We start from the raw sequence: 57,671 nt of genomic DNA, 5'->3' as shown, positions 1-57,671 counted from the left end.
TCGCACGATTCAGCCCACTTGGATTTGGTAGCACCCAAACCTGCGTCTCGCCAATACGCCGCTCTTGGCGTCCCCATGAAACCTTTTTGATACCAAAAGCCTGACTGAACGCCTGTTTCCCCAGCACGGCTAGTGCGCGCGGTTGATAGCGTGTCATCTTCTCAACAATCGCATTCCCCCCCTGCAACAGCTCATCTCGTCCCAACTCGGTAGCTTCAACTGTGGGACGCTCCACCAGCATGGTGATGCCGCATCCGGTGTCCAACAGATGCTGTTCTTGTGCAGGAACCAGCAAACGTTCGGTAAAACCCGCCTGATGAATCACTTTCCAGAAACGATTACTGAGATTCGCGAAGTGGTAACCGTGATGGGCCGTCGATAGCCCTGGGTTAATACCGCAGAAAACAACCTGAAGATTCATTGCCAGAATATCGGTAATCATGTCTTTCCTTACTGCCGTTGACTATGCCCATCGTAAATACTGATAAGAATAACAACAAGCTATCTTGAGTATAAAACCACCACCCGGCAGATAACCTATAGACCTTCCCCTGCACATTACCGTATAATCATCGTCCAATCGGCCCCTTAGCTCAGTGGTTAGAGCAGGCGACTCATAATCGCTTGGTCGCTGGTTCAAGTCCAGCAGGGGCCACCAAATATATCAAGGAGTTGCGTTAATAGCGCGACTCCTTTTTTTTGCACGAATCCACCGATTGCAAAGATGGCATGGTAGGCTGTGGTGGTGAACAAACCTTTTATTTCATTGGTACAGGATCCGGCAAAGGTACGCTGAAACTGATTTATGGTCAGCCTTTCAATAAGTCAACGTGGGAAGAGCATGAGTTCAACGTTGACATTAATTGATCGCACTCGCCCCCTGAAAAGGGGCGCTTTGTAGCGTTATTTTCACAACGCAACGATTCGGAGAAACGTATTCACGTCTTAATTATCTGTGAACACACGTCGATAAACGCACGCAATTTGGGTTGATTCCTCGCGGCTCTGGAGAAATAAAGAAAGAGGCCATCGTTGCCCGGCGAGAGATCGATTAACGCCGCTTCCAGCGTGCCATTTGCCAGTTCGCGTGAGGTATGGAAGGTAGATGAGTAAATAAGCCCAACACCCCTGACCGCGAGGCTACGCATGAGCTCCCCATCGTTAACGGTCACCGTTCCCGTAGGCTCAACTCTTACGCTTTCTTTGTTTTCGATAAATTCCCATCGGTAAATATCGCCCTTTTCAGGGCGACGGAAGCGAATACATTCGTGATGCACCAGATCGCGCGTCGCTTTAGGCTTACCGTTCGCTTTGAAATAGTCTGGCGAACCAAATACCGCCCACTTAAATGGCGGGGAGAGTCGTACTGCAATCATATCCTGTTCGATGTATGAACCGATCATGATGCCAGCATCGTAGCCTTCGGAAACGAAATTATTGTGACGATTACTCACCGTGATATCGATATTCAAATTCGGCCATGCTTGACGAAATGCAGGGATGAGGGGCTCGATAACATGAGGCAATGCCAAACGTTCTACGATCAGCTTCAACGTCCCCGAAGGCTTTTTTGCCGATTGAGCCACATCTTCAAAACCCGTTGCGATAACGTGTGCCGCGGGCCCAATTCTCAGCAGCAGGCCTTCTCCAGCTTCCGTCAATGCCATTTTGCGCGTCGTGCGATGGAAAAGTAGCACGCCGAGGCGATGCTCCAGTTTCTGGAGCGACAAGCTCACCGAACCCGGCGTCTTACCCAGATCGAGCGCGGCTTTGCGAATACTCAATCGTTTCGCTATCGCCAGAAATTCTGCCAGTCCATCAAAGTTATCATATTGCCCCATCAGGGTTCCTCATCGTCATGCGATACCAGGATCATTCAACGCACTTTACGACAGTTTCTCACGCCAATACAAAGTTATTACATCGATTTATTAAACAATGTATCCCATTATTACCCCCTATTTTCAATCAGCTATCACAGATATAGTCGGCAGACACCACCTGCTGAAAGGAGTTTTTTATGTCAATAATCAAGCGCTGCGCTGGTCTTATCGCCGCGATGGCTATGTTTGCCGCAGCCTCCCCTGTTTTCGCTCAGGCCAATCTGAAAGAAAAGAAAATACTGATTGTCGTCTCCAGTCTGGATAAAAAGACGCCGGAGCTGGTTGGCGGGTTCTGGTTTCCAGAATTGACCCACCCGGTTGAAGTCTTCGATAAAGCCGGGCTGGATTATGATATCGCCAGTCCGAAAGGAGGGCTGCCTCCGTTTGACGGATTTGATCTTAAAGATCAGGCGAATCTGGATTTCTGGACTAACCCGGAACACCGTAACAAGCTCGCTAATTCCATCCCGCTCGCCAAGGTTGATCCAGCAAAATACACTGCGATCCTGCTCGTTGGTGGACATGGGCCGATGTGGGATTTTGCCAACAATCCTGAGTTGATCAGCATCGTACGCACCATGTACGAAAAGAATGACATCATTAGCGCAGTTTGCCACGGTCCGGCTGGATTACTGAATGTGAAGCTCAGCAATGGTCAACTGTTGATTAAAGGCCGCCACCTGACCGGATTTACCGCAGAAGAAGAGGCTTCGCGGCAATACGACAAGATTGTTCCGTTTGAACTCGAAGCCGCGTTGAAAAAGGATGGTGCAACGTTCGAAGAGGCACCGATCTTTGAAAATAAAGTCGTCGTGGATGGAAGACTGATCACCGGCCAAAACCCTGCATCAGCTAAAACACTCGGCGAAGCCGTCGTCAATGCGCTGAAAAAGAAAGCGTAATCACCGAATGATCAGCTGCATTAGGTGGTAAAACACCTAATGCATAGCAACCCCAATTTACACCAGCAGAGATGTCGTGACCGAAATCACATAACCAGACGGGGGCATTGCCGCAGAGATTCAGGATTGTATAGTGTACTAACAAGACGTTACCGCCAATGGCGGGCGAGACTTGGGCAGAGGTGAGTAGCGTTACTCTCTTCTGCCCAAGTTTTTTTTTGCCTGTTATCTGGCAGTCCCCTGCGCGACAGCGCGGAGCCGCCGTTCAGCGCAACGTAATGGTGTAGAAAACGATGAGGAGAAATACCATGAAAGCATTCCCCGACGGATTTTTATGGGGCGGTTCAGTCGCAGCAAACCAGGTTGAAGGGGCATGGAATGAAGACGGTAAAGGTGTGTCGACCTCCGATCTTCAGCTACAGGGCGTGCATGGTCCGGTGACGGAACGCGATGAAAGCATTAGCTGCATCAAAGATCGGGCCATCGATTTTTATCATCAATACCCGCAGGATATTCAGCGGTTCGCCGAAATGGGATTCAAGGTGTTGCGCACCTCGATTGCCTGGACGCGCATTTATCCTGAAGGCGATGAAGCCGAGCCGTGTGAAGCCGGTCTGGCTTTCTACGATCGCCTGTTCGATGAAATGGCAAAGCATCAGATTCAACCGCTGATTACGCTGTCGCATTATGAAATGCCTTACGGTCTGGTGAAAAAACTGGGAGGCTGGGGCAACCGCGCCGTCATCGACCATTTTGAGAAGTATGCCCGTACTGTTTTCAGCCGCTATAAAGACAAGGTGAAATATTGGCTGACCTTCAATGAAATCAACATGGCACTGCACTCGCCCTTTACGGGCATCGGGCTGAGCGGCGAACCCTCGAAGCAAGAGATTTATCAGGCTATTCACCACCAGCTGGTTGCCAGCGCACGCGCGGTAAAAGCCTGCCATGACCTGATCCCAGATGCCAAAATCGGCAACATGTTATTGGGCGCGGTACGCTACCCCATGACCTGCCATCCGAAAGATGTGCTGGAAGCGCAGAGCAAGAACCGTGAATGGCTGTTCTTCGGTGATGTTCAGGTACGCGGCACCTATCCGGCTTGGATTCAGCGCTATTTCCGGGAAAATGGCGTCGAACTCACCATTACCGCACAGGACAAAGACGATCTGAGCCACACCGTGGACTTTGTCTCGTTCAGCTATTACATGAGCGGCTGCGCAACTTTCGAGCCGGAAAAATATCAATCTTCACGCGGTAATATCATCCGCCTGATTCCTAACCCGCACCTTGAAGCGTCCGAATGGGGCTGGCAGATCGACCCCGAAGGCCTGCGCTTCCTGCTAAATGAGCTGTATGACCGCTATCAGAAGCCGCTGTTCATCGTGGAAAACGGACTGGGCGCACGCGATGTGGTGGAAGAAGACGGCAGCATTCACGACAGCTACCGCATTGATTACCTGCGTCGCCATCTGATTCAGGTGCGTGAAGCCATCGACGATGGCGTCGAGCTACTGGGCTACACCAGTTGGGGGCCGATCGATCTGGTCAGCGCGGGCACCGCGCAGATGTCAAAACGCTACGGCTTTATTCATGTCGATCGTGATGATGACGGCAAAGGCACACTGGAGCGTCGGCGCAAAGACAGCTTCTACTGGTATCAGGATGTGATTAACAGCAACGGAGAATCGTTGTAACAATATCGTTGTAGCAGTGCAGAAAACCAGAAGGCGTACATATTTGTTGCCTTCTGATCTATTCGGGGATGGGTTATCCATTCATGACGTAGTGGGCTTAGCTGGCATTCCTATCAAAAACTTTGAAGTTATACAGACTGTGAGCCTGTAATTGTTAAGTATGGGCAACTATATTAACATCGCAAGTCTTAAGAGACGTCTTGTATTGGAATACAGTGACCGTGCATAAATTGACGATAAAAGACATAGCGGCCCTTTGTAATGTGGGGAAATCGACTGTTTCCCGTGTAATCAATAACGACCAGAAAGTTAATGAGGTGACACGCAAAAAAATACTCGCGGTGATTGAGCAGTATCAATTCACGCCGTCGAAATCAGCCCGAGCGATGCGTGGATTAGCGAACAAAACCGTTGGGATTATCGTAACCCGCCTTGATTCGTATGCAGAAAACCAAACGGTGAGAGCCATTTTACCCCTTTTGCATGCTAATGGTATCGACCCCATTATTCTGGAAAGCCAGTTCGATCCCAAAAAAGTTGATGAACATTTAACAATGTTGGAACAGCGAAAGATTGATGGGGTGATATTATTCGCATTCACTGGGGTCTCCAGTGAACAGCTAGCTTCCTGGCAGCAGCGTATCGTCATCATCGCTCGTTCATTTGACGGTTATACCTGTGTTTGTAATGACGATACAGGTGCCGTGAATCATCTCATGGAATTCTTGCATCAAGAAAAAAAATTCAGTGAAATTGGTTACGTCGGTATTGATTTACAAGATGAAACAACTGGGTTACTACGTTTTAAAGCTTACGAGAATTATTGCCAGCAACATCAATTAACCGTTAATGCCGAGTTAGGGGAGCTCAATTATCAGAGCGGTTATTCGCTCGCAAAAAAGGTGGTTTCTACACACCCCCAAGCCATTTTATGTGCCACAGATTCATTAGCGTTTGGAGTACAAAAATACTTAAAAATTCAAAATATTAATGATATTTTTGTTGCTTGTATTGGTCGTAACGATTTACTAAAATTTTTATTTCCTGAAACAAAAACCTGCCGTTTAGGCTTCCGTGAGAGCGGTGAAATTTCCGCCAAATTATTGATTAACATCCTTGACGGAAAATCCCCACAAAAAAAACACACTATTTTAAAACCATAAGTTAAAAATATAAATTATGTGACACTCATCAATTTATGGGAACGTTCCCATTGAGGATGGGTGTGTCTCTACGTATTTTAAATTAAGGATACGAAACTAGAGATAAACCACATGAATAAAGTAATAAACTTTGATGTGATAGATCAGATAATCAAATTAATTGGCGGTGAAGATAATATCATTACCGTTTCTCACTGCCTAACTCGCCTACGGTTCGTATTGAATAATCCAGAGATAGCAGACATTGAAGGAATTAAGGACATCCCTGTAGTAAAAGGATGTTTCAACAATGCAGGGCAATTCCAAATAATAATAGGGACGGATGTAGATGCTTACTATAAAGAAATGATAAAAAAAATAAACATCACAGGAACCAGCAAAGAAGAAGCAAAAATTTCCGCCCAAAAAAATATGAAATTTTGGGAGAAATTAATTGCGAATTTATCTGAGATATTCATCCCGCTATTACCCGCTTTAATCTGCGGTGGTTTATTGCTTGGTTTAAGAAACGTCATTGGAGAAATGCCAGTATACGGCGATAAAACGCTGGTCTCGACATATTCATGGCTCCAACCAATATATGACTTCTTATGGTTACCATGCGAGGCAATTTTCCATTTCTTGCCTGTAGCAATCTGCTGGTCTACGGTAAAAAAAATGGGCGGCACCCCCATACTGGGTATCGTATTAGGCATTACGCTGGTCTCACCGCAATTAATGAATGCCTATGGCACCGGAAGCCAGATTCCTGATAGCTGGGATTTCGGGATTTTTGCCATTCAGAAAGTCGGTTACCAAGCTCAAGTGATCCCTTCCATTTTGGCTGGGCTATTCTTGGGTTGGTTTGAAGTTAGATTACGCAGATACATTCCTAATTACCTGACATTAGTCATCGTCCCCATCATCACTATATTGGTTTCTGTTACCGTTGCCCATACCATCCTTGGGCCGATTGGCCGTCTTATCGGCAATGGCATTTCAGAAGGGGTTCGCTATTTAATGCTAGGCGATTTCGCCCCCATTGGCTCGATGATCTTTGGCTTTTTCTACTCACCTTTAGTCATTACTGGCCTGCACCACACGACTTTGGCAATCGACATGCAATTGACACAAAGCGTGGGAGGAACACCGATTTGGCCAATCATCGCACTCTCAAACATTGCACAAGCTTCTGCAGTTGTCGGCATCATTTTGATTAGCAAAAAACATAACGAGCGTGAAGTAACTATACCTGCCGCAATTTCCGCTTACTTAGGCGTGACTGAACCAGCCATGTACGGCGTCAACTTACATTATCGCTTCCCGATGCTCTGCGCGATGATCGGTGCTGCATCAGCGGGACTTATTTGTGGCTATGCTCGTGTGCTTTCTAACGGAATTGGTGTAGGAGGGATCCCCGGTATTCTGTCAATTCAACCGACATTTTGGGGGGTTTACTTTATTGCCATGATCGTCGCCATCGTTATCCCAATCGTATTGACAATGACTGTTTATCGTTACCAAAAACGAAAAGGCACCTTGGTCACTTCCTAATAAATTCCAATATTTAAAAAGAGTTCAACATGCATTATCTCGCTATCTTAATAAACAAAAATGGACTTGATGCCTCCTTAGATGAGATTAAACATCACTATGATATGGAATGGAATTCTTTATCCACCAAGGCATGTTTAGCAGCATTAAGAGAGATACAAAATGATTTCCCTTTGGTAAAAGGTGGGTTTATAAGCGGAGAAAAATTGCCACATTACCCGCTATTTTGTATCGAATTGACTAACCAAGAAGTTATTAATTTAGAAAAGGCATTTTCGGAAATTTTTAATGTGCCATTTATTGCTAAAGAGTACGCAGACACACTCTCCCCTGCCAGTCTGAAAAAGGCTATCGAGCAGCAATATGATGCGCTCAGTTGGGGAATTAATTACTGCGGGTTTACCGCAGGGAAAGAAGAATACGCTGTAGAATCGCTATTAACGGTAGCAAACGGTTATTTAGGTGTACGTGGCGCAATGCCTGATATGCAGGCAAATGATGCGACATACCCCGCGACTTATCTTGCTGGGTGTTATAACCAAGCCCAATCAAATGTTGCTGATCATACGGTCACCAACGAGGATTTTGTCAATGCGCCAGACGCACGTGCGATCCGGATTAAAATCGGCAACGGTGATTGGTTAACGCCCGAAACCAGTAAGAATATTGCGCTTTATCGTAATCTTTCTCTAAAAAATGGCGTGCTAGAACAAAATTGGCTGGTGGAGGACGAACAACAACGCCAAATTCAAATCCGCAGCCAAATACTGGCGGATATGTCTCACCCTACTCGTTTCGCAATTGAGTATTGCTTCACACCTCTTAACTTTGATGGTGATATCACCATCAGCACCCACATTGATGGGGAAACACATAACTATGGCGTAGCGCGTTACCGTAGCCTCACGTCACATCACTATGAAGTGCTGTCTTGTAATGTGTTAGGTAAAAATGCCTATTTAAATGCGAGAACCCTTCAATCGGAAATCGGGATGGGATTTTCCTCAACAATACGAGGGAATTTTTTCACAGAAAAAGATATTCACATTCAGGAAGAGCCGAATAAGGTTAGCCAATCGATCACATGCCCTGTAGTACAAGGGAAAACTTACCAGTTTGAAAAAAGCGTCAATATTCGACTATCGACGGTATTTCCCGATGAGTGGCACATTGCAGATGAGTCGGTATTAGTTGATTTTGCTACTCAATTAAAATCAACTCAACAATCCTGGGAATCGCTGTGGGAGAAAACAGATATTATTATTGATGGCGATTTGATGTCTCAAAAACTCCTACGCCTTCATACTTATCATTTACTCTGTTCTTGCTCACCTTTCAGCAATGAAAGCTACCAACTTGATGTGTCAGTGACGGCAAGGGGATTACACGGCGAGGCCTATAGAGGGCATATATTCTGGGATGAAATATTCATCCTACCTTTTTATATCATGCATTTCCCTCAAACTGCTCGCCAGTTATTGATGTACCGATATAACCGTCTATCTGCCGCGCGCCACGCAGCAAAAGAAGAAGGCTATGAGGGCGCGATGTTCCCATGGCAATCAGGCCATGATGGTACTGAGCAAACGCAAATTGTTCACCTAAACCCACTCAATGGTGAGTGGGATCCGGATTATAGCCGCCTGCAACGGCATGTTTCGTTAGCGATTGCCTATAACATTTGGCTGTATTGGATCAATACCAAAGATAACGAGTTCATGGAGTCTCATGGTATTGAAATACTTATGGAAATTGCTCGATTCTGGTTAAGTAAATCTCAGTGGAATGAAATAACCCAGCGTTACTCTATTCGAGGTGTGATGGGTCCTGATGAATTCCATGAACACTCTGTTGGTAGTGAAACCGATGGGCTCAAGGATAATGCTTACACCAATTTGATGGTTTCATGGCTGTTTTCGAAGTTAGCTGAATTACGTCAGCGATTCGACATCCATCTTATCGATACCGTTAATACAAATTTTTGGACTGAAATCGATCATGTAGGGAAAAACTTATCTTTAATTATCGAAGATGACATCATTTCACAATTCGATGGTTACTTTGATCTAACAGAGATTGACTGGAAGCACTATAGAAAAAAACACCAAAATATTTATCGTATGGATCGTATTTTACGTGCTGAAGGAAAGAGCGCGGATCATTATAAAGTTGCAAAACAAGCGGATGCCTTAATGATATTTAATAATTTCTCTGAAGATGACGTAACAGAGATATTAAAAAACATGGGATATAAACTAAGAAAAAATTATGCAAGAAAAAACCTGAATTATTATCTGGAACGTACATCTCATGGTTCTACACTGTCGCGCATCGTGCATGCTCAGCTCGCGAACGACATCAATTTTCATGAACTATCCTGGAAATTATACCGCGAAGCGTTGTCTTCCGATTATCAGGACATTCAAAGTGGTACTACCGCTGAAGGTATCCACACCGGTGTTATGGCTGCGACGTTAAATACGACAATCATCGCTTATGCAGGGGTAGATATCCGTCACGTGTGTTTACGAATTGCACCGTCACTGCCAAAGGGGTGGGAATGTATTCGGTTCAATCTACAGCATCGTGGCATCCAGTATTATTTTGTTATTTCACATAAAGAAATCATCATTTCTGCCAGCGAAAATGCCCAGGTAGAGATTAACCATAAAAAACACTTCGTAATCCCCAGAGTTGATTTCTCGTATAACTACACTGAAGGTCAAAAGTCATGAATAACGGTTTCATCTTTGATTTAGACGGCGTTATTGTAGATACCGCGCATTATCACTTTATAGCATGGAAGCATCTCGCCAATAGAATCGGAATAGATATCGATGAGGAGTTTAATGAAGCGTTAAAGGGAATCAGCCGTGGAGAATCCTTGGAAAGGATTCTCCAACATGGCAGGAAATCAAGTGAATTTGACGCAGAGGAAAAAGAAAAAATGGCTCAAGAAAAAAATGAGCACTACGTCAATCTGCTTAACCAGTTAACTGAAAAAGATATCCTCCCCGGTATTCTTTCATTTATTAAAAGGGCAAAAGAACTTGGCATTCCATGCGCCATTGCATCCGCATCAAAAAATGCCAAATCTATTTTAGAAAAACTAAATATTAGCGATTACTTTCAACACATTGTTGACCCAGACACCTTGAAAAATGGGAAGCCTGACCCTGAAATTTTTCTGAAGGCGGCGGAGTCTATCGGTGTCGAACCTCACAATGCAATAGGGTTTGAAGATGCCTTGTCGGGCATTGCTGCATTGAATAAAGCAAAAATATTTTCGGTGGGTATCGCCGGAAAACAAGAAAGTCTAATTGAAGCTAAGATTGTTGTTCCCTCATTAAATAACATATCCCCTGATATGTTATTTGAACAAAAAAACAAAATTGAAAAGTGAGTAAATCTTACTCCAAAATATTTTATCCGATTATTGGTAACACTTTACATAGAAAAAGAGGAATAAATGATGAGAATAAATAAGCTATCGTTAGTGATAGGGTTTTTACTTAGTGCCTCTCCTTTATTAGTTAACGCAGATAGTTCGTTAAGCGACATTGAAGCACGTTTAAATTCTCTTGAGAAACGAGCGGTAGATGCAGAATCAAGAGCGGCCTCTGCGGAACAAAAAGCAGCGAGGCTTGAGCAATTAATCACGAATAAGAATACACCGCAAAAAATCACGAATTCAGTGAATATAGAGCAGCGTATCACTACTCTTGAGAAAAATTCAGATCAGGCTCAAGCGAATGCCACACTGGCTAATGAAAAAGTCAATCAATTAGAAAAACGACAAAGCGTCGCTGAAAAATCTAACAGTTTTGTGGCAAATAACAGCGATTGGGGCACATTAAAGCTATATGGCGATGTCGAATTTAACATTGATGGTGCGAGCCGCAAAGGCCAAATCACCTCAATGCACACTCAGGCTGGGGATGGCTCTGGAGACTTTAAAGATAAAGAGCGTTGGGATTTGAATGGGCGCCTCTTGATTGGTTTAGACGGAGAGCGAGCGCTGTCCAATGGGAACCGTGCCGGATTTAAGGTACAACCTTTGGCCAACATGTCCGGTTCTATGGGTCTCGATGATGCCGTCTTCTATTTTGGTCAAGATAATAAGTGGAACTTCAAGATTGGCCGATATGAAGCCTACGATATGTTCCCACTTAACCAAGATACCTTCGTTGAACACTCGGGAAACAGCGCCAACGATTTATATGCAGACGGATTTGGCTATGTCTATATGATGAAAGAAGGTCGAGGAAGAAGTGATAATGGTGGAGCCATGAATTTAAGTAGCACTTACAATGATTGGTACTTCGAAGTGAACACATTAGTTGAAGATGGTAGTAAGGTGTTCCAAGATGGAAAATATCATGGTAGACAATTAGATAATCGCAAAAACGTGGTTTACGTTCGCCCTGTGGCCGCATGGAAAAAAGATAACCTCACCATTGCGGGAGCTATAGACGCTAACGTCATACGCAATGCCTACGGTTACCAAAATGCAGATGGGAAATTTGAAGACCAATCTCGTCGCACCGGCTATGGCCTCAATTTTAATTGGGATAACTTAAAAAATAACGCTGAAAATGGCATCGCTGCTAACTTAAGCACGGCATATTTAGATGCGAAAAACGAAAGTGATTTCTCAATTGGCGCCAACGTATTATGGCGCAAGCTACAAGTTGGTTATATTTATGCACATAATGACATTAAATATTATCAACGCGATACCAATTTCAACCCCGGCCAAGAAAAATCGCTACGCCCCGGTAAATATGATATCCATACTATATTTACTTCTTATGAATTACCTAGCATCTTAGAGATGGATAACTTTAAAACGTACCTTGGCGCATATTATTCATATATCAATGGCCGTGGAGAAATGACCTCCGTGGACAGCAGTGATAAAGATCGCTATGGCGCACGTATTCGTTTTAAATATCTATTTTAAACTTAAAGGTAAAGTCCATCGGTTATGATAAAGCATTGGACTTTTTTATATGAGACGGCGTGTTCACACAGCGCCGTCTGATTTATTGCGTTATGCCAGCGCGATAATCGTCTCCCCTACCATCAGCTGACGTGTGGTGCCCGGACTGAAGAGGTGGTACTCATCAGCATTCGTTATTACCATCGGCGTCACTGTGTCGTAGCCCGCCTTCTGGATTGCTTCCAAATCAAACTCCAGTAGCAGTTGGCCTTTTTGCACCTTGTCGCCTTCTGCAACGTGCATCTGATAATGCTGGCCTTCCAGTTGTACCGTGTTGATGCCGACATGGATCAGAATCTCTGCACCGCCCTGCGAAAGAATGCCGACGGCATGGCCACTCGCGAACGTGCTGGCAATCACGCCATCCACAGGAGAATAGATGCGCCCTTCCTGCGGCAGAATGGCGACACCCTGCCCGACGACGCCGGAAGAGAACACCTTGTCATTTACCTCTTCCAGCGAGATCAGTTCACCTTTTGCTGGCGACCCCAGCTGTTCAGCCGTTTCAGGTGCGTCTTTCAGCGGTAGGGGCACAGCATTGGCGTGCTGACGTGATGCAGGTGCAGCAGGTGTCGCTGCTGGAGAGTGCGTTGGCACTGGCGCTTTTTCAGCAGGAGGTACGGGATCGTCAAAACCAACAATGATGGTCAGTACAAAACTCACCGCGAAGGCGATAGCGCAACCGATGAGGAACCCAACAAAACCTTCGCCGTAGAAAATCGGCAGCGTCAGTAAACCGGGCATTCCCATGGAGATTGCCGAGCTTTTCGCGTAACCGACGATCGCGCCCCCCAGTGCAGCTGCGATCACCGCACAGATAAACGGTTTTTTCAGCTTCAGCGTGACGCCGTAAACGCCAGGTTCTGTAATGCCAAACAGCGAGGCGATAAAGGTACTGCCCGCCAGCGCTTTGAGCTTTTTATCTTTGGTGCGCACCATGACGCCCAGCAGCGCACCAGACTGAGCGAAGACCGACGGGCTGGATGCCGCTTTGAGGTAGCTGTGTCCCATGACCGACAGGTCATTAATAAACACGGTCACAAAGCCCCAGTGCACGCCGAAGATCACTAAAATCTGCCATGCCGCCGCAATCAGCGCCCCGGCAATAATCGGGTTGAAGCTATAGATACTGACAAACACCGACGCAATGAGCTTACTGGCTGAAATGCCAATCGGCCCGATGGTCATCAGCGTGAGGGGCACCATCAGTACCAGCAGGAAGAACGGCGTCAGGATATTGCGCACGCTTTCATGAATATGGCGATTCAGGAAACGCTCGATATACGACATCAGCCACACGCTGAAGATGATCGGGATCACCGAGGAGGTGTACTTCATCATTACAACGGGCAGGCCAAAGAACGTCACGGGCTGACCGGCGTCGAACAGCCCCTGAATCGTGGGGTAAACCAGTGCGCCAGCAACCGACACGGCCACAAAAATGTTGGTTTCGAATTTACGCGCGGCGGTAATCGCCAACAGCATCGGCAGGAAATAAAACAGGCTGTCAGACGCCGCGTGCAGGATGACATAGGTACTTTCTTTGGTATTCAGCCACCCGAGCGCAATCACAATAGACAACGCGCCTTTCAGCACCCCTGCTGCCGCCATCGCCCCCAGCAATGGGGTAAAGATCCCAGCAACCAGATCGATCAGCCGTCCCATCGCAGACGTTGATGCCTCACTTCCCGCCGTCTGGCGTTTCCCGTCGCCGTCCTCCAGCAGCCTGGAGATCGAACCAAAAGCGCGGTACACCTCCGGCACTCGGTTCCCGATCACCACCTGCAATTGCCCTGAAGCATTGATGACCGTAATGACGCCATCCAGCGCCTCAAGCGCAGCCACATCCACTTTACCGTGATCAACAATCTTAAAGCGCAAGCGTGTTGCACAATGCACCAGAGTAGAAACGTTGGTTTCCCCTCCGACTAACTCCAGAATACTTTCAGCGAGCACTTTGCTATTCATAATGACTTCCCGTTTCGTCAATGGCTGCAACTGCCTGATACACGTCATCCCGTTTGTTGTCCTCTGGCCAACTGGAAAATAAGCAAAAAAAAACCTGGATAAAGCAGCGTGCTATACGCTGCTTTATCCAGGTCTCGCCCAGAAGATTCTGGTGACGTCCTTTCCTGTTTTCTAACAAGTTAACGCAGAGAAAGCTATCTCCACGTTTTATTCTGTGAAAACAGTCACTAAATTTTTACCAATCAGGCAAAGCCGCCCAATTCACGGCGTGATAAAAGCAAAATGACGCCTCTCAGAAGAAGTGCCATCGGAAAATTGACTATTTGCCCAGCTTCTTCAGCCAGGCTTCCATTTGGTCGATCTCTGGCTGTTGAGCTTTAATAATCTCTTCCGCCAGCTTGCGCAATTCCGGATCTTTGCCGTATTGCAGTTCCGTCTTCGCCATATCAATCGCGCCACGGTGGTGGGCAATCATCCCTTTGGCGAAGGCAATATCAGGGTCGCTGGACTGCATCCCTTCCATCATCTCGCTATGCATCGCATCCATCCCTTTCTTATACACCTGCTGGGAGGACGACGCGTCGTTTGCAGAACCATGGCCGCTATGCGCGCTGTCGGCCGCAAACGAGAGAAACGGAACCAGCAACGCTGCCGTTAATAACAAATGGACGTTCTTCATCACAACCCCTCAATCAGTCACAGTACGTTTTGAGGGTAAACATTCCAGTAAGGGGAAGGTCAAGGGAAGATTTAAGCCTCCTCGACCAGACGCATGCAGACACGATTACGCCCCTGCGCCTTCGCTTTATATAGCTGCTCGTCCGCCAGCCCGATCAGATCGTAAATATTACCGCCCTCATACTGGGCAAACACGGCAACACCAATACTGGTCGTAAAATGGATTTCCCGCCCATCGGACAGCATAAGCGCCGTGGATTCCGTAAGATGTCGCAGCGCTTCGGCCATCGCTTCAGATTGCTCCGCCGTCAGGTCATAAGCCGCAATGACAAACTCTTCACCACCCCAGCGGCAAAGAATGTCGCTCGGCCGAATAGCGGTGCTCAGCATACGGGCAAAGCTGGCGATCAGTTCATCACCGCAGGCATGGCCGTAGGTATCGTTGACCTGCTTAAAATAATCGATATCCAGAAAGAGCAGCGTTAATTGGCACTTTTTCTTATACCCCGGCGCATTCTGCTTCCCATTCAACATGCTGAGAAACGCCCGACGATTGAAAGTATTGGTGAGCGCATCCTTCCGGCTGCCGCTTTCAATGATTTTAATCAGTCGCCGGTTCATCGAGACAAAATGAGAGACGCTTAACATCGCCATAATTAGCATCGCGATATTTAGCCGCGCCGTGGTCAGAAACGAATTAATGTACGCTTCGGAGTTCGAATCGATGAGTATACCGACCTGATTAATATAGAGATAATTCAGTATTACGCCAGTAATCGCACAGAGCAGCGACATGATCGGGAAAGAGTAATTGAACGCACACAGCGTGAGTGGAATAACGGACAGCGTAATCAGGCTGGCATCAAGAAAAAACAGGCTAACTAATAAGAAAATGATGAAGACCAGAAAGGGAAAGATATTTTCTCTGATATTCTTAGGGCACAGCGGAATATTCCGTAGCGCCCGCAGGATGTCTTTACCGCGCAGGAAAAAGAACGCGAGGATAATGCCGGTTCCCAGTTGCTCGCTGAACCAGTCCATAAACTCGGCATAGCGGTTCCCCGTATCATAGACATACGCATAGAACCCATATGCCACGCCGGATAAGAACGCGCCAACAAACGTCGAAGCGAAAATAATATAGACGTAATATTTGCTGAATTTCTCAAAGGTCGACCACTTTCCGGTAAACCGACACAGCAGGCAAAAGGCACACCAGGCCGTCACCACAAAGACTATATTGCACAAACATAACAACACCTTGGTTTTTAACGGTGAGTTATTGTCCATCAGTAACGCGGCCGACAGCATCGCGGCATAACCCACCAAAAAACCGATACAGATAGAGAGCGTTTTACCTTTTATCGTCCCTTTTCTGGCTCTGAAACTAATCATGAGGCAAAAAACCAGAATGTTGGCAGGCCAAAACAGCGATAGCTCATCCAACACCCGAAACCGAAATCCCAGACAACTCACTATCAGGGTGGTCAGAAACAGAAACGGCATGAATTTTATCGTTTTCAACGTCAAATCGTGATTCATCTGTCCTTTACCGCCCACTGTCCGATCATTTCATCTGCGCTCTCCGCGTGAGAATAGCATTAATCATTTCCCTACTCACAGTGTGATGGGAGAGGGAAAATAAATAAAAAAACCACCGGACCGAAGCATTACCCGTGAGGTAATACGTCAATCCGGTGGTCTACTGACTTGGGTATTTTAGCTATCGCGCCGATTCATGAAATAACGAGTTATTCCGCAGGAACGGGCTTGCCGTCAGGTTTTTGCGGTTGAGTCAGTCGCTTTTCAAAGTTGTCGTTGTACTGCTTCTTCTGTTCTGGCGTCAGAACGTTGTAAATTTTGTTTTTGGTTTCCAGTCCGTTAAGCATTCTGGCCTTGTGCGCGGCGTCGGCTTTATCCAACTGTGCCTGTGCTTTTGCGGCATCAAACGTATCGGAGGCGACCAGGCTATGCATATCGCGGCGGTCATCCTGCATCGCTTTGTGCATTTTCTCGCGGGAATCTTTCATGATGTCTTTAATTTGCTGCTTCTGCGCTTCCGTCAAATTCAGCTCCTTAAACATCGCATCCGGCCCCATCATGCCACGATGCTCCCGACCCTCTTTCATCATCATCTTGTGTTCCGGGCCAGGACCTTTCGGGGCATCACTAGCATGCGCGATACCTGCCGCGCCCAATGCTAAAGAAGAAGCAACCAGCATTGCAGTGAGTTTACGCATATTCTATTCCTCTCTCTGAATTGACTTGTCGACGGCGAGTGCCGTGCTACGAGACAAAGTATAGGCCCGACACCTTCAGTTAATTAGAGCAAGGGTAAATCTCTGCAAGTGTCGGCTCCACATTTGCGGCAATTATGGAGAATGAGGAGAAATTGTGTAAGGAAGCGGAAGCATTACGTTAACGAAATAGGGTGTTAACGACGCATCATAGTAATACTGCGGTGCAATTACCGAAGTGAACGCCTAAAGGCGGTGGCCTCTTGTGCCAACACATCAAGATGGGCATGAATGGCTTTCATTTTCTGAATCAGCGGATTGCGCTCCGGCGAACTATCCATCGCGCTCAGCTGCGCAGAGAGCCGTTCAATCTGCGTACAAAGGTAAGCGTCACGCTCTTTTGCCTGAAGTAATTGCTGCTGAAGGGACTGATGTTCCTGCCGCCACATCTGCTGCTGCCGCTGAACGCTTTGCTCTAACGCCTGAAGCGCACTATTCAGCCGATATTCCAACTCTTCCACCCGCATAACGATACCTTTGCCCAATAAACTCGCGGATTATAATGTGACACGCCCCTGACAACAAACACTCCAGCACACGACCCCTTGTCTACACGCGCTTCTCCCCGAGATTCGCAATGACATCAATCACAATAAATAAACATAAATTTCACAATTCCCTCAATTACCGCTAGATTGAACATCATGACTCATCAGACCAGTTAACTTCACCGGAGAGTGCAATGACTGCCTACCCCACGCTGCTTTCCCCACTCGATCTTGGCTTCACGACGTTAAAGAACCGCGTAGTGATGGGATCCATGCATACCGGTCTGGAAGAACACCCGGACGGCACCGAAAGGCTGGCGGCATTTTACCGTGAGCGCGCGCAGGGCGGCGTTGGCCTGATTGTCACAGGCGGCATTGCGCCAAACGCCAAAGGTGCCGTTGCCAAAGGCGGCGCGACCCTGCATGACGAGGCGCAGCTGGTGCATCATCAGGTTCTTACGCAGGCGGTACACGACGCAGGCGGAAAAATCGCGCTGCAAATTCTTCACGCCGGACGCTACAGTTATCAGCCCGATCCGGTTGCACCATCGGCTATTCAGGCACCGATTAACCGCTTTGCGCCACGAGAAATGAGTACGCAGGATATCGTGCAAACCATCAACGACTTTACCCGTTGCGCCGAATTGGCGCAGCAGGCCGGTTATGATGGCGTGGAAATCATGGGGTCGGAAGGTTACCTGATTAATCAGTTTCTGGTGACGCACACCAACCATCGAGATGACGAATGGGGCGGCGATTTTCAGCACCGTAGCCGCTTCGCACTTGAGATTGTTCGCGCCGTGCGGGAGCGAACAGGGCCGAACTTCATTCTGATTTATCGTTTATCCATGCTCGACCTGATAGAAGAAGGCTCAAGCTGGCAAGAAATTGTGCAACTGGCGCAGGCGATTGAGCAGGCAGGTGCAACGCTCATCAATACGGGTATCGGCTGGCATGAAGCGCGCATTCCGACTATCGCCACGCTGGTGCCGCGCGGTGCCTTCGGCTGGGTGACGGAGAAGCTGATGGGGAAAGTCCGCATCCCGCTGATTACCACCAACCGCATCAACGATCCCGGCGTGGCCGAGCAACTGCTGGCCGAAGGCTGTGCTGACATGGTGTCGATGGCTCGCCCTTTTCTCGCCGATGCGGAACTGGTGGCAAAAGCGCAATCGGGGCGTGCTGATGAAATCAATACCTGCATCGGCTGCAATCAGGCCTGCCTCGATCAGATTTTCGCTGGCAAGATCACGTCCTGTCTGGTCAACCCGCGCGCCTGCCACGAAACCGAACTGCCTATCCAACCCGCCAGAGTCGGTAAACGCTTTGCGGTAGTCGGCGCGGGGCCTGCTGGCATGGCTTTTGCCGTCAACGCCGCTGCACGCGGCCATCAGGTCACGCTGTTTGAATCGTCTTCCTATATCGGCGGACAGTTCAATATTGCCAAACAGATACCCGGCAAAGCGGAATTTTATGAAACGCTGCGCTACTACCGTCGGCAGCTAGAATTGCTCGGCGTCACGCTTCGCCTGAGCACGCAGGCAACCGCCGCCGATTTACTCGGTTTTGATGACGTGATTCTGGCCTGTGGCATCGTGCCGCGTATCCCCGCGATTACAGGCATCGATCACCCTAGCGTGCTGAGTTATCTGGACGTGCTGCGTGACAAAAAGCCTGTCGGCAAGCGGGTAGCCATTATCGGCGCAGGCGGCATCGGTTTTGATACCGCGCACTATCTTTTGAGTAAGAATGATCTTTTGAACAAGAATAATCGCCTTAATCCCCAGTCTTCTCAGGCTGGGCATGACGACTTTTATGCGGAATGGGGTATCGATAAACAATTGCAGCACCGGGGCGGCCTGCTGTCTCATCAACCTAGCGAGCTTCCCCATCAGCGGGACATTACGTTATTACAGCGAAAATCCGGCAAACCCGGTGAAAATCTGGGGAAAACGACAGGTTGGATACACCGCACCACGCTGCTGCGCCACGGCGTGACAATGCTGGACGGCGTGGAATATCACCATATTGATGATGAGGGACTGCACATCATCCACGACCAGCAACCACGCTGTTTGCCAGTGGATAACATCATTATCTGTGCCGGTCAAGAACCCAACCGTAAGCTGTATGACCCTTTACTGTCTGCTGGATGTCACGTTCATCTGATTGGCGGTGCCGATGTGGCGCAGGAGCTGGACGCTCGCCGGGCGATCGATCAGGCCACCCGGCTGGCGTTAACGCTGTAGTTTATACCCGTCATACTTCAAGTTGCATATGCGTTGGCTGCGCTCGTTACTCGGCTCATCCATGAGCCTCGCCCCGTCGGGGCCGCTGCGAGCAGCGTTCAAATCTGCTCCCGGCAGATTTGTCACCCGAATCACTTACCTGAGTAAGCTCATCGGGATTAAATGAGAGACATCCTGTCTCTCACCGGAGGCCAGCCGTTGGCTGGTCAAATTCGTTCCCGACGAATTTGTCCTTCGCTTGCCGCCTGCCTGAAACTCGAATTATTTAGGGTATAGACAAATTCAGCTTAGCGGGACGATCCCGTTTTAACCGCACGCAGTACAGCGAACTTCGTGTTGCTGGCGAGGGTTTCACAATTACCGAATAGACGCTTCAACTTGTGGAAATAATCCAGATGGCGATTCCCCACAATGCGCAGTTCTCCGCCAACCTGAAGGCAGCGGCGGGCATCCATAAACATCTGCCAGGCGATTTCATCAGTCACAGCCTGCTGTTGATGGAAGGGGGGATTACACAGCACCGCCTGCAACGTATCGCGCCTCACGCGAGACAATCCGTGGTTCACCACGAAGCTACAGCGCTCAATATCCTGCGGGCGGTTAACTTCAACGTTGATCTGGCTTGATGCCACCGCCATGTAGGATTCATCAAAGAAGCCGACAGTGGCTTCTGGGTTGGCTTCCAGCGCCGCCAGCCCAATAACGCCGTTACCACAGCCGAGATCGATGATCTTACCGTCTATCTGTTCCGGCAAATGCTGCATAAAGAAACGGGCGCCGATATCCAACCCATTACGCGAATACACGTTAGCATGATTTTGAATGCGATAACCGTAACCATCCAGCTCCCACTCAGTAGTAAGTGACTGCTCACTGACTTTTAGTTCCGCCCACTCACAGTGAACCAGACGCGCCTTTTTCCAGGCCAGCGAGGTTTTCGTCGGCCCCATCACGCGTTCAAACAGTTGCAGTGTAGAAGTATGAATATCCCGAGCTTTCGCCCCGGCGATGATGCGCGTTTGCGGCGTAACGACCTTACGCAACATTCTCAACTGGTGTTCCAGCAGCGCGATCGTTTTCGGTATTTTTATCACCACCAGCGCGGGCGCAGCGGGTAGATCCGCCATGCTATCCAACAACGTTACCGCATCGGCATCATAACCGTTCAGTTCCAGATTATGTCGCGTCGCCAGTTGGCTGAGATAAGAGTCACTGATACTGACGGGCGATTGCGCCTGTAAACCGCAGGCCAGCGCACCAAACGTATCATTGAAAATCAGGCGCGGGCCCGGCGCGATTTCCATGCTAGCCAGTTCACGCAGCAGATATTCATCTGCGGCATCCCACGCCTGTAGCGCCGAGTTTTCAGCGACCTGAGGGTAACGCACCAACGTCAGGTTGCACGTTTCCAATTCGAGTTGGCTCATTAGCCTCTCCTGCATCATAAAATTTGCGCTGTTTATCCCTTAAAATAGCCCGTCAGTAAATGCTTTTCTCTGCCGGAATGGGAAATGATTGACGTTGCCTTGTCATTTCACCGTGATAATCTGCATAGTCATGCATGAATGCTTTCAGGATACCAAACGCTTATGATTCGCTTCGCTATTGTAGGAACCAGTTGGATCACCCGTCAGTTTGTTGATGCCGCCCATGAAACCGGTAAGTTGAAGCTCACCGCCATCTATTCCCGAACGGTAGAAAAAGCGCAGCCGTTTCAAGCCGATTATATGGTGGATACGCTATTTGATTCTCTGGAAGCCATGGCGAAATCCGATCTTATCGACGCCGTCTATCTGGCCAGCCCTAACTCACTGCACTGCGAACAGGCGCTGCTTTTCCTGAGTCACGGTAAGCACGTCATCTGTGAAAAACCACTGGCTTCCAACCGCTATGAAGTCGAACAAATGATAGCCTGCGCCAGAGAAAATCAAGTTGTGCTGTTTGAGGCGTTCAAAACCGCCAGCCTACCCAACTTTAGCGTGGTACAGCAGGCACTGCCGAAAGTCGGCAGGTTGCGTAAAGTGGTGCTGAGTTACTGCCAGTATTCCTCGCGCTACCCGCGCTATCTGGCAGGTGAGAATCCCAACACGTTCAATCCGACGTTCTCCAACGGTTCCATCATGGATATCGGCTACTACTGTCTGGCCTTCGCCGTAGCGCTGTGGGGCGAACCGTGCACCACGCAGGCCAGTGCGACACTGCTGGAAAGCGGCGTCGACGCACATGGCAGCATCATCCTGAATTACGGCGATTTCGATGTGACCATCGTCCACTCCAAAGTCAGCCACTCCGCTATTCCTAGCGAAATTCAAGGGGAAGACGGTTCGCTGGTGATTGAAAAAGTGTCCGAATGCCATAACGTGAAATTCATTCCGCGTGAAGGCAAGCAGGTGGATCTCAGCCAGCCACAGCATATCAACAGCATGCTGTACGAAGCTGAAGTCTTTGCCACGCTGGTGAACAATAACAACATTAACCATGCGGAACTGGCGCGCTCACGCACCGTCGCCGGACTGCTGACGGAAATTCGCCGCCAAACGGGTGTGGTATTCCCAGCCGATTCTGCCACGCTGGGAAATGCAGAGTGAATAACGCGATAATTATTTGACCAGGATCGTCTTTTCACCTATCTTCAGTCAGGCAAAGGGGAGTAACTTTTCCGCCAGCTAATCGTCATTACGATGCGTACCGCATCCGGTTACTGGGCAACTTTGATGAAAAGCTTCATTCTTAATGAAACAGTTTCATTAATGTTGTAAGTGAGACCTTGCCGGAAGGCGAGGTGCATTTGCAGCTTTAATAACAAGCGGCCAGCGTCCTTCCGATGTTGGCCGTTTTTGTTTCTATTTAAGGATCTTGCTATGCACACCATCGGCACGCCATGGTTATGGGGCAGCTTCGCTGCCATTGTTATAGTGATGCTGGCCATCGACCTACTCTATCAAGGGCGAAAAGGGTCGACGGTAATGACGTTCAGACAGGCTGCCGTCTGGTCTATCATCTGGGTCACGCTCTCTCTGCTGTTCAACGCCGGTTTCTGGTGGTATCTGGACAGCACATTAGGTCGCGAAGTTGCTAACGCGCAGTCACTGGCCTTCCTGACCGGTTATTTGATCGAGAAAGCCCTCGCCGTCGATAACGTCTTCGTCTGGCTGATGCTGTTCGGCTACTTCGCTGTTCCCCCACAATACCAACGTCGCGTGCTGATTTACGGTGTGTTGGGTGCCATCGTTCTCAGAACGCTGATGGTGTTTGGTGGCAGTTGGCTCGTCACGCAATTCCAGTGGCTACTTTACGTGTTCGGCGCGTTCCTACTGTTCACCGGCCTTAAAATGGCGTTGGCTAAAGAAGGTGATGGGGCGATCGGTGACAAACCGCTGGTGCGCTGGCTGCGTAGCCGTCTGCGTATGACGGATAGCATTGAGAATGACAAATTCTTCGTCCGTCGTAACGGCATCCTGTATGCCACACCGCTGTTTCTGGTGCTGATTATGGTTGAAATCAGCGACGTGATTTTCGCCGTAGACAGTATCCCAGCTATTTTCGCCGTCACGACCGATCCCTTTATCGTGCTGACGTCGAACCTGTTCGCTATTCTGGGCTTGCGTGCGATGTACTTCCTGCTGGCTGGCGTGGCTGAACGTTTCTCCCTGTTGAAATATGGTTTGGCCGTTATCCTGATCTTTATTGGTACCAAGATGATGCTCATCGACATTTTCCATATTCCAGTAGCGATTTCTCTGGGTGTCGTTGCCAGCATTCTGGTCATCACCATGCTGATCAACGTCTGGGTGAACAAACGCGCCGAGCGTTAATCCTTTTCTCTTGCCTCCTCTCCGCACGGCTTCAGCTGTGCGGAGACGTTTTCCCATTAATGCTTTCTACATTCACGCGTTTCGACACACGCCCTACGCGAAAATCAGCGCTACGTCATAAAAAACGTCGGGAGCGTTTTTCAACGTTGCATAGCAACGGCCCGTAGGGTGACGGACAAGGATGTCCGTCATAAAAAACCACATCGCCGCTTTTCTCAAAAAAAATTTTTCATATACTGATACACGCAAACACATTTAGTTACGGAAATAACAAAGTCGCCCAGCACATGCCAGAGGTGTCATATCCGTACAGACAACCACTTAGCGGAACAGTTACATCGGCAAAACTATGGAAACTCAACACTCTCGTTTTTTGCAGTACATTACTCACGGCAGCCTGGTTAAACAGATTCTTCTGGGGCTTGCGGCTGGTATTATTCTGGCTTCACTGTCCACGCAGGCTGCGCTGGCGGCGGGCTTATTGGGAACGCTGTTCGTCGGCGCATTGAAAGCCGTCGCCCCCATTCTGGTATTAGTGCTGGTCATGGCGTCTATCGCTAACCACCAGCAAGGGCAGAAAACCAATATCCGCCCTGTCCTGTTTCTCTACCTTATCGGCACTTTCTCGGCAGCGCTGATTGCCGTCGTGCTAAGTGTTCTTTTCCCTTCTACGCTGACGCTCAACGCCCAGGCCAACGACATCACGCCGCCATCAGGCATTGTCGAAGTGCTGGAGGGGCTGTTGATGAGCGTCATTGCCAACCCGATTCATGCGCTGCTGAATGCAAATTACATCGGCATTCTGGTTTGGGCCATTGGGCTGGGCATTGCGTTCCGTCGCGGTTCGGACAGTACAAAGAGCCTGATTACTGATGCCTCCAACGCAGTTACCTCGATCGTTCGCGTGGTGATCCGTTTCGCACCGCTGGGGATTTTCGGTCTGGTCGCCTCAACGCTGGCGGAAACGGGCTTCGGCGCACTGTGGGGCTATGCCCATCTGCTGATGGTGCTCATCGGCGGCATGCTGCTGGTCGCGCTGGCGGTCAACCCACTGATCGTCTACTGGAAGATTCGCAGCAACCCTTATCCGCTGGTGCTGCGCTGCCTGCGTGAGAGCGGTGTGACAGCCTTCTTTACCCGCAGCTCTGCCGCCAACATTCCGGTGAATATGGAACTGTGCCGCAAGCTGAATCTGGATGAAGACACCTATTCTGTCGCCATCCCGCTGGGCGCAACCATCAATATGGCGGGCGCAGCAATTACTATCACGGTGCTGACGCTCGCCGCCGCACATACGCTGGGTATTCAGATTGACGTGCCGACCGCGCTGTTGCTCAGCGTCGTCGCTTCACTGTGTGCCTGTGGTGCATCAGGCGTAGCGGGCGGGTCACTGTTACTGATTCCGCTGGCATGCAGCATGTTTGGTATCTCCAATGATATCGCCATGCAGGTGGTTGCGGTTGGCTTCATCATCGGCGTTTTGCAGGACTCGGCAGAAACCGCGGTGAATTCCTCGACGGACGTGATATTCATCGCCGCCGTGTGCCATGCAGAAGACGCCAAGCTGGCGGAAAAAGAACGCTTGAATTTGCTGTAATTGATTAGGATTGATTATCAGCCGCTCGCTTAAAAACGAGCGGCCCTAAAGTGCCTGAAATTACGCTTTGTTCTCTACGCTAAAAGGATCGATACCGCGCTGCTGCATGCGCCAGAAGCGGATGATGTTAAAGCCGTTCATCAGCAGGAAACTGCCTTCGATCAACGAGCCGCCAATCGAGCCCAACCAGATATTATGCGCAACCCAGCAGGCGGTTGAGCACCACATCACGCAGCGCGTCGTCAGCCCAGAAGTACGGAACAGCGCCCAGGTACTGGCGACGGTGCCCGCGATCGGCAGCAATTCCATCGCATGGTTCATGCCCGACAAACCAAAGAGCAGCGTCAGTGAGATAAAGACAAACATCACAAGGATGTTGTGTGTTTTCAGTGAAATAAGCGTACGTGCCGAGTTCAACAATGCGCTGGCACCTGCCGCATTTGCCCCCATCAAGAAGAAATGCAGACCAATGACGGCGCTGTATGCCGAGAGCTGTATTTTGAATTTTTGATCGTTACGGTTGAAGAACATGGTGATACCGACCAGAAATGCCAGTACACCAACAGACTGGGCAATCCAATAATGTGTCATGATCCCTGCCTCTAAAAAGTTGTGGCGAAAAAAAACGGCGTCATTATAAAAATGAAACGCCGTTTTATTTTAATTGGAATAAATGTAATTTACAACGTCACGCCGCTCTTAAATATCGCTAATTCACGGAAGTCGTTCACCTCATTCTTCGTACGCTTGCCGTCAGCAATCTCGACAATCAGATCCACGAACTGGCTCAACAGTTCATCCATCGGCATGTCGTGGATCAGACGTCCCGCATCGAAATCAATCCAATGTGGTTTCTTCTTCGCCAGTTCGCTGTTGGTCGCCAGTTTTACGGTAGGCACGAACCCACCGTAAGGCGTACCGCGACCGGTACTGAACAGCACCATATGGCAACCGGCACCCGCCAGCGCGCTGGTTGCGACGGCATCATTCCCCGGAGCGCTGAGCAGGTTGAGCCCTGGGGTATGTAAGCGCTCACCATATTTCAGTACGTCCACCACCTTGCTCTGTCCGGCTTTTTGCGTACAGCCCAGTGATTTCTCTTCCAGCGTGGTGATCCCCCCCGCTTTGTTACCCGGCGATGGGTTCTCGTAAATCGGCTGGTTGTGCGCGATGAAGTACTGTTTGAAGTCGTTCACCATGTGCACGGTTTTCTCAAACGTGGCTTCGTCACGGCAACGGCTCATCAGAATACGTTCCGCACCGAACATTTCCGGCACTTCGGTCAGCACGGTGGTGCCACCGTTCTCAATCAGATAGTCGGAGAAACGGCCTAACAGCGGGTTGGCAGTAATACCAGACAGCCCATCAGAGCCACCGCATTCCAGACCAAACTTCAGCTCGCTCAGCTTACCCGGCTCGCGTTTGTCATGGCGCATCGCCTCATACAGCGTATGCAGACGCTCCAGACCGGCTTCGACTTCGTCGTCCTGCTGCTGGCACACCATGAACGTCACACGATCGGAATCAAAATCGCCCAGCGTCGTACGGAAGGCGTCAACCTGATTGTTCTCACAGCCCAGACCGATCACCAGTACGGCACCCGCATTCGGGTGACGCACCATGTTTTGCAGCATCGTACGGGTGTTTTCGTGATCCTGACCGAGCTGTGAGCAGCCGAAGGTATGGCTGAACAGGTAAACGCCGTCGATCCCTTCCGCATCGTTGGTTTCTTTCAGGAAACGCTGCTGAATCTGGCGGGCAATCCCGTTCACGCAGCCGACGGTAGGCAGGATCCACAGCTCATTACGGATACCGACATCGCCATTTTGGCGGCGATAGAGCTGCACATCCCGATCGCCCATCTGCGGCGGCAGTTCGAGAAATTCTGGTTCATACTGATATTCATCCAGATCGCTCAGATTGGTTTTCGCATTCTGGGAATGGATGTGTTCTCCGGGAGCAATAGACACCAACGCATGGCCGATCGGCAGGCCATACTTGGTAATCATTTCTCCCGGTGCGATGGTTTCCAGCGCGAACTTATGTCCGCGCACGACAGGTTGCTGAAGTGTCACCGTATGGCTATCCACCGACACCGTTTCGCCTTGCTCAACATCACGCAGGGCGACAGCCACATTGTCCAGAGAATGAATTTTTATAATACTTTGCATGGATAACCCTTCTTACTGATTAGCAATAACCTTCCACGGCTGCGCGCATGCCGCGCTCAACGATGGTTTGCAACTGTTCAGTCACCTGCGCAGCCAAGCCAGGAACCTGTGTTAAATCCTGTTCCCAGTGATCGGCATCACGCAGTACGACATTCACCAACTCAGCCAGGCTGACGGTGTTTTCTTTTACGCCCGCCCACAGCGTGGAATAACGCTCCAGCCAGTGTGCATCGTCCTGCAATGGATAGGTTTGTAACGCATCGCCTTCACCGCTGCGCTCGCCGCGATAGAATGCAATCAAGGCCGCCAGCGCAAACGTCAAGCGAGCAGGCAGTTCACCGTGACGCTCACGGTAGGTCAGCAACTGCGGCAGAATACGGGTGCGGAATTTGGTCATGCCATTCAGCGAGATAGATAACAGCTGATGCTGAATGAACGGGTTACGGAAGCGGCTTAGTACAGCCTGAGCAAACGACGTCAGTTCGTCATGAGGCAGATCCAGTACCGGCACAATCTCTTCGGCAATGGTCTTTTCTACGAATTTGCCGATCAGGGCATCATTCATCGATTCTCCAACGGTATCCAGACCTGCGAGGAATGCCACCGGCACCAGCGCGGTATGGGCACCGTTGAGAATCGCCACTTTACGTTCTTTGTACGGCTTGATGTCATCAACGATACGAACGTTCAGATCCAGCTTGTTCAGACGTAATTCTTCCGCCAGCCACTGTGGCCCCTGAATCACGAACAGGTAGAAGTGTTCCGCCGTATCCCAGAAGGTATCCTTGTAGCCCATCTCCTGCTCTAGCGCTTCCACTTCGGCACGCGGATAACCCGTGACAATACGGTCCACCAGCGTCGAACAGAAAGTGTTGTGGTCGTTCAGCCAAGCGGTAAACGTTGGCGTCAGTTTCCACTGTGCGGCATAGCGCAGCACCAGCTCTTTCAGCGCCACGCCGTTGTAATCAATCAGTTCACACGGCAGCAATACCCAACCTTTATCCGCCGCACCGTCAAAATGACAAAAGCGCTCATACAGCAGACGGGTTAATTTCGCCGGGAAGCTGACAGGCGGCGCGTCGTTCAGGCGGTCATCTGCGTGATAGCTGATACCCGCTTCGGTGGTATTGGAGAACACGAAGCGGATATTCGGATCGTGCGCCAGCGCCAGATACTCATCGAACTGACGGTACACGTTGATTTCACGGTTCACCGAACGGATCAGACGGGGTTCACGCACCGCTTCACCCTGCTCGTTTAGACCACGAATAATGGTGGTGTACAGCCCATCCTGAGTGTCCAGCGCGGGTGGGAAATCGGAATCGATCGGGCGAACAACGACAATGCCCGCATCCAGATCGGTGTGCTCATTCAGCAAATCCAACTGCCAGTCAACGAAAGCACGCAGGAAGTTGCCTTCACCAAACTGGATAACACGATCTGGGTGTTGACGACCGGGGAAGTTACGACGATTTAACGTTTGCATTAACAGACTACCTTAAGACAAAAGACCGAGACATCGAGAGTCACGGCGTAAGCCCCTTTGGGAATCTTACTGCCGCGCCCTCGCGCAATTCACACCTTACGACGCCGTGGAATTACAGCTCGATGGCAAAATAGTTTTTAGCGTTATCGAAACTGATGTTTTTCACCATTTCGCCCAGCAAAGGCAGATCGGCTGGCGCTTCGCCATCTTCCACCCAGCGGCCAATCATCTGGCACAGGATGCGGCGGAAATATTCATGACGGGTATAAGACAGGAAGCTGCGGCTATCGGTCAGCATGCCGACAAAGCGGCTCAGTAGGCCAAGCTGTGCTAACTGGGTCATCTGACGTTGCATGCCGTCCTTCTGATCGTTGAACCACCAGCCGGAACCGAACTGCATCTTGCCCGGCATCCCTTCGCCCTGGAAGTTGCCGATCATGGTACCGAGCACTTCGTTATCGCGCGGGTTCAGGCAATAAAGGATGGTTTTCGGCAGCAGGTTTTCTTCATTCTGTTTGCTGAGCAGACGAGACAGTTCCTGAGCCAGCGGACGGTCATTGATGGAATCGAAGCCCACATCCGGCCCCAGCAGCTTGAACTGGCGCAGGTTGTTGTTACGCAGAGCACCAATGTGATACTGCTGAACCCAGCCGCGACGGGCATATTCCGCACCCAGCCAGACCAGAACGCCGGTCTTGAACTGTGCCACTTCATGTTCACTTAGCGTTTCGCCCGCAAGACGACGCGCCAGAATTTTATCCAGAGCGGCGTCATCCGCTTCGGCAAACATCACCACATCCAGCGCGTGGTCAGACACTTTACAGCCGTGTGCGGCGAAGTGATCCAGACGCTTGGTCAGCGCCGTTTGCAGATCGCTGAAACGACGAATGTCGGTGTCAGAGACTTCACCCAGTTTCGCCATATAGTCGTTGAAGGTTGCCAGTTCAATGTTGAACGCTTTATCTGGGCGCCAGCTCGGCAACACTTTGATAGAGAAGCTTGAATCCTGAGCAACGGTTTTATGGTGGCGCAGATCGTCAATCGGATCGTCTGTCGTACCGACCATTTTCACGTTCATCTGCTGCATGATGCCGCGCGCGGTAAAGTCATCGCGCTCCAACATGGCATTACAACGATCCCAAATGTCTTTTGCCGTGCTCGGCGACAGCAGCGTGCCGGTTACACCGAACGGACGACGCAGTTCCAGATGTGTCCAGTGGTAGAGCGGGTTGCCGATGGTGTGCGGCACGGTAGCGGCCCAGGCTTCAAATTTTTCCCAATCGCTGGCATCACCCGTACACAAACGTTCAGGCACGCCGTTGGTGCGCATCGCGCGCCACTTGTAGTGATCGCCTTTCAGCCAGATGTCATACAAATTTTTGAAGCGATAGTTTTCCGCGATCTGCTCAGGCGGCAAATGGCAGTGATAGTCAAATATCGGTTGATCGACGGCATACTCGTGATAAAGACGACGGGCAAATTCACTGTCTAACAGAAAATCTTCACTCAGAAACTGGGGCATGTTCTCTTCCTTACCGTGCTTCTTGTGCACCAAATTAGTTGACCGTTAAAAGATATCACACCAATTATGCGCGATATCTCACAGTATTTGTGAGGTCATGATCGCAAAAATGTAACAAAAAGTACAATAACTCAGCGTTTATCGCCGAAAACGGCTTATTTCTCTCGGTTTAAACGAGGAATCCGCTATTCCATATAAAAATAATGGTTTTGTGATATCACTCAACTTTTAAAGTTGTATGACAAATTATTGTAGCGCTGCCTTAAGCAGGGATTCAATCGCTATCTCACAAAGAGAAGGGGTTTCCTGTTCAGTACAACAACAAAACGTGTCGCACGACATCACAAGACACATCACACCCTGATGCCACCCAAGAGCCATTACGGTGTTTTTTATTGACTCGGAGAGAAAATAAATGCGTAAAATCAAAGGATTACGCTGGTACATGATCGGCCTGGTGACCATTGGCACCGTGCTGGGATATCTGACGCGTAATGCAATGTCTGTTGCCGCACCGACGCTACAAGATCAGTTGCACATCACGACACAGCAGTATTCTTACATCGTTGCTGCCTACTCAGCTTGTTATACCATTATGCAGCCCATCGCTGGCTATGTACTGGATTTGCTTGGCACAAAAATCGGCTATGCCATGTTCGCCATTCTGTGGGCCATCTGCTGTATGGGCACCGCGCTGGCAAACAGCTGGGGGGGTTTAGCGATCGCCCGCGGCGCTGTCGGTATGGCAGAAGCGGCCATGATCCCTGCTGGCCTGAAAGCCAGTAGCGAATGGTTTCCGGCAAAAGAGCGATCTGTTGCGGTGGGTTACTTCAACGTGGGGTCATCCATCGGCGCCATGATCGCGCCACCGCTGGTGGTCTGGGCGATTGTGGCACACAGCTGGGAAATGGCCTTCATCATTACTGGTGTGCTGAGCCTGATCTGGGCCCTCTGCTGGCTCGTTTTCTATAAGCACCCGAAAGATCAGAAAAAACTCAGCGACGAAGAGCGCGACTACATTCTTAGCGGGCAGGAAGCACAGCACCAAACCAATAACGCGAAAAAAATGTCCGCCTTGCAGATCCTGCGTAACCGCCAATTCTGGGGTATCGCACTGCCGCGTTTTCTGGCTGAACCCGCTTGGGGGACTTTCAATGCATGGATTCCGCTGTTCATGTTTAAAGCCTACGGATTTAACCTGAAAGAAATCGCCATGTTCGCCTGGATGCCGATGCTGTTCGCCGATATCGGCTGCATTCTGGGCGGTTACTTGCCAATGCTGTTCCAAAAGCATTTCAAAGTGAATCTGATCGTTTCCCGCAAAATGGTCGTCACGATGGGTGCGGTACTAATGATTGCACCGGGCATGATCGGGCTGTTCTCCAGCCCTTACGTCGCCATCGCCCTGCTGTGCGTCGGTGGTTTCGCGCACCAGTCGCTGTCCGGCGCACTGATTACCCTGTCATCCGACGTATTTGGTCGTAATGAAGTGGCGACCGCGAACGGTTTGACCGGCATGGCAGCCTGGATGGCAAGCACCCTGTTTGCTCTGGTTGTGGGCGCACTGGCCGACACGATGGGCTTCAGCCCGCTGTTCGCGGCACTGGCCGTCTTTGACCTGTTGGGTGCTATCGTCATCTGGACCGTGTTGAAAAACCAACCAGCATCAGAAGTCGCCGCCGCGGCTGAAACATTGAAAGAAGCCAACCAACACGGATAATCCCTGCATTATCCTGGCTCATTCGGTATGATCTGCGACTGGGTGAGCCACCTCCCTCCGATAACACACTGCGATAACTGTGACCACAACATTGGTTGCTGCTATGATTAAGTGGTATAACAAATCATCCCTCAAAGATTAACGAGATAGACACTCAGGCCCTGACGTGGCACATGGACCGTCATCTATCGAGAGTAGACATCATCATGGCACTCACTGAACCCCGACGGCTATACCAGCAGTTAGCCGCAGAATTAAAACAGCGCATCGAGAGCGGTATGTATCAGGTCGGCGAAAAATTACCGGCAGAGCGCTATATTTCTGAAGAAATGAACGTCAGTCGCACCGTAGTGCGAGAAGCCATCATCATGCTGGAAGTCGAAGGGTACGTTGAAGTACGCAAAGGTTCAGGCATTCATGTTATTTCCAATCAGCAGAAAAACCCGTTCATTAATAGCAGTGATAGTGAATTCGTCGCCGCTGGCCCGTTTGAACTGCTTCAGGCACGTCAACTGATTGAAAGTAATATTGCTGAATTTGCGGCCACGCAGGTGACCCGCCAGGACATCATCCAGTTGATGGAAATTCAGGAGTATGCACGTCAGGAAGATCGCTTCCGTGATTCTCAATGGGATCTTAAATTCCACGTTCAGGTCGCGCTGGCAACGCAAAACTCCGCGATGGCGACCATCGTTGAGAAAATGTGGAGCCAACGGATCCACAACCCTTACTGGCGCAAACTGCATGAGCACATTGACGATAAGTCGATTGAAAGCTGGTGCGAAGAGCACGACCGCATTCTTAAGGCACTGATTAGAAAAGATCCTTATGCTGCCAAGCTGGCAATGTGGCAACATCTGGAAAATACCAAACAAATGCTGTTTCGCGCCACAACCGATGATTTCGAGTTTAACGTCGATCGCTATATGTTCGCCGAAAACCCAGTCGTTCACCTCGATCAAATACACACCGGCAAACCCTAAACACACATCTTCCCCCTTATTTTTAACGAAGGGGGAAAGTTTTGTACGAAAGGCAAAAGGTCAGAAAACGTTGATTTCTGTCAGTGAGTGTAAAATATCGCAGAAATCCCAATTCTTCCGCAAAAACCCCCCTAAACCGCCTCAGTTGTCGTAATATTTTTCTGTCTCAGCAACACCTATTTTGTTACAGTTGACGCGTCTTTCTTATGCTTAATCCGTTGCTTTGGATGCAAAGTCTGCCAAGACCGAACAATCCTCAAGCGGCCTGTTTATCGGGTTCGCAGCGAAAAGCGAGCATCAAGTCAGACACCCAGCGTCACTATCGGGCGGAAAAAACAGAGATCATTAAAAAATCATAATCCTGTGCCCTGATATACCCTAAATAATTCGAGTTTCAGGCAACTTGAAGTATGACGGGATTAACACTGTATTCACTCTTGTCATGTCCAGAAGCATGATTATCGCCAAGGCTAAAATGAAACAGCAGTATTAGGAATACCGGATGGAATTAATCAAAGAACTGTTAAACGCACTCTGGCATCAGGATTTCGATATTTTAGCTGACCCGAAGCTGGTATGGACCATCTACATATTACTGTTTCTGATTATCTTTCTGGAAAATGGCCTGCTCCCCGCCGCTTTCCTGCCCGGCGATAGCCTGCTCATTTTGGTCGGCGTCCTCGTCGCCAAGGGCACAATGAATTACCCTTTTACGATATTTCTCCTGACGACGGCCGCCAGCCTCGGCTGTTGGGCAAGCTATATTCAGGGGAAATGGCTTGGCAATACGGGAGTGGTTCAGGGTTGGCTATCACATTTGCCCGCGCACTATCACCAACGTGCCCACCAGCTCTTCCATCGTCATGGTCTGTCCGCACTTTTAGTGGGCCGTTTTCTGGCTTTTGTCAGAACGTTACTCCCAACCATCGCAGGCTTATCTGGCCTGAATAACGCGCGCTTTCAGTTCTTTAACTGGATGAGCGGGTTCCTGTGGGTGTTTATTCTGGTTACGCTGGGATACGCCTTAGGGAAAACAACGGTCTTCCTGAAATATGAAGACGAGCTGATGCTCTGCCTGATGATACTGCCGCTGGCCCTGCTGTTTATCGGCCTGTTTGGATCGCTTTTTGTCCTGTGGCGTAAAAAACGTGACGCTAAAGCAGATAATGCAGAAAAAGGGAGCTAACCGTGTCAATTAGCGGGTTATTCTCTAAGCTCTTCTCCAGAAAAGCGGGTCGCATACTGCTATTGCTTGCGCTGCCGATGATTGCATTGACACAGTCCCAGTCACTACGCCGTTCCCAAGACGATGCTATGCTACACATCAAGCCTTATGACGGTGCCGCGTTGCCAGATGGCTTTTACGTGTATCAGCGTCTCAATGAGAAAGGGATTGCGATCAAAAGCATTACGCCAGAGCAAGATAGCCTCATTGTGCGTCTGGCCTCGCCAGAACAAAGTATCGCTGCCAGAGATGTCCTGCGTTTATCTCTACCTAAAGTCACGATTACTGCGCAGCAAGTGACAACCCCGACACCGTTCTGGCAGCAGAAACTGACACAGAAACAATCCAAACTGGGGTGACGACTATGAAATTATTTCCATCGCAACTATCTCCATCCATTATTGCTTTATCCGTCCTGCTTTCCGGTCATGCGTTGGCCAATACCGCCAATCAGGTAGAGACCTGTCAGCAGAAAGCGCAAGATATTCAGCGCCAAATCGATGAAGCGCGTAAGCACGGCAATCAGAACCGCATCAGTGGCTTAGAGAAGGCGCTGGACGGCGTGAAAACCCACTGTACGGATGCTGGGTTAGCAGAGAAACGTCAGGAAACCATTGCGGAAAAACGCAAAGACGTCGCTGAACGGCAGCAAGAACTAAATGAAAGCCGCCAGAAAGGGGATGACGCCGACAAGATCCTCAAGCGTGAAAGAAAGCTGGCTGAAGCCGAGCAGGAATTACGCGCCGCGGAACATGCCGCATCGCAATAACCCATCAATAGATTGCCCTGATAAAACACACGGCAACTGTTCATTTTGTATTCAAAAACCAAATCACTAAAATTTACAGCGAGTTATCAGAATTGTCCGTACCCGTTTGGGGCAGCATAAATCACAGTATCAGCTATAGTTAACATTCAGGTTTATAACATGAAGGGTTATTAATATGGCTAAAGATCAAAATTCTGAGTACCTACGCGCCGAATTGAAATCACTGGCGGACACGCTGGAAGAAGTATTAAGCACCTCCAGCGATAAATCTAAAGCGGAACTCGATAAGCTGCGCAATAAAGCAGAAAGCGCACTGAAAGAAACCCGCAGTCGCCTGAGCGATACGGGTGAGCGCATCGCTTCACATACGAAAGAAGCGGTTGAATCGGCGGACGATTATGTACGCCAGAATCCGTGGACCGGTGTCGGCATTGGCGCAGCAGTCGGTGTCGTGCTTGGCGTCCTGCTGTCTCGTCGCTAATTAGCGGATTGCTATGACGGATAAATCACAACAAGGCCCCGCAAGCGGGGTCATAGTTTCTGCTCAGCGCATCATCTCTATTATTGTCAGCATGGTGGAAAGCCGTGTTCGACTGGCCGTCATTGAATTAGAGGAAGAGAAAGCTAATCTGATTCAGTTGCTGATTATGGTCGGCCTGACGCTGCTTTTTGCCGCTTTTGGCATTATGAGCCTGATTGCGCTGATCATCTGGGGCATCGACCCACAATATCGCCTTTTTGCGTTAGGCTGTATTACCGCCACATTGCTTGGTCTGGCGCTGATAGGCGGCATATGGACACTCCTGAAGGTACGTCGTTCCACCTTACTCAAAGCGACGCGTAAGGAGCTGGCGACCGACAGATCGCTGCTGGAGGAAGATCCCAAATGAGCCAGCGTCAGCAGCGAGACAGAGAAAAAGCCCAGCTACTGCGTCAGATACAGCGGCAGCGGCTGGATTTATCGGCAGGTAAAAAACACTGGCTGGATACCACCGCCCGTTACGATCGCGGCTGGCAAAGCCTGATGCAGTGGCGTAAATACTGGATCGTGGGCTCCAGCCTCGTGGCGCTCTATGGCGTGCGCCATCCTAGCCGCATGATCCGCTGGGGACGCCGCCTCGTCGGGCTGTGGGGGACATTCAGGCTCGTCCGTAAAACGTTTGAGCCACGTCCGTAATCCTTCCTATCACCTCGGCTACCTGCCTTACCTATACACCACTTTTCATCTGACTTTTACCTAACGCGCTCACGCCATGACAGCGCGTTCTTGCCGAATTAACTGAACATCAATTTTTCTGAAATAAAGCAACAATTATACTCGCTGGCAGCGTAAATCATCTCTCTATACTATCTGCCCATAACTTGATGGCGGGCAAAATTTTCAGACAATACCTGCTACAACAAACACAATAGGGCCGTATAGCCCAAAACAAAATCAATTGGAGAGATGATGAAAAATTTAGAAAGCACCGCACTGCTGGTTGCACGTATCTTAATGCCGATTCTGTTTATCGTTGCAGGTTACGGTAAGCTGGGTGATGCCTATGCGGGCACACAACAATACATGCAGGCGATGGGCGTACCGACCTTTCTGCTGCCACTGACCATTCTGCTGGAACTGGGTGGTGGCCTGGCTGTTCTGTTCGGTCTGCTGACGCGTACTGTCGCGCTGTTCACTGCCGGCTTTACACTGCTGACTGCATTGATTTTCCACTCTAACTTTGCGGAAGGCATGAACCAACTGATGTTCATGAAAAACCTGACCATCGCTGGCGGCTACCTCTTGCTGGCTGTCACTGGCCCAGGCGCATTCAGTATCGACCGCCTGCTGGGCAAAAAGTGGTAAGACGAGCCTTTTCCGGCCTGTACTACACTTAATAGTCGAATAACGAATGAGACGGCAAGCACACAAGGCTTGCCGTCGTTTTATCATCACTCACGGAGGATTTATGGGACAACTGGTTGACGGCGTATGGCACGATACCTGGTATGAAACCAAATCTACCGGCGGCCATTTTAAGCGTTCAGAATCTGCATTCCGCAACTGGGTAACGCCCGATGGTGCACCCGGCCTCACCGGCACAGGTGGCTTTCCTGCCCAGTCCGGCCGTTATCATCTCTATGTTTCGCTCGCCTGCCCGTGGGCACACCGCACGCTGCTCATGCGGCAGTTGAAAGGGTTAACGGATCACATCGCCGTTTCGGTAGTTCATCCGCTCATGCTCGATCACGGCTGGACGTTCGGTACCGATTTTGAAGCAGCAACGGGTGACTCACTCTATCAGCACGAATTCCTCTACCAGCTCTACCTGCACGCTATGCCAAACTACAGCGGTCGGGTGACCGTGCCTGTCCTGTGGGATACCGAGCAGCACACCATCGTCAGTAACGAATCCGCCGATATCATCCGCATGCTGAACAGCGCTTTTGATGGCGTGGGATCAACGGCGGGAGATTATTACCCAGAAGCGCTACGCGCTCAGATTGACGAATTGAACGGCTGGATTTACGACAAGGTCAATAACGGTGTGTACAAAGCCGGTTTTGCGACAAGCCAGTCAGCCTATGATGAATCCGCCACGACCGTTTTCGCCGCGTTATCCGATCTGGAAAGCATTCTGGCAAAACAGCGCTATCTGACGGGTGAGCAGTTAACAGAAGCCGACCTGCGGCTGTGGACGACGCTGATCCGTTTCGATCCGGTCTATCACACGCATTTTAAATGCGATAAATATCGCCTGAGCGATTATCCAAATCTGTTCGGTTTTCTGCGTGATATTTATCAGATACCAGGCATCGCCGATACCGTCGATATGGCGCACATTCGTCACCACTACTATCGTAGCCACGGCACGATTAATCCGCATGGCGTGATTTCGCTGGGTCCAGAGCAAGATCTGAACCAGCCTCACCACCGTGATAAGACGTTTGTCGATTTATACTAAGGTTTTGTCGATTTGAGCTAAACAGTCGTGAAATACAGAGGCAAGGTGTGGAACCACACCTTGCCTCAGAAAATGCAGGATTTAGGGCTGGTTCAGCAGTTTTGGAATTTCACGCAGGAACCAGGATTTCGCCTCGCCCATGCTGTCTCGCCGCCACGCCATAATAATCTGGCTTTCCATCTGATGCTCTGGCCCAACCACTAGTAAACGTCCTTCGGCGATGTCTTGCGCCACCATCGGATAAGGCATAGTCGCGACACCTAATCCAGCAAGCAGCGCACGCCGTTTATCATCCAACGAACTCACCGTCAGACGCTGTTGTTTATCCAACAATTGCACGGTCAGTACCGGACGTTCACGCGCAGTGTCTGCCATCGCAATCCCGCGATATTTTACACGGGTCGCGTCTGACAGCGGCTCTGGCTCTTGGTGAATAGGATGCTCTGGGCTGGCAACATAAACGTTATCCAACGTGTACAGCTTGCGGGTATTCATTTCAGAAGACGCGCGAAAATGCATGTCCGGCGCAATCACGATATCGGCGCGTCCTTGCTCAAGACGCTCCCACGCTCCCGCCAGTACTTCCGTCAGAATCGATACCTGCGTATTCGCTTTGAGCGCCAGCTTATCGATTAATGGGAAAATCCGCTGAGTCGGAATCAAGGCTTCCGTCACAATCGTCAAGTGCGTTTCCCAACCGCGCGCTAGCGCCTCAGCATCGGTGGTGAGCTTATCTGCGGCTTCCAGCAAGATACGTCCGCGTTCCAACAACATGCGTCCAACATTCGTGAATTTAGTACGATGCCCAGAACGATCAAACAATACCACATCTAACTCTTCTTCCAGTTTTTGCATGGTATAGCTCAGTGCCGAAGGCACTCTACCCAGCTCGTCTGCCGCGGCGGCAAAGCTGCCACGACGATCGATCGCATCCATCACCCTCAAGGCTTCCAGCGTCAACGCTCGTTCTCTCGCCATCTTCGTACTCATTCAGGAATTTTGAACATACCCACCAGATTAACTAGCTAACAATCCAACGTCCACACAATTACTATCGGTTTAATAAATAATTCTCTGGGGGTAAAAGTCATGATCACACGAAGAGCAGCGGGGCAATGCGGCCAGGCCGACTATGGCTGGTTGCAGGCGCGCTATACCTTTTCTTTTGGTCACTATTTTGACCCACAGCTGCTGGGCTACGCGTCTCTGCGCGTGCTCAATCAGGAAGTATTGGCACCGGGGGCATCATTCCAGCCGCGAACCTACCCACGGGTTGATATTCTGAACATTATTCTTCAGGGCGAAGCGGAATACCGCGACAGCAACGGTTGCCACATTCAGGCTAAAGCCGGAGATGTGCTGCTACTCGCTACTCAGCCAAACGTCAGCTATAGCGAGCATAATACCAGTGCCAATAAGCCGCTGACGCGCCTGCAATTATGGCTGAATGCCTGCCAGACCCGAGAGAACAGCCCGTTGCAGCGCATGGGCTTGAATTCAGCCAACCATACTCTGCTTGCCTCACCGGAAGGTGAACACAATAGCCTGCAACTGCGTCAGCAGGTTTGGGTTCATCATGTCGACCTCCAGCAGAATGAGCAAAGCACAATCGCGCTACAGGGAAATCAGGCGTACCTCCAATTGATCCACGGTTCAATGGCGGTAAAAGGCAATCTGAACAGTGAAACACTACACTGCGGCGACGGTGCCTTCATTAAGGAAGAAACGGCGTTGACGCTACAGGTAGAGTCGCCTTTGCGGGCGCTGCTCATCGATCTGGTCGTGTAGCACGTCTGTCCATTGTTTTTGCAGGGAGTTATTTTTGCAGGGAGTTGTTTTCGCAGGAAAACGCCGCCAGTTCGGCGTTTTTATTCAGTCGTGGTAAGATATCCGTCTTGTTCCTCAACGCGTCAGGGTGATATGACAATGGATTCAACCAAACAGGACAAACTTCTTGCCCAGGCTGAACAGATTTGTCAGCAGCGCGCTGTGCGTCTAACGCCACAGCGGTTAGAGGTTTTACGCCTTATGGCACAGCAGTCCGGTGCTATCAGCGCTTATGACCTGCTGGACCTGCTACGCGTTTCAGAACCTCAGGCGAAACCGCCGACTGTCTATCGCGCGCTGGATTTTCTGCTGGAACAAGGCTTTATTCATCGAGTCGAATCAAACAACAGCTACGTGCTGTGTCACCATATCGAAGACCACAGCCACACGTCCGCCCTTTTCATCTGCGACCGCTGCGGGCAAGTCACAGAACGTCAAACCGAAGGTGTGGAAGAAACGCTGCGTAGTCTGGCACAGCAGTCAGGGTTTACGCTGCGTCACAGCGTGGTGGAAGCACACGGGTTGTGCGGAGGCTGTCAGGAAGTTGCATCATGCAAACAGCCGGATCATTGCGATCACGACCATACCGTCCCCATTAAAAAACGATAGCCCAAGGGCTATCGTTTTCTCTGTGGAGAGACATCACCTTTGTAACCAGTGATAGCTACCAGTGATATTTGTGGTGCTCTTCCCAGTGTTTCACTTCTTTCTCTGCCGCTTCTTTTGCATACCCGTAACGCTCCTGGATTCTACCCACCAGTTGGTCACGTTTACCTTCGATGACCGTCAGATCGTCATCCGTTAATTTGCCCCATTGCTCTTTCGCTTTACCCTTAAACTGTTTCCAGTTACCGCTGGCTTGGTCTTTATTCATAAGAATCTCCGTACCTTAGGTGCATTGCGCATAAAAAATCGTGACTACCGACTTATGCGTCAGTTTCAGATAAATAGATTTATTCAGTAAGCAGCATCATAACTCTGTGAACCATGACGGTGCTCTTCGCCACTGTCTCCCTTAATTACCGAGCTATCTAAATGTGATGGCTAATGATCAATCGACAAACGATAAATCAAGATAAAAATGCTTACCTTGGTAAAAATTATAGTCGAATATTTCATTTAATATGAAAAATCAGAAATCTGTGACTAGAGCGGACGTTGAAAAAGAGAAAATCACCGCAAAAAGCAGTGAAAAAACAGAGGATAATGGGGATCGTAGAAAATGCGCGCGAAATGTAACTAAATATATATGACTAGCAGATTAATATGCTAAACGATGAATACAAAACATGATGCACTGACCCAAACAGACGAGCAGTGCATCTCTGCGAATGGTTAGCTCCAGTCGCTGTTACGAATCACGCCAACTGCTAAGCCTTCTATCGAAAAGCTTTGCTGACGCAGATCGACAACAATAGGGGCAAACTCTTCATTTTCAGCGAGGAGGTGTACCGTATTGCCCTGCTTTTTCAAGCGTTTCACCGTCACTTCATCGTCAATACGCGCGACGACAATCTGACCGTTGCGCACATCTTCTGTTTTATGCACGGCCAGTAAATCGCCATCCATAATACCGATATTTTTCATCGACATGCCGCTCACCCGCAGCAAAAAATCAGCGCTGGGTTTGAACATCACAGGGTCAACCTGATAGCGACACTCGATGTGTTCCTGTGCCAGCAGGGGTTCACCTGCGGCCACGCGACCAACCAGAGGAATACCCGTCTCTTCTTCCATCAGTAGACGAATACCACGAGAAGCACCCGATACAATTTCAATCACACCTTTACGCGCCAGCGCTTTCAGATGTTCTTCAGCCGCATTAGGAGAGCGAAACCCCAGTTGTTGAGCAATTTCCGCACGCGTTGGCGGCATTCCGGTTTGCGCAATATGATCGCGGATCAGGTCATAAACCTGCTGCTGCCTTGCTGTTAATACTTTCATTCCGCCCCCTGGTTGTTTATACAGTCTTGCTGTGAGTATATACAGGTAAGGCACAATTGGGAATGAAGATATCGGCAAAGCCCTGACTTTTACTCATTTATGCGCGCCGTCAGGCAAAATGTTGCCAGAGGATACTGCCCCACACGACAGCAGCTAACAAGATGGCAACAAAGACAGCGGCCGATCCGATATCTTTCGCCCGACCGGATAATTCGTGATGCTCAGGCCCAATGCGATCAACGACCGCTTCAATGGCGCTATTCGCCAGTTCAAACAGCATAATCAGCACCACAGACCCAATCAGCAGCAGTTTTTCGACCAACGTAACCGGCAGTAAACACGCGATAATCACGCCGACAAGGGTCAGTATCGTTTCCTGACGAAACGCAGCCTCATGCTGCCACGCCTGCTTCAGCCCCTTAAAGGAATAACCGGTCGCCTTAATAATCCGGGTCATCCCCGTTGCTTTATTCATTTATCCTCCATTTATTTATATGCTAAATAATTCGCATTTTAACGCACCTACGTTGTCTCATCACCACAGATCTCCGGCGCAGTTTCTGTTATCCTTGCGGCGCATTGCTAACAAGAGGCTCCACGTTGTTATGTCAGGTTGGCGTAAAATTTACTATAAATTATTGAATCTCCCACTGAAATTGCTGGTGAAAAGCAAAGTTATTCCCGCAGATCCCGTGGTCGAGTTGGGGTTAGATCCCTCACGTCCTATACTCTATGTTCTGCCTTATAACTCTCAGGCGGATCTCTTGACGCTACGTGCGAAATGCCTGGCATTGGGGCTACCCGATCCTTCGCTACCGTTCGAATTCAATGGCGTCGAACTTCCTAGCCACGTCTTTATTAATGACGGGCCTCGCGTCTTTCGCTATTACGTTCCCAAGCAGAAATCCGTCAAGCTGTTCCACGACTATCTGGACCTGCATCGTGCTAATCCAGATTTAGACGTACAGATGGTGCCGGTTTCCGTGATGTTCGGGCGCTCTCCAGGCCGGGAAGGCCACTCTCAGGCCACACCACACCTGCGATTGCTCAACGGTATCGAGAAATTTTTCGCCGTCCTGTGGCTAGGCCGCGACAGCTTTGTCCGCTTCTCCAGCCCAGTATCGCTGCGCTATATGGCGACCGAGCACGGCACTGACAAAACCATAGCCCACAAACTGGCGCGTGTCGCACGTATGCATTTCTCCCGCCAACGTTTGGCGGCAGTTGGACCGCGCTTGCCGGTGCGTCAGGAGCTGTTTAACAAGCTGCTGGATTCCAAAGCGATCAAGAAAGCCGTCGACGATGAGGCGCGCAGTAAGAAGATTTCTCATGAGAAAGCGCAGCAGAATGCGATTGCGCTGATGGAAGAAATCGCCGCCGATTTCTCCTACGAGGCCGTGCGTCTGTCGGATCGCGTATTAAGCTGGACGTGGAACCGCCTTTATCAGGGGATTAACGTCCATAACGCCGAACGTGTTCGCCAACTGGCGCAGGATGGTCACGGCATTGTCTATGTGCCCTGCCACCGCAGCCACATGGATTATCTGCTGCTGTCCTATGTCCTGTACCATCAGGGTTTAGTGCCGCCGCACATCGCCGCAGGCATCAACCTTAATTTCTGGCCAGCAGGGCCAATCTTCCGCCGTCTTGGCGCGTTCTTTATTCGCCGTACCTTCAAAGGCAACAAGCTGTATTCCACGATTTTCCGTGAATATCTGGGTGAGCTGTTTGCCCGCGGTTATTCGGTTGAATACTTCATGGAAGGCGGACGTTCACGCACGGGCCGTCTGTTAGAGCCGAAAACCGGTACGCTAGCGATGACCATCCAAGCCATGCTCAGAGGCGGTACGCGCCCTATCACGCTAGTACCGATTTATGTCGGCTACGAACATGTGATGGAAGTCGGCACCTATGCGAAAGAGCTGCGCGGCGCGGTGAAGGAAAAAGAAGGCTTTATGCAGATGGTGCGCGGTTTGCGCAAACTGCGTAATTTGGGTCAGGGTTACGTGAACTTCGGCGAACCCCTCCCGCTGACAACCTATCTGAATCAGCATGTTCCGCAATGGCGTGATGCAATCGATCCCATCGAAGCACAGCGTCCAAGCTGGTTAACGCCGACGGTGCAGGATATCTCTATGGATATTATGGTGCGCATCAATAATTCTGCGGCAGCAAACGCGATGAACTTGTGCTCTACGGCCTTGTTAGCCTCGCGCCAGCGTTCACTGACGCGCGAACAAATGCACGAACAGCTGGATTGCTATCTGCAGTTGCTGCGTCAGGTTCCTTATCATAAAGATATTACGGCACCGAAGAAGACAGCGGATGAACTGCTGGAACACGCGCTGGGTATGAACAAGTTTGAAGTAGAAAAGGATAGCATTGGCGATATCATCATTCTGCCGCGCGAGCAGGCGGTACTGATGACGTACTATCGCAATAACATCCAGCATCTGTTGGTCTTGCCGTCACTGATCGCCAGCATCGTCATCCATCATCGCCGGATTACGCTTGACGAAGTCGTGCGACAGATCACGCTGGTCTATCCGCTGCTGCAAGCCGAGCTGTTCCTGCACTATTCCAAAGAACAGTTGCCAAGCGTGCTGGAAACGTTGGCTAACGAACTGATTCGACAAGAGCTGCTATGTAGCCGTGACGGTCAATTAGCTATCAATCCGCCACGCATCCGTACGCTGCAACTGCTGTCAGCAGGCGTGCGTGAAACGCTGCAACGCTATGCGATCACGCTGTCCTTGCTGTGCGCGAACCCAGCAATCAACCGTGGAACACTGGAGAAAGAAAGCCGGAATATGGCGCAGCGCCTGTCCGTTCTGCACGGCATCAACGCGCCGGAATTCTTTGATAAAGCGGTGTTCTCAACGCTGGTCGCCACCTTACGTACAGAAGGGTATATCACCGATAGTGCGGAAACAGCGCAAGGCGATATCGTGGCAATCTACAATATCCTCGGCGATCTGATCACACCGGAAGTTCGGTTAACTATCGAAAGCGCCAGCTCACCTGCTGAAATGGAAGCCAGCAATCAGTTGGGAACCGACGGTCAGATAGAAACCAATGATCCGGCAGCAGAAAAAGCGGAAGAGACAAAGCAGGCGTAACCCCAGACGGGTGTCACGGGAGAATGGCGGATAACACGCCGCCATCAAGCCCTAGATGCGTTTGGCATGACAAACATCTCTGAGCATTCCACCATAAAAAAAGCAGCGAGAAATCGCTGCTTTTTTGTCTCTGTCGGTTCGACCTACAGGCCAAACAGCACGCCAATAAATATTGCCATACCCGCATATTTATTATTGTGAAAGGCTTTGAAACAGGCATCACGTTCGCGCCCAGCGGTCAGGATTTGCTGATAAACAAACATTCCCGCAGCCACCAGCAGCGAAATATAGTATGGCGTTCCTAATCCGGTGGTGATGCCCAAAGCCAGTAGCAATGCCAGCATACTGAACTGCAGTAACCCGATGATGATATTGTCAAAACGGCCAAATAGGATCGCGGTGGATTTTACGCCGATCTTCAGGTCATCATCACGATCCACCATCGCATATTGGGTATCGTAGGCGACCGTCCAGCAAATATACGCTAAAAACATCATCCAGCAGCTCGCCGGCAGGCTTTCACTCACCGCCGCGTAAGCCATCGGGATTGACCAGCCAAACGCCGCGCCCAGCACAAACTGAGGCAGATGGCTGACCCGTTTCATAAACGGATAGACCCATGCCAGAACCAGCCCCGCAACGGATAGCCAGATCGTCATCTTATTCAGCGTCAGCACCAGACCAAACGCCAGCAAGACCAGCACGACAAACAGCACTTTGGCCGCTCGCTCACTCACCTCACCGCTAGGCAACGGGCGAGAAGCGGTTCGTTTTACATGGCCGTCAAAATGGCGATCGGCATAATCATTGATGACGCAGCCTGCTGCACGCATTAAGAAAACGCCAGCGACAAAAACAAGCAGCGTCCACGGTGCTGGCGCTCCCCCACCCGCTAGCCACAGCGCCCATAGCGTTGGCCACAGCAGCAACAGAGAACCTATTGGTTTATCAATTCGCATCAAGCGACAATAAGCCAGCCATTTCCCTGCTGTAATACTTCTTTCCAAGGATTTATCTCCTCAAATTACCTGCCAACCTTCATCACCGGCTGAAATAAATCGGTGATTCCGGTAAGAAAAGCTCAGTCAACAGTAACGGATAACCCGAGACACACAGGCGGGAACGTCGCGCCCATAAGCCTTCACTGCATCCGGTATGGATATAGTCACGCGTCAGCGCCTTTTGCCCAAACAGGTAGCGGCCTAGCGGCTGATTGCCTATTTTCGTCAGGGCTGAATCCGTGCCGTCGAGCGTTTGTTGCGGAACAATGGTACGGCCAAAAAGCCAGGGACGATCGTCACCATACAGCACCACTTCACGCAGCCAGTAACGCTCACTGTAAGGCAGTTGTTCGCGCTCTTCGCCCAGCGCCTGTGGCGTAATAAATTTCTCACTGCACAGGATGGTCTTCAGTTGGGCACAATATTTTTCCAGTCGCCGCGTCATGGAGCCGGTTTCCATCAGCCAGTCACCAATGTGCTCAGGTAATACCGAAGGGGGCTCAGTAAACCAGGAAATAGAGCGCAGAAGCGTAGACGCATCGTCAGACATTGTCCCTACTCCGAACAGGGTTGTTTTGAATAAAAAGGTATTCGTAAATAAAGTAACGCCGCCATTGTAGCGCAGAATGCTTCCCCCGATAACAGGCTATAAACGCATTCATCAACGATACGGCAACATTTCAGCAATGCTGCGCATAAAAAAAGCACCACCCAGTCTCGCGACCAGATAGTGCTCTTTAAAGGACAGAAAGACGTACTTCTGTAACCTGACTCCCTGTCACCAGAAAATGGCTTCCGGCGACAATCGCGTCCTATTACATCATGCCGCCCATACCACCCATGCCGCCCATACCACCAGCGCCACCTAAGTCAGGTGCATCGCCTTTAGGCAGGTCGGTTACCATACATTCAGTAGTGATCATCAGACCAGCAACAGAAGCTGCGAACTGCAGTGCAGAACGGGTGACTTTGGTTGGGTCCAGAATACCGAAGTCGATCATGTTGCCGTATTCTTCAGTTGCTGCGTTGTAACCGTAGTTACCGTCACCTGCTTTAACGTTGTTCGCAACCACAGATGGCTCTTCGCCAGCGTTGGCAACGATCTGACGCAGTGGAGCTTCCATTGCGCGCAGCGCAACTTTGATACCCACGTTCTGGTCTTCGTTTTGAGCAGTCAGAGAAGCCAGTTTGGCTGCAACGCGGACCAGCGCAACACCACCACCAGCAACCACGCCTTCTTCTACCGCAGCGCGAGTCGCAGCCAGGGCATCTTCAACGCGTGCTTTCTTCTCTTTCATTTCAACTTCAGTTGCTGCGCCAACTTTAATAACGGCTACGCCGCCAGCAAGTTTAGCCACACGCTCTTGCAGTTTTTCTTTGTCGTAATCTGAGGTTGCTTCTTCAACCTGCTGACGGATCTGAGTAACACGGCCCTGGATCGCAGTTTCTTCACCTGTACCATCGATGATGGTGGTGGTGTCTTTGTTGATCACAACGCGTTTTGCCTGACCCAGATCTTCCAGCGTCGCTTTTTCCAGCTCCAGACCGATCTCTTCAGAAATAACGGTACCACCAGTCAGCGTAGCGATATCTTGCAGCATCGCTTTACGACGGTCGCCGAAGCCTGGTGCTTTCACCGCAGCAACTTTCACGATGCCACGCATGGTGTTAACCACCAGCGTCGCCAGCGCTTCGCCTTCAACATCTTCAGCAACAATAACCAGCGGTTTGCCCGCTTTCGCTACGGCTTCCAGTACTGGCAGCATTTCGCGGATGTTGGAGATTTTTTTGTCAGCCAGCAGAATGAACGGGCTTTCCAGTTCTACAGCACCGGTTTCCGGCTTGTTGATGAAGTACGGAGACAGGTAGCCACGGTCGAACTGCATACCTTCAACCACGTCTAGCTCATCTTGCAAACCGGTTCCTTCTTCAACAGTGATAACACCCTCTTTCCCGACTTTTTTCATTGCTTCGGCAATCATTTTGCCTACGGTTTCGTCGGAGTTAGCGGAGATGGTACCAACCTGAGCGATAGCTTTAGAGTCAGAGCACGGCACGGACAGTGTTTTCAGCTCTTCAACTGCGGCGATAACGGCTTTATCGATACCGCGCTTCAGATCCATCGGGTTCATGCCCGCTGCAACAGCTTTCAGGCCTTCAGTAATGATTGCCTGCGCCAATACGGTTGCGGTCGTGGTGCCGTCGCCTGCTGCGTCATTCGCTTTAGAGGCAACTTCTTTCACCATCTGTGCACCCATGTTTTCAAACTTGTCTTCCAGCTCGATTTCACGCGCAACAGATACGCCGTCTTTAGTAATGGTCGGTGCACCGAAGGATTTATCCAACACGACGTTACGGCCTTTCGGGCCCAGGGTAACCTTCACTGCATCAGCCAGTACATTTACGCCGCGCAGCATTTTTACGCGCGCGTCATTACCGAATTTTACGTCTTTAGCTGCCATGATGTACTTCCCTTAAATTCTTTCAGTTCAGATGATTACACGCAATTACGCTTCAACAATTGCCAGAATGTCGCTTTCAGACATGATCAACACTTCTTCGTTATCGATCTTTTCTGCTTTCACGCCATAGCCATCGTTGAAAATAACGATGTCGCCAACTTTCACATCCAGCGGCTTCACTTCGCCATTTTCCAGGATACGTCCGTGACCTACGGCCAGAACTTCACCGCGGGTAGATTTACCCGCAGCGGAACCAGTCAGTACGATACCGCCAGCAGATTTTGACTCAACTTCTTTGCGCTTGACGATCACGCGGTCATGCAATGGACGAATATTCATTGATAGCTCTCCTTTGAGAAAGTCCATATCGGTTTAGGATAAACGCCGACTATGTTTCATAACGACTATGCTTTTCATAATCGGCCTTGTGGTGTTCTAAATGGGGGCGTTTCACCGCCCTTCAAGGGAAAAAAATTCATTTTTTTTGCGTTAGGTAGCCGCTTGTCGCTAACAGCAGATAAAAAATAAGGATTATCAATATGATAATCCTTATCTGCTTTTCAATTCGTCTTGACGTTAACGGTCATCACGATCGTCATGGTGTTCAATATTTCCGCGCCCGCCATCCTTGCGCTGGTATTCACCTTCAAAAGTGTTACCGCCGGAAGATGACGCGCCTGGGCCAGAACCAGAACGCCAGACATGTAGGTGAGGCAACAGTTTGAGTGTCAGCCTTTTCTGCACCGGCGGCAGCAGCAACAGCAGCCCCAGAAAGTCAGTCAGAAAGCCCGGAATCAGGAGCAGGAAACCCGCCAGCACCAGGGAAACACTTTTTACCATCTCGGCAGCTGGGCTTTCACCTGCTGCCATTTTCTGCTGCATCTGCACCAGCGTTTTCATCCCCTGATTACGCACCAGCGAGACGCCCACACAGGAGGTGAAGACGACCAGCAGCAGGGTCATGGCGACGCCAAGCACCTCAGCCACCTGAATAAACAGCGATATCTCGATGTAAGCCAAAAGAAAAATAAGTAATAACGGTAACCAGCGCACCCGGTACTCCTGTGTTTTTTACGCGTACTGTTTTTTAATAAAAACATCTGTTAATAAAAACGAGTTAAGCCATCGCTATTGAAAATCCAGTACGCTTTACTACCAATGGATTAGGTAAAACGCGCGCCTGCTCTGCGATCTAGCACATCATGATTTACTGAAGTGGGTACGACTTTCCGCATTTTCAAGCCGCCGCCCTACGATTATTGTTCTAAAATAGTGACTCGTGACTACAGTCACAGTTCATTTACCATAGTGGTAGAGAACGCCAGTATAGTGATCTAAACACCTATTTTTCGCTGTCGTAACGACATATCCTCACGGCAATGGATACCTGGTTGGTCAAACATCCCGAGGCTATTGCCGAGATTAGACGGTTTATCCGAGATAACAGATAACGCCGCCCGACACACCAGCCCACAACGTCTAGTTGCATCACTAGTCGCACAACAGGATAAGCACTCTCATGTCAGAAAACATCCGTATTGAAGAAGACCTGTTAGGCACCCGAGAAGTTCCCACAGACGCGTATTATGGCGTTCACACGCTGCGCGCCGTCGAAAATTTCTATATCAGTAACAATAAAATCAGTGACATTCCTGAGTTCGTGCGCGGCATGGTGATGGTGAAGAAAGCCGCAGCGCTGGCGAACAAAGAGCTGCAAACTATCCCGAAAAAAATCGCCGACGTCATCATCCGCGCCTGCGATGAAGTGCTGAATAACGGCAAATGCATGGATCAGTTCCCAGTAGATGTCTATCAGGGGGGCGCTGGCACGTCGGTCAACATGAATACCAACGAAGTATTAGCCAATATTGGTCTGGAATTGATGGGACACCAGAAGGGCGAATACCAGTATCTGAACCCCAACGATCACCTGAATAAATGCCAATCCACCAATGATGCCTACCCCACCGGATTTCGTATCGCGGTCTACGCGGCCATACTGAAATTGACGGATGCGATAGCAAAGCTGAGTGATGGTTTCGAGCGTAAAGCCAAAGAGTTTGAAGACGTTTTGAAGATGGGGCGGACTCAGTTGCAGGACGCCGTACCGATGACGCTCGGCCAGGAGTTTCATGCGTTCAACGTGCTGTTGCAGGAGGAAATTAAAAACCTGCTGCGCACGGCGGAACTGCTGCTTGAAGTCAATCTGGGTGCGACCGCGATCGGTACGCGCCTGAATACGCCGGACGGCTACCAGCAACTGGCGGTACAGCGTCTGGCGGAAGTCAGCGGCCTGCCGTGCGTGCCCGCAGAGGATTTGATTGAAGCCACGTCAGACTGCGGTGCCTATGTGATGGTACACAGTTCGCTGAAGCGTTTGGCCGTGAAGCTGTCGAAAATCTGTAATGACCTGCGTCTGCTCTCTTCCGGCCCGCGCGCTGGCCTGAATGAAATCAACCTGCCGGAGCTACAAGCGGGTTCCTCAATCATGCCCGCTAAGGTTAACCCAGTGGTGCCGGAAGTCGTCAATCAGGTGTGCTTCAAGGTCATCGGTAACGACACCTGCGTCACGATGGCGTCAGAGGCCGGGCAATTACAATTAAACGTGATGGAGCCGGTCATCGGTCAGGCGATGTTTGAATCGACCCACATTCTGACCAATGCTTGCTACAACCTGCTGGAAAAATGCGTCAACGGCATCACTGCCAATAAGAGCGTGTGCGAAGCCTATGTCTTCAACTCCATCGGGATTGTGACGTACCTGAACCCGTTCATCGGCCACCACAACGGCGATATCGTCGGTAGAATCTGCGCCGAAACAGGGAAAAGCGTGCGTGAAGTCGTACTGGAGCGCGGCCTGCTAACGGAAGCCGAGCTGGATGATATTTTCTCCATCCAGAACCTGATGCATCCGGCGTACAAAGCCAAACGCTACACCGATGAAAACGAGCTTCCCTAATACCGACATCTAATTCCAACAGGCACGTCCGTTCACGAAGAACAGCGTGCCTTTATTTTTTGCCGTCTACGGCCATAAGAATAAGTTATGTACTCTAAATAATTCGAGTTGCGTGACAAAACGTGAGCGTTTTGAACAACGCTCTGCGTTGGTCCTTTAGGACAAGGCCGCATGGCCTTGTAACGCAGCAACCGCATGACAAATCGGTTCTAGGCCAATTTGAACAGCGCTAGCGTTGGCCCGAAGGGTGAGGCCTCAAAGAGGATCCGAGTATTGCCAACGCACAAGCAGCTTGAAGTATGACGAGTAGATTGAATTTTTTATTAATTAAGGAGCATAGTCATGCTTGGTCTTGAGTTACTGATCGTTCTGCTCGCCATCTATTTGGGGGCACGACTGGGAGGCATCGGCATTGGTTTCGCCGGTGGCCTGGGAGTGCTTGTTCTTACGCTGGGGTTTCAGATAAAACCCGGCGTCATCCCTTTTGATGTCATTGAAATTATCATGGCCGTTATCGCCGCCATTGCCGCCATGCAGGTGGCGGGCGGAATGGATTATCTGGTCAGTCTGGCGGAGAAACTGCTGCGTAAGCACCCGAAATACGTCACCTTTCTTGCGCCGCTGGTCACTTACTTCATGACGATTCTGGCCGGAACTGGACACACCGCATTTTCCACATTGCCGGTTATCGCTGAAGTCGCCAAAGAGCAGGGAATTCGCCCTTCTCGCCCTCTCTCTATCGCCGTTGTTGCTTCGCAAATCGCGATTACCGCCTCGCCAATCTCGGCGGCGGTGGTGTTTGTCGCCGGTATTCTTGAGCCGCACGGCGTCAGCTATCTGCTGCTGTTAGGGATTTGTATTCCGACCACACTCGCCGCGATCATACTGACGGCCATTGTGACCAACTTCCTGGGTAAAGAGCTGAAAGACGATCCGATTTATCAGGAACGTCTGAAAAAAGGCGAAACCACGCTGCGCGGTAATAGCCAGCATGAGGTCAAACCAGGTGCCAAGCTTTCCGTGATGCTGTTTCTGATCGGCATCGTCGCTGTCGTTCTGTATGCCACGGCAATCAGCGGCACCGTTGGGCTGATTCAAAACCCGGTTCTGCCACGTAACGAAGCTATCGTGGTCTTTATGCTGACCATCGCCACGCTGATTTGCATCACCTGCAAAATCGACACCTCGCGTATCCTCTCCGCCAGCACGTTTAAGTCCGGCATGAGCGCCTGTATCTGCGTGATGGGCGTGGCCTGGCTGGGTGATACCTTTGTTAAAGCGCACATTTCTGATATTCAGGATACCGCTGGTGCGCTGCTGCAAAGCTATCCGTGGATGCTGGCTGTTGTGCTGTTCTTCGCCGCTACCCTGCTTTACTCACAGGCGGCAACGGCAAAAGCGCTGATGCCTGCTGCGCTGCTGTTGGGCGTGTCTCCGGTCACGGCTGTAGCGTCTTTTGCTGCCGTTTCCGCCCTATTCGTTCTGCCGACCTATCCTACCCTGCTAGCCGCAGTGGAGATGGATGACACTGGCTCAACGCGCATCGGCAAATTTGTGTTTAATCATTCTTTCCTGATTCCTGGTGTGATGGCAATTACGCTGTCGGTAATATTTGGCTTTATCCTCGGCAGCATCCTGATCTAAAGATTGCCATTAAGACAGAACCTTGCGGATCGGCTGACTCGTCGATCCGCCTCATCCTCTCGCACAGTTCATTCCCTTCAAACAATAAAGCAAGGTATAGTGTGGCTCTGGTTGTCTGGAATTTGTTCATCTGACACGGAGGATGTGATGTCTGACCGCCCGCTTAGCGATGCTGTCGTCATATTATGTACCGCACCTGACGACGCCTGCGCGCAACGGCTTGCCGACTCGCTGCTGGAAACGCGGCTTGCCGCCTGCGTCACCCTGCTTCCCGGCGCACGTTCGCTCTATTACTGGGAAGGCAAGCTCGAACAGCAATCAGAAGTACAAATGCTGATAAAAAGCGATACCTCACATCAGCAAGCGCTGCTGACTCATCTGAAACAACAACACCCTTATGATACGCCGGAGCTGTTAGTTCTGCCGGTATCTGGGGGCGATAGCGATTATCTGACATGGCTCAACGCATCTTTACGCTGATTTTCCTGTTATGGACGGCTTTCGGCACACCCAGTGTGGCCGCCTCTTCTTTCGGCCAGAAACTGTTTGGCAACAGCACAACGTCACGCTTTCTGCCCGTCGATGGGGCTTTCGCCTTTGAGTTTCAGCAGCAGGATAACCAGCTCAATCTGCGCTGGGATATCCATCCCGATTACTACCTGTACCGCGCGCAAATCAAGATCGAAGGGAACGGTGCTACGCTTGGCAAGGTAGAGCTGCCACAGGGCGAAAGCCATAACGACGAGTTCTTCGGTCAGGTCTTTATCCTACGGGATCGGCTGGCGCTAACGGTTCCGATTCAACAGGCCGAAAGCGGCGCGACGGTTAAAGTCACCTATCAAGGCTGCGCCGATGCGGGTTTCTGCTATCCGCCGGAAACGCGCGTCGTTCCTCTCAGTCAGGTGCTGGCTAATGCAGGCACGGCTACATCGAATACCGCATCAGCCCAGACAGCACTGCCGCAGACCACGCCGATGCCGTTCTCGCCGTGGTGGGCGCTGTTGATTGGTATCGGCGTCGCTTTCACCCCCTGCGTCCTGCCGATGTACCCGCTAATCGCCAGTCTGGTGCTGGGTAGAAAAGAACAGCTGACGCCGCGCCGCACGCTGCTGCTGTCGATGACCTATGTTCAGGGCATGGCGCTCACCTACACGCTGCTCGGGTTGGTTGTCGCCGCCGCCGGATTACGCTTTCAGGCGGCGCTCCAGCATCCGTACATTCTGATTGGCCTGTCGGTGATGTTTGCTGCGCTGGCGCTGTCCATGTTTGGTCTGTATACACTCCAGCTTCCGTCATCGGTACAAACCCAGCTGACAGAGTGGAGCAACCGTCAGCAAGGTGGCTCCGTTACCGGCGTATTCTGCATGGGCGCTCTGGCGGGACTCATTTGTTCCCCCTGCACCACCGCCCCGCTCAGCGCCATCCTGCTTTATATCGCCCAGAGCGGCAACATGCTGGCAGGTGGCGGCACGCTTTATCTCTACGCGCTCGGAATGGGATTACCGCTCATTCTGGTCACGCTGTTCGGCAACAAACTGCTGCCGCGCAGCGGCCCGTGGATGCAGTACGTTAAGGAAGCGTTTGGCTTCATTATTCTGGCACTGCCCGTCTTCCTACTGGAACGTATTCTGGGTGAAACGTGGGGAATGCGTCTGTGGAGCGCACTCGGCATCGCCTTCTTCGGCTGGGCGCTTATGCTGACGTTGCGTAGCAGCAAAGGCTGGATGCGTGGCGTACAGTTGCTGCTGCTGGCAGGCGTAGTGATCAGCGCTAAACCGCTGCAAGACTGGGTATTCCCCCCAACTGGCGCGGCGCAAGCCCACACATCGGCACTGAACTTCTCCCCCGTCGCCAACATTGCCGATCTCAACAGCGCGCTGGCAAAGAGCGCTCAGCCTGTTATGCTCGATCTTTACGCTGATTGGTGCGTGGCCTGCAAAGAGTTCGAGAAATACACGTTCAGCGACCCGGCGGTGCAAAACCATCTGTCGCGCATCACGCTGCTACAGGCGGACGTCACCGCTAACCGCGAAGAACAAAACGCGCTGCTGAAAAAGCTACAGGTTTTAGGGCTGCCGACCATCGTCTTTTTTGACGCGCAGGGGAAAGAAATCCCCGGCTCGCGCGTCACCGGTTTTATGAACGCTGAACAATTTAAGACGCATTTACAGAAATTCAGCCCATAAACGACGATATATACCCTAAATAATTCGAGTTTCAGGCAGGCGGCAAGAGAAGACATCCCGATGAGCTTACATCGGTAAGTGATTCGGGTGACAAATCTGCCGGGAGCAGATTTGAACGCTGCTCGCAGCGGCCCCGACGGGGCGAGGCTCATGGATGAGCCGAGTAACGAGCGAAGCCAACGCACATTCAACTTGAAGTATGACGGGTATACCTACATGTGCTTCTGGAGGAGACCTAATGCAACGGGAAGACGTTCTTGAACATGCGCTTACTCTGCTGGAGCAGCACGGATTTGCCATGACGACGCTGGATATGCTGGCGGAAAAACTGGGGGTTCCGGTAGAGGAACTGACGCCATTCTGGCCAGATCGGGAGGCGCTGCTGTACGACGGCCTGCGTCACCATAGCCAGCAGGTCGATACCTGGCGACGTCAGCTTCTCTTAGACGACGAGAAAAGCATCGAGCACAAGCTGCTGGCGCGCTATCAGGTGCTGCATGAGTCGGTGAATAAACAGCGTTATCCGGGCTGCTTGTTTATTGCAGCATGCAGCTTCTTCCCTGATATCAACCACCCTATTCACCAAATTGCGGAACAGCAGAAGCTGGCGTCTTACCAGTACACTCGCGATTTACTGGAAGAACTGGAAACGGACGATCCCGAGATGGTGGCACAGCAGATGGAGTTAATTCTGGAAGGCTGCCTGAGCAACCTGCTGGTCAAGCATCAGGCCGCCAGCATCGCCACCGCCCAGCGGCTGGCAGAGGATGTCTTACGCTTTGCGCTGTGCCGCAAAAACGGCGCGTTGACCTAAGCGAGCATGCCTGCCCAGGCGGAAACGAACAGACACAGCGCCATCAGGCGCTGAAAACGCACCATTGCAACGGTGGTGCGAAACACCCTGTTCACCGCTTTCCCCAGCCCTGCCCAGCACACCAGACAGGCCATCGAGATAATCAAAAACCACAGCGCCATGATCGATACCTCCCGCAATGCATGCTCCCCCGCAGGGGCGAACAAGCTCACGACGGCCAATGCCATCATCCACGTTTTCGGGTTGATCACCTGTAACAACGCCGCTGCACGAGCCGTAAAACGGTGGTGCGATTCGCCAGAGAGAGTAGCCGCAGGTGCCCTAAATAACTGCCAACTCATCCAGCTTAGCCACAGCACACCCGCCCAGCTCATCACCTGACGAACCACCGGATACTGACGCAGCATCTCTCCCGCGCCAGCACCGGAAATCAGAACGATAGCGCTTGCCGCCACACAGGCACCGACCACTGCGGGTAGCGTGTTTCTCACGCCATGGCGCTGGCTGTTGGTCAAAATCAGGATATTCGTTGGCCCCGGCGTTATCGAGGCGACAAAGGCAAACAATAGAAACGGCATCAAACTCACAGGTCACTCCTTTTTTAAGAGCCCTGACTGTGCCGCTATTTTCTGGAAACGTCTGGAAGGTTTGTGCACAACCGACGGTAATGAGCTGGCGAGATCCGATAGGCCCGCTGAAACCACCGACCAAGATGGCTTTGATCGGAGAAACCTAGGGCCGCAGCCACGTCGGCAGGCTGATCGCCGCATGCCAGTCGCTGCCGTGCTTTCGCCAAACGAAGCTGGATAAGCCAGGCGTGCGGAGCCAGATGAAATTCACGTTTAAAGCAACGAGTCAGCGTGAAGCGGTCGGTGCCCGTCTCCCGCGCGAGGTCAGACAGACCGATATTTTCGCCCAGATGCGCATAAAGATAATCGCGTGCGCGATGAGCCACCGCCGTGCTTTGCAGCTGCGAGGGTAACCTTTTTCGCCAGTGACAATGGGCGGTGATCTGCGAAAGCAGGTTATCCATGGCGCTCTGCTGCACGATTTTCATTTCATCGTTGTGAAGCGTGGCGAACGTGTCGCCAATCGAACGGACCAGTTGTGGATCACGCGTGAGTGTTTGCGCAAAATGAAGCGAGTAACTTCCTGGCGTGGAGGCATATAAGCCGTGCAGCGCATTAGTCAGCCACTGCTCATCGAGGTAAAACGTCAGATAGGTAAACCCACCATCTACTGGCGCGTCACCGTCGTGGATTTCACCCGGTTCCAGCAAAAAAGCATCGCCGGGACGACTACGATGTCGTTCACGGCGGCAATGAAACTGCTGCGTACCGGAAAGGGTCACCCCCACGAGATAGCTGTCGTGCCAGTGTGGATCGTAGGCGTGCCCCTCAAAATGCGCCTTGATCGTTTCAATCCCCGTATCTGCATGCTGACGTAGCTCAAGCCAGTCGTTCGCCATCTCGCTCCCCTCTTTTCGCTATCAGCATTACCCGTTCATACGCATCAATTCTGGAAGATTTGTGCAAAATCGACGCCTACCCGATCAGATTGCCGTAAAGTTAATCAGTTGAACAGCTTTTCCCTAAATAGGGTTGACGATAATACGGGATTAA

At 50.5% G+C, this 57,671-nt stretch carries 53 protein-coding genes and 1 tRNA gene (1 of these 54 running past the window's edge); 31 read left to right on the top strand and 23 right to left on the bottom strand.

The window, feature by feature from the left end; genetic code table 11:
* Window positions 1-442 carry the 5' portion of a G/U mismatch-specific DNA glycosylase gene (mug, locus tag K7X24_RS13185; RefSeq protein WP_224555281.1) on the bottom strand. It extends 62 nt beyond the left edge of the window, so 442 of the gene's 504 nt are visible here — the first part of the coding sequence; the start codon lies at window positions 440-442; the stop codon falls past the left edge of the window.
* A gap of 140 nt (window positions 443-582) precedes the next feature.
* Between mug and K7X24_RS13180 the strand changes: the two genes are divergently transcribed.
* Window positions 583-658, top strand: a tRNA-Ile gene (locus K7X24_RS13180).
* A gap of 41 nt (window positions 659-699) precedes the next feature.
* Entirely contained in the window at window positions 700-867 is a 168-nt protein-coding gene (locus K7X24_RS13175) for a protease inhibitor I42 family protein (RefSeq protein WP_411909710.1), read from the top strand.
* A 71-nt stretch (window positions 868-938) separates the two neighbouring features.
* Here the strand turns inward: K7X24_RS13175 and K7X24_RS13170 are convergent, their stop codons facing one another.
* A complete protein-coding gene (locus K7X24_RS13170; protein WP_224555280.1) occupies window positions 939-1,841 on the bottom strand; it encodes a LysR family transcriptional regulator in 903 nt (300 codons plus the stop codon).
* 179 nt (window positions 1,842-2,020) lie between these two features.
* On the opposite strand from K7X24_RS13170, the gene K7X24_RS13165 reads away from it, so the two are divergent.
* From K7X24_RS13165 to K7X24_RS13135, 7 genes are all read left to right on the top strand, one after another.
* The gene (locus tag K7X24_RS13165; protein ID WP_224555279.1) at window positions 2,021-2,785 is read left to right on the top strand and encodes a type 1 glutamine amidotransferase domain-containing protein; all 765 of its coding nucleotides are present in this window, start codon (window positions 2,021-2,023) and stop codon (window positions 2,783-2,785) included.
* A gap of 308 nt (window positions 2,786-3,093) precedes the next feature.
* The gene (locus tag K7X24_RS13160) at window positions 3,094-4,482 is read left to right on the top strand and encodes a glycoside hydrolase family 1 protein (RefSeq protein WP_224555278.1); all 1,389 of its coding nucleotides are present in this window, start codon (window positions 3,094-3,096) and stop codon (window positions 4,480-4,482) included.
* Window positions 4,483-4,703: 221 nt separating this feature from the next.
* Window positions 4,704-5,645: a trehalose operon repressor TreR gene (treR, locus tag K7X24_RS13155; protein WP_224555277.1), complete on the top strand. Its 942-nt coding sequence runs from the start codon at window positions 4,704-4,706 to the stop codon at window positions 5,643-5,645.
* Between the two features lie 111 nt (window positions 5,646-5,756).
* A complete protein-coding gene (treB, locus tag K7X24_RS13150; RefSeq protein WP_224555274.1) occupies window positions 5,757-7,178 on the top strand; it encodes a PTS trehalose transporter subunit IIBC in 1,422 nt (473 codons plus the stop codon).
* Window positions 7,179-7,207: 29 nt separating this feature from the next.
* Window positions 7,208-9,913 (top strand): glycoside hydrolase family 65 protein, encoded by a 2,706-nt coding sequence (locus tag K7X24_RS13145; RefSeq protein ID WP_224555272.1) that lies wholly within the window; start codon window positions 7,208-7,210, stop codon window positions 9,911-9,913.
* Window positions 9,910-10,581, top strand: coding sequence for a beta-phosphoglucomutase (gene pgmB, locus K7X24_RS13140; protein WP_224555270.1), 672 nt, complete (start codon window positions 9,910-9,912; stop codon window positions 10,579-10,581). The genes K7X24_RS13145 and pgmB overlap by 4 nt, the downstream gene beginning before the upstream one ends.
* A gap of 69 nt (window positions 10,582-10,650) precedes the next feature.
* On the top strand, window positions 10,651-12,141 hold the full coding sequence (locus tag K7X24_RS13135; RefSeq protein WP_224555345.1) for a carbohydrate porin: 1,491 nt from the start codon (window positions 10,651-10,653) through the stop codon (window positions 12,139-12,141).
* A 90-nt stretch (window positions 12,142-12,231) separates the two neighbouring features.
* Here K7X24_RS13135 and K7X24_RS13130 read toward each other — a convergent pair whose 3' ends face one another.
* The 5 genes from K7X24_RS13130 to K7X24_RS13110 form a co-directional block, all read right to left on the bottom strand.
* Window positions 12,232-14,148, bottom strand: coding sequence for a beta-glucoside-specific PTS transporter subunit IIABC (locus K7X24_RS13130; RefSeq protein WP_224555267.1), 1,917 nt, complete (start codon window positions 14,146-14,148; stop codon window positions 12,232-12,234).
* A 319-nt stretch (window positions 14,149-14,467) separates the two neighbouring features.
* Window positions 14,468-14,827, bottom strand: a complete 360-nt coding sequence (locus K7X24_RS13125) for a DUF305 domain-containing protein (protein WP_224555266.1) — start codon at window positions 14,825-14,827, stop codon at window positions 14,468-14,470.
* 71 nt (window positions 14,828-14,898) lie between these two features.
* Complete coding sequence (locus K7X24_RS13120; RefSeq protein WP_224555264.1) at window positions 14,899-16,368, bottom strand: GGDEF domain-containing protein; 1,470 nt, start codon at window positions 16,366-16,368, stop codon at window positions 14,899-14,901.
* A gap of 209 nt (window positions 16,369-16,577) precedes the next feature.
* Window positions 16,578-17,066, bottom strand: a complete 489-nt coding sequence (gene spy / locus K7X24_RS13115) for an ATP-independent periplasmic protein-refolding chaperone Spy (protein ID WP_224555262.1) — start codon at window positions 17,064-17,066, stop codon at window positions 16,578-16,580.
* Between the two features lie 227 nt (window positions 17,067-17,293).
* A complete protein-coding gene (locus tag K7X24_RS13110) occupies window positions 17,294-17,590 on the bottom strand; it encodes a hypothetical protein (RefSeq protein WP_224555260.1) in 297 nt (98 codons plus the stop codon).
* Between the two features lie 215 nt (window positions 17,591-17,805).
* On the opposite strand from K7X24_RS13110, the gene K7X24_RS13105 reads away from it, so the two are divergent.
* Window positions 17,806-19,860: an NADPH-dependent 2,4-dienoyl-CoA reductase gene (locus K7X24_RS13105; protein ID WP_224555259.1), complete on the top strand. Its 2,055-nt coding sequence runs from the start codon at window positions 17,806-17,808 to the stop codon at window positions 19,858-19,860.
* 287 nt (window positions 19,861-20,147) lie between these two features.
* Here K7X24_RS13105 and rlmG read toward each other — a convergent pair whose 3' ends face one another.
* Window positions 20,148-21,287 carry a 23S rRNA (guanine(1835)-N(2))-methyltransferase RlmG gene (rlmG, locus tag K7X24_RS13100; RefSeq protein WP_224555257.1) on the bottom strand — a complete coding sequence of 380 codons (1,140 nt, stop codon included), beginning with the start codon at window positions 21,285-21,287 and terminating at the stop codon, window positions 20,148-20,150.
* 162 nt (window positions 21,288-21,449) lie between these two features.
* Here rlmG and K7X24_RS13095 point away from each other — a divergent pair, with 162 nt between their 5' ends.
* The 3 genes from K7X24_RS13095 to sstT all read left to right on the top strand — a co-directional run bounded on the left by K7X24_RS13095 (window position 21,450) and on the right by sstT (window position 25,272).
* The gene (locus K7X24_RS13095; protein WP_224555255.1) at window positions 21,450-22,448 is read left to right on the top strand and encodes a Gfo/Idh/MocA family protein; all 999 of its coding nucleotides are present in this window, start codon (window positions 21,450-21,452) and stop codon (window positions 22,446-22,448) included.
* A gap of 273 nt (window positions 22,449-22,721) precedes the next feature.
* The gene (locus K7X24_RS13090; protein ID WP_224555253.1) at window positions 22,722-23,675 is read left to right on the top strand and encodes a TerC family protein; all 954 of its coding nucleotides are present in this window, start codon (window positions 22,722-22,724) and stop codon (window positions 23,673-23,675) included.
* 349 nt (window positions 23,676-24,024) lie between these two features.
* A complete protein-coding gene (sstT, locus tag K7X24_RS13085; protein ID WP_224555252.1) occupies window positions 24,025-25,272 on the top strand; it encodes a serine/threonine transporter SstT in 1,248 nt (415 codons plus the stop codon).
* Window positions 25,273-25,332: 60 nt separating this feature from the next.
* On the opposite strand, the gene K7X24_RS13080 is transcribed toward sstT, so the two are convergent.
* From K7X24_RS13080 to uxaC, 4 genes are all read right to left on the bottom strand, one after another.
* The gene (locus K7X24_RS13080) at window positions 25,333-25,863 is read right to left on the bottom strand and encodes a YgjV family protein (protein WP_014914081.1); all 531 of its coding nucleotides are present in this window, start codon (window positions 25,861-25,863) and stop codon (window positions 25,333-25,335) included.
* Between the two features lie 89 nt (window positions 25,864-25,952).
* Entirely contained in the window at window positions 25,953-27,443 is a 1,491-nt protein-coding gene (locus K7X24_RS13075; RefSeq protein ID WP_224555251.1) for a UxaA family hydrolase, read from the bottom strand.
* A gap of 19 nt (window positions 27,444-27,462) precedes the next feature.
* The gene (locus K7X24_RS13070; protein WP_039543282.1) at window positions 27,463-28,929 is read right to left on the bottom strand and encodes a tagaturonate reductase; all 1,467 of its coding nucleotides are present in this window, start codon (window positions 28,927-28,929) and stop codon (window positions 27,463-27,465) included.
* Window positions 28,930-29,041: 112 nt separating this feature from the next.
* Window positions 29,042-30,451, bottom strand: coding sequence for a glucuronate isomerase (gene uxaC, locus K7X24_RS13065; RefSeq protein WP_103861471.1), 1,410 nt, complete (start codon window positions 30,449-30,451; stop codon window positions 29,042-29,044).
* A gap of 415 nt (window positions 30,452-30,866) precedes the next feature.
* Here uxaC and K7X24_RS13060 point away from each other — a divergent pair, with 415 nt between their 5' ends.
* From K7X24_RS13060 to K7X24_RS13015, 10 genes are all read left to right on the top strand, one after another.
* Window positions 30,867-32,171, top strand: coding sequence for an MFS transporter (locus K7X24_RS13060; protein ID WP_224555250.1), 1,305 nt, complete (start codon window positions 30,867-30,869; stop codon window positions 32,169-32,171).
* 206 nt (window positions 32,172-32,377) lie between these two features.
* Window positions 32,378-33,154 (top strand): transcriptional regulator ExuR, encoded by a 777-nt coding sequence (exuR, locus tag K7X24_RS13055; RefSeq protein ID WP_224555249.1) that lies wholly within the window; start codon window positions 32,378-32,380, stop codon window positions 33,152-33,154.
* A gap of 502 nt (window positions 33,155-33,656) precedes the next feature.
* On the top strand, window positions 33,657-34,340 hold the full coding sequence (locus tag K7X24_RS13050; RefSeq protein ID WP_161528030.1) for a DedA family protein: 684 nt from the start codon (window positions 33,657-33,659) through the stop codon (window positions 34,338-34,340).
* A gap of 2 nt (window positions 34,341-34,342) precedes the next feature.
* Complete coding sequence (gene mzrA / locus K7X24_RS13045; protein ID WP_039504343.1) at window positions 34,343-34,738, top strand: EnvZ/OmpR regulon moderator MzrA; 396 nt, start codon at window positions 34,343-34,345, stop codon at window positions 34,736-34,738.
* 5 nt (window positions 34,739-34,743) lie between these two features.
* Window positions 34,744-35,148, top strand: a complete 405-nt coding sequence (locus tag K7X24_RS13040; RefSeq protein WP_224555248.1) for a DUF1090 domain-containing protein — start codon at window positions 34,744-34,746, stop codon at window positions 35,146-35,148.
* A 175-nt stretch (window positions 35,149-35,323) separates the two neighbouring features.
* Window positions 35,324-35,629 carry a YqjD family protein gene (locus K7X24_RS13035; RefSeq protein WP_224555247.1) on the top strand — a complete coding sequence of 102 codons (306 nt, stop codon included), beginning with the start codon at window positions 35,324-35,326 and terminating at the stop codon, window positions 35,627-35,629.
* A gap of 13 nt (window positions 35,630-35,642) precedes the next feature.
* On the top strand, window positions 35,643-36,038 hold the full coding sequence (locus K7X24_RS13030) for a phage holin family protein (protein ID WP_224555246.1): 396 nt from the start codon (window positions 35,643-35,645) through the stop codon (window positions 36,036-36,038).
* Window positions 36,035-36,325, top strand: coding sequence for a YqjK-like family protein (locus K7X24_RS13025; RefSeq protein ID WP_224555245.1), 291 nt, complete (start codon window positions 36,035-36,037; stop codon window positions 36,323-36,325). The genes K7X24_RS13030 and K7X24_RS13025 overlap by 4 nt, the downstream gene beginning before the upstream one ends.
* 273 nt (window positions 36,326-36,598) lie before the next feature.
* Entirely contained in the window at window positions 36,599-36,994 is a 396-nt protein-coding gene (locus K7X24_RS13020; RefSeq protein ID WP_010298854.1) for a DoxX family protein, read from the top strand.
* A gap of 103 nt (window positions 36,995-37,097) precedes the next feature.
* Entirely contained in the window at window positions 37,098-38,093 is a 996-nt protein-coding gene (locus tag K7X24_RS13015; RefSeq protein ID WP_224555244.1) for a glutathione S-transferase family protein, read from the top strand.
* Window positions 38,094-38,174: 81 nt separating this feature from the next.
* Here K7X24_RS13015 and K7X24_RS13010 read toward each other — a convergent pair whose 3' ends face one another.
* Window positions 38,175-39,071, bottom strand: coding sequence for a LysR family transcriptional regulator (locus K7X24_RS13010; RefSeq protein WP_224555242.1), 897 nt, complete (start codon window positions 39,069-39,071; stop codon window positions 38,175-38,177).
* Between the two features lie 111 nt (window positions 39,072-39,182).
* Between K7X24_RS13010 and K7X24_RS13005 the strand changes: the two genes are divergently transcribed.
* Both K7X24_RS13005 and zur read left to right on the top strand, forming a co-directional pair.
* Window positions 39,183-39,881, top strand: a complete 699-nt coding sequence (locus K7X24_RS13005) for a pirin family protein (RefSeq protein WP_224555241.1) — start codon at window positions 39,183-39,185, stop codon at window positions 39,879-39,881.
* Window positions 39,882-40,019: 138 nt separating this feature from the next.
* Window positions 40,020-40,529 (top strand): zinc uptake transcriptional repressor Zur, encoded by a 510-nt coding sequence (gene zur, locus K7X24_RS13000; protein WP_010298842.1) that lies wholly within the window; start codon window positions 40,020-40,022, stop codon window positions 40,527-40,529.
* A gap of 55 nt (window positions 40,530-40,584) precedes the next feature.
* Here zur and K7X24_RS12995 read toward each other — a convergent pair whose 3' ends face one another.
* The 3 genes from K7X24_RS12995 to K7X24_RS12985 form a co-directional block, all read right to left on the bottom strand.
* A complete protein-coding gene (locus K7X24_RS12995) occupies window positions 40,585-40,794 on the bottom strand; it encodes a CsbD family protein (RefSeq protein WP_010298839.1) in 210 nt (69 codons plus the stop codon).
* A 461-nt stretch (window positions 40,795-41,255) separates the two neighbouring features.
* Entirely contained in the window at window positions 41,256-41,864 is a 609-nt protein-coding gene (gene lexA / locus K7X24_RS12990) for a transcriptional repressor LexA (RefSeq protein WP_224555240.1), read from the bottom strand.
* Between the two features lie 109 nt (window positions 41,865-41,973).
* Entirely contained in the window at window positions 41,974-42,339 is a 366-nt protein-coding gene (locus K7X24_RS12985) for a diacylglycerol kinase (RefSeq protein ID WP_010298832.1), read from the bottom strand.
* A 130-nt stretch (window positions 42,340-42,469) separates the two neighbouring features.
* Between K7X24_RS12985 and plsB the strand changes: the two genes are divergently transcribed.
* Entirely contained in the window at window positions 42,470-44,983 is a 2,514-nt protein-coding gene (plsB, locus tag K7X24_RS12980; protein ID WP_224555239.1) for a glycerol-3-phosphate 1-O-acyltransferase PlsB, read from the top strand.
* Window positions 44,984-45,126: 143 nt separating this feature from the next.
* Here the strand turns inward: plsB and ubiA are convergent, their stop codons facing one another.
* From ubiA to K7X24_RS12955, 5 genes are all read right to left on the bottom strand, one after another.
* Window positions 45,127-45,990 carry a 4-hydroxybenzoate octaprenyltransferase gene (gene ubiA, locus K7X24_RS12975; RefSeq protein WP_224555238.1) on the bottom strand — a complete coding sequence of 288 codons (864 nt, stop codon included), beginning with the start codon at window positions 45,988-45,990 and terminating at the stop codon, window positions 45,127-45,129.
* A 34-nt stretch (window positions 45,991-46,024) separates the two neighbouring features.
* Window positions 46,025-46,534, bottom strand: a complete 510-nt coding sequence (gene ubiC / locus K7X24_RS12970) for a chorismate lyase (protein ID WP_039282400.1) — start codon at window positions 46,532-46,534, stop codon at window positions 46,025-46,027.
* A gap of 265 nt (window positions 46,535-46,799) precedes the next feature.
* The gene (gene groL / locus K7X24_RS12965; protein WP_224555237.1) at window positions 46,800-48,446 is read right to left on the bottom strand and encodes a chaperonin GroEL; all 1,647 of its coding nucleotides are present in this window, start codon (window positions 48,444-48,446) and stop codon (window positions 46,800-46,802) included.
* A gap of 45 nt (window positions 48,447-48,491) precedes the next feature.
* A complete protein-coding gene (locus K7X24_RS12960; RefSeq protein ID WP_005971295.1) occupies window positions 48,492-48,785 on the bottom strand; it encodes a co-chaperone GroES in 294 nt (97 codons plus the stop codon).
* A gap of 237 nt (window positions 48,786-49,022) precedes the next feature.
* Entirely contained in the window at window positions 49,023-49,499 is a 477-nt protein-coding gene (locus K7X24_RS12955; protein WP_224555236.1) for an FxsA family protein, read from the bottom strand.
* 466 nt (window positions 49,500-49,965) lie between these two features.
* On the opposite strand from K7X24_RS12955, the gene aspA reads away from it, so the two are divergent.
* The 5 genes from aspA (at window position 49,966) to K7X24_RS12930 (ending at window position 56,049) form a co-directional block, all read left to right on the top strand.
* The gene (gene aspA / locus K7X24_RS12950) at window positions 49,966-51,405 is read left to right on the top strand and encodes an aspartate ammonia-lyase (RefSeq protein WP_224555235.1); all 1,440 of its coding nucleotides are present in this window, start codon (window positions 49,966-49,968) and stop codon (window positions 51,403-51,405) included.
* Between the two features lie 342 nt (window positions 51,406-51,747).
* Window positions 51,748-53,049 (top strand): anaerobic C4-dicarboxylate transporter, encoded by a 1,302-nt coding sequence (locus tag K7X24_RS12945; protein WP_224555234.1) that lies wholly within the window; start codon window positions 51,748-51,750, stop codon window positions 53,047-53,049.
* Between the two features lie 147 nt (window positions 53,050-53,196).
* Complete coding sequence (gene cutA, locus K7X24_RS12940; RefSeq protein WP_198998004.1) at window positions 53,197-53,529, top strand: divalent cation tolerance protein CutA; 333 nt, start codon at window positions 53,197-53,199, stop codon at window positions 53,527-53,529.
* A complete protein-coding gene (locus K7X24_RS12935) occupies window positions 53,505-55,235 on the top strand; it encodes a protein-disulfide reductase DsbD (protein ID WP_224555232.1) in 1,731 nt (576 codons plus the stop codon). Before cutA ends, K7X24_RS12935 begins: the two co-directional genes overlap by 25 nt.
* A 238-nt stretch (window positions 55,236-55,473) precedes the next feature.
* A complete protein-coding gene (locus K7X24_RS12930) occupies window positions 55,474-56,049 on the top strand; it encodes a transcriptional regulator (RefSeq protein WP_040030982.1) in 576 nt (191 codons plus the stop codon).
* Here K7X24_RS12930 and K7X24_RS12925 read toward each other — a convergent pair.
* Both K7X24_RS12925 and K7X24_RS12920 read right to left on the bottom strand, forming a co-directional pair.
* On the bottom strand, window positions 56,046-56,636 hold the full coding sequence (locus tag K7X24_RS12925) for a LysE family translocator (protein ID WP_224555230.1): 591 nt from the start codon (window positions 56,634-56,636) through the stop codon (window positions 56,046-56,048). The genes K7X24_RS12930 and K7X24_RS12925 overlap by 4 nt on opposite strands.
* Window positions 56,637-56,671: 35 nt before the next feature.
* A complete protein-coding gene (locus K7X24_RS12920; RefSeq protein WP_010301509.1) occupies window positions 56,672-57,517 on the bottom strand; it encodes an AraC family transcriptional regulator in 846 nt (281 codons plus the stop codon).
* Between the last annotated feature and the right edge of the window lie 154 nt (window positions 57,518-57,671).

Origin of the sequence: Pectobacterium versatile (genome assembly GCF_020166435.1) — a bacterium.
GTDB classification, from domain to species: domain Bacteria; phylum Pseudomonadota; class Gammaproteobacteria; order Enterobacterales; family Enterobacteriaceae; genus Pectobacterium; species Pectobacterium versatile.
Note: the sequence above shows the minus strand (reverse complement) of the source record. Positions and strands in the feature narration are given on the sequence as shown.

Coding starts and splice junctions, on each gene's coding strand:
- K7X24_RS13170 (WP_224555280.1), bottom strand. CDS start 1,841: ATGGGGCAATATGATAACTTTGATGGACTGGCAGAATTTCTGGCGATA.
- K7X24_RS13165 (WP_224555279.1), top strand. CDS start 2,021: ATGTCAATAATCAAGCGCTGCGCTGGTCTTATCGCCGCGATGGCTATG.
- K7X24_RS13160 (WP_224555278.1), top strand. CDS start 3,094: ATGAAAGCATTCCCCGACGGATTTTTATGGGGCGGTTCAGTCGCAGCA.
- treB (WP_224555274.1), top strand. CDS start 5,757: ATGAATAAAGTAATAAACTTTGATGTGATAGATCAGATAATCAAATTA.
- K7X24_RS13145 (WP_224555272.1), top strand. CDS start 7,208: ATGCATTATCTCGCTATCTTAATAAACAAAAATGGACTTGATGCCTCC.
- pgmB (WP_224555270.1), top strand. CDS start 9,910: ATGAATAACGGTTTCATCTTTGATTTAGACGGCGTTATTGTAGATACC.
- K7X24_RS13135 (WP_224555345.1), top strand. CDS start 10,651: ATGAGAATAAATAAGCTATCGTTAGTGATAGGGTTTTTACTTAGTGCC.
- K7X24_RS13130 (WP_224555267.1), bottom strand. CDS start 14,148: ATGAATAGCAAAGTGCTCGCTGAAAGTATTCTGGAGTTAGTCGGAGGG.
- K7X24_RS13125 (WP_224555266.1), bottom strand. CDS start 14,827: ATGAAGAACGTCCATTTGTTATTAACGGCAGCGTTGCTGGTTCCGTTT.
- K7X24_RS13120 (WP_224555264.1), bottom strand. CDS start 16,368: ATGAATCACGATTTGACGTTGAAAACGATAAAATTCATGCCGTTTCTG.
- spy (WP_224555262.1), bottom strand. CDS start 17,066: ATGCGTAAACTCACTGCAATGCTGGTTGCTTCTTCTTTAGCATTGGGC.
- K7X24_RS13110 (WP_224555260.1), bottom strand. CDS start 17,590: ATGCGGGTGGAAGAGTTGGAATATCGGCTGAATAGTGCGCTTCAGGCG.
- K7X24_RS13105 (WP_224555259.1), top strand. CDS start 17,806: ATGACTGCCTACCCCACGCTGCTTTCCCCACTCGATCTTGGCTTCACG.
- rlmG (WP_224555257.1), bottom strand. CDS start 21,287: ATGAGCCAACTCGAATTGGAAACGTGCAACCTGACGTTGGTGCGTTAC.
- K7X24_RS13095 (WP_224555255.1), top strand. CDS start 21,450: ATGATTCGCTTCGCTATTGTAGGAACCAGTTGGATCACCCGTCAGTTT.
- K7X24_RS13090 (WP_224555253.1), top strand. CDS start 22,722: ATGCACACCATCGGCACGCCATGGTTATGGGGCAGCTTCGCTGCCATT.
- sstT (WP_224555252.1), top strand. CDS start 24,025: ATGGAAACTCAACACTCTCGTTTTTTGCAGTACATTACTCACGGCAGC.
- K7X24_RS13080 (WP_014914081.1), bottom strand. CDS start 25,863: ATGACACATTATTGGATTGCCCAGTCTGTTGGTGTACTGGCATTTCTG.
- K7X24_RS13075 (WP_224555251.1), bottom strand. CDS start 27,443: ATGCAAAGTATTATAAAAATTCATTCTCTGGACAATGTGGCTGTCGCC.
- K7X24_RS13070 (WP_039543282.1), bottom strand. CDS start 28,929: ATGCAAACGTTAAATCGTCGTAACTTCCCCGGTCGTCAACACCCAGAT.
- uxaC (WP_103861471.1), bottom strand. CDS start 30,451: ATGCCCCAGTTTCTGAGTGAAGATTTTCTGTTAGACAGTGAATTTGCC.
- K7X24_RS13060 (WP_224555250.1), top strand. CDS start 30,867: ATGCGTAAAATCAAAGGATTACGCTGGTACATGATCGGCCTGGTGACC.
- exuR (WP_224555249.1), top strand. CDS start 32,378: ATGGCACTCACTGAACCCCGACGGCTATACCAGCAGTTAGCCGCAGAA.
- K7X24_RS13050 (WP_161528030.1), top strand. CDS start 33,657: ATGGAATTAATCAAAGAACTGTTAAACGCACTCTGGCATCAGGATTTC.
- K7X24_RS13040 (WP_224555248.1), top strand. CDS start 34,744: ATGAAATTATTTCCATCGCAACTATCTCCATCCATTATTGCTTTATCC.
- K7X24_RS13035 (WP_224555247.1), top strand. CDS start 35,324: ATGGCTAAAGATCAAAATTCTGAGTACCTACGCGCCGAATTGAAATCA.
- K7X24_RS13030 (WP_224555246.1), top strand. CDS start 35,643: ATGACGGATAAATCACAACAAGGCCCCGCAAGCGGGGTCATAGTTTCT.
- K7X24_RS13025 (WP_224555245.1), top strand. CDS start 36,035: ATGAGCCAGCGTCAGCAGCGAGACAGAGAAAAAGCCCAGCTACTGCGT.
- K7X24_RS13020 (WP_010298854.1), top strand. CDS start 36,599: ATGAAAAATTTAGAAAGCACCGCACTGCTGGTTGCACGTATCTTAATG.
- K7X24_RS13015 (WP_224555244.1), top strand. CDS start 37,098: ATGGGACAACTGGTTGACGGCGTATGGCACGATACCTGGTATGAAACC.
- K7X24_RS13010 (WP_224555242.1), bottom strand. CDS start 39,071: ATGGCGAGAGAACGAGCGTTGACGCTGGAAGCCTTGAGGGTGATGGAT.
- K7X24_RS13005 (WP_224555241.1), top strand. CDS start 39,183: ATGATCACACGAAGAGCAGCGGGGCAATGCGGCCAGGCCGACTATGGC.
- zur (WP_010298842.1), top strand. CDS start 40,020: ATGGATTCAACCAAACAGGACAAACTTCTTGCCCAGGCTGAACAGATT.
- K7X24_RS12995 (WP_010298839.1), bottom strand. CDS start 40,794: ATGAATAAAGACCAAGCCAGCGGTAACTGGAAACAGTTTAAGGGTAAA.
- lexA (WP_224555240.1), bottom strand. CDS start 41,864: ATGAAAGTATTAACAGCAAGGCAGCAGCAGGTTTATGACCTGATCCGC.
- K7X24_RS12985 (WP_010298832.1), bottom strand. CDS start 42,339: ATGAATAAAGCAACGGGGATGACCCGGATTATTAAGGCGACCGGTTAT.
- plsB (WP_224555239.1), top strand. CDS start 42,470: ATGTCAGGTTGGCGTAAAATTTACTATAAATTATTGAATCTCCCACTG.
- ubiC (WP_039282400.1), bottom strand. CDS start 46,534: ATGTCTGACGATGCGTCTACGCTTCTGCGCTCTATTTCCTGGTTTACT.
- groL (WP_224555237.1), bottom strand. CDS start 48,446: ATGGCAGCTAAAGACGTAAAATTCGGTAATGACGCGCGCGTAAAAATG.
- K7X24_RS12960 (WP_005971295.1), bottom strand. CDS start 48,785: ATGAATATTCGTCCATTGCATGACCGCGTGATCGTCAAGCGCAAAGAA.
- aspA (WP_224555235.1), top strand. CDS start 49,966: ATGTCAGAAAACATCCGTATTGAAGAAGACCTGTTAGGCACCCGAGAA.
- K7X24_RS12945 (WP_224555234.1), top strand. CDS start 51,748: ATGCTTGGTCTTGAGTTACTGATCGTTCTGCTCGCCATCTATTTGGGG.
- cutA (WP_198998004.1), top strand. CDS start 53,197: ATGTCTGACCGCCCGCTTAGCGATGCTGTCGTCATATTATGTACCGCA.
- K7X24_RS12935 (WP_224555232.1), top strand. CDS start 53,505: ATGGCTCAACGCATCTTTACGCTGATTTTCCTGTTATGGACGGCTTTC.
- K7X24_RS12930 (WP_040030982.1), top strand. CDS start 55,474: ATGCAACGGGAAGACGTTCTTGAACATGCGCTTACTCTGCTGGAGCAG.
- K7X24_RS12920 (WP_010301509.1), bottom strand. CDS start 57,517: ATGGCGAACGACTGGCTTGAGCTACGTCAGCATGCAGATACGGGGATT.